Raw genomic sequence first — 56,968 nt, 5'->3', positions numbered from 1 at the left:
ACGGACTTGGATCGCCACGTGAGGCAAAGCACGCCACCTTCCGGTATCTCGTATTACGAGATCTAGTTTCGTATTACGCACAATGTAACGTGCGTCACGTTGCGCCGCAAGGGCGTTCGGCAATCAGGAGGCGCGTCTCGAATGGCAGAGGACGACGGGGGGGCTCCGTGGCCGGTCGGCGGGGTCGCGTATCGCAGTCATCGAGAAGGCGGTCAGGGCACTGGACGCGCTGCTGCCTGCCGGTCGAGGGCGGACTCACGCCCACGGAGGTGGCCGAGGCGGTCGGCACCAACCGGAGCACCGCCTTCCGCTGAGCGCGATGAGCGACGCGGAGGTCGACCGGTACCTCACCCACAACACGGACTGGCACACCCTGCAGGGAGACCGGACCGCCGACGACGTTCGCGAGGGGATCGCCCTGATCCGCAGCCGCGGCTGGGCACTCAACCTCGAGGCCATCACCCGAGGCCTCGGCTCCCTGGGGACGGTCGTCCACGACGGCGCCGGCCTCGCCGTCTGCGCCATCTCCGTCGCAGGACTCGAGCATCACTACGCGGAACCGCATCTGCAGACGACCGCGGCCGCAGTCATGGCCGCCGCCGAGGAGATCAGCCGACGGATCGGCTGACGGACAACGGCCGAGGCTGGTCATCCATCGAGCGGCGTGAGGTCCTGCTCGATGCCGGCTGCCGCCTTCTGGAGTGCGGCCACCACGCCGGGCAGGTGGTTCCGGTCGTACCGGACAGACGGCATCGAGAGGGAGACCCCGGCCACGACGCGTTGGCCGGCACCGCGAACGGGCACGCCGACGGCCACGACTCCGCGTTCGGAACGGCCGTTGTTCACCGCGAAGCCGGCCCTGCGGATCCGGGTCAGCTCCGCTCGGAGCCTGCGAAGGTCGGGACGGGCCTCCGGCTCGTAGGCGTAGGTGGCCGCGGCATAAGCCTCCGTCAGCTCGTCGGCACTCAGCTCGGCCAGGAGCAGAAGGCCCGCGGTGGTGCGGTGGGCGGGGAAGACCATCCCCTCGCGGTTGCCCACGCGAAGTGCCTGGCTGCACTCCACCGAGGCGACGAAGCGAGCCGTGGTACCGGCTCGGACGGTCAGGTTGGCCGACTCGCCGATGGCGTCGACCAGGCGCTGGAGATGAGGAAGCGCCGCCGTACGCAGCCGTGAGGTCTCCGAGCCGGAGTGCGCGGCGAGCTGGAGGACCGGTCCCGAGTGGTAGCTGCGGTCTTCGCCCTGGGCGGCGAAGTCACGGTAGACGAGCATCTGCAGCAGACGGTGGGCCGTCGATCGCGCGACGCCCAGGCGCTCGGCGGCGTCGGCGACGGTGAGGGCGCCCTCGAGCTGCAGCATCGACGCGATCCGCAGAGCGTGGTCGACGGAGGCGATCGCGTAGACCGGCGGTGTCTTGAGTGGCTTCTCCATGTCTCTCCGTTCCGCAGAGCAGAATTGCACGTTCTAGAAGCGTGGGCGGGCACACTGTAGCCACATGACTGCGACGCAGAACCGAGCGACTCCCGTCAAGCTGACCGCCGTGGCTGCCCCCGATCAGCCCGAGGTCACCCCTGCGCTGGAGGAGCTCTACCGCGGCTTCGAGCGGGAGCTGCTCGTTCCGCTATGGACCGAGATCGGCGACCTCATGCCCGCCCATCCGCGCAGCCGCGCGGTGCCGCACCTGTGGCGATGGGAGAGCCTGCGCCGGCTGGCAGACCAGGCCGGGCACATCGTCCCGGTCGGGCGCGGCGGAGAGCGCCGCGCGATCGCGCTCGCGAACCCCTCCCTGGGCGGTCGTCCCTTCGCCACCCCGACCCTGTGGGCGGCCATCCAGTACCTCATGCCCGGCGAGGACGCCCCCGAGCACCGCCACACCCAGCACGCCTTCCGCTTCGTCGTCGAAGGCTCGGGCGTATGGACGGTCGTCGGTGGCGACGCGGTCCCGATGAACCGCGGTGACTTCCTGCCCCAGGCCGGCTGGAACTGGCACGCCCACCGCAACGCGACCTCGGAGCCGATGGCCTGGGTCGACGGCCTCGACATCCCGTTCCAGTACGTCACCGAGGCCCAGTTCTTCGAGTTCGGCCGCGACGAGATCGGTGCGGCTGAGCGGATCACACCGGAGCGCTCCCGGTCCGAGCAGCTGTGGGCCCACCCCGGCCTGCGCCCGCTCTCGTCCGGATCGACAGGCGAGCCGGCTCCGGGCAGCCCGCTGCTGGCCTACAAGTGGGCCCACACCAACGCCGCGCTGAACGACCAGCTCCAGCTGGAGAGGACGGGCTTCGGCGGCACAGTCGAACCGGGCCACGCCGCGGTTCGCTACACCAACCCGCACAACGGCGCCGACGTGCTGCCGACGATCCGCGCGGAGTTCCACCGCCTCGCCCGTGGCGCCGAGACCGCGCCGGCGCGGGAGACCGGCTCCTCGGTGTTCCAGGTCTTCGACGGCTCGGGCGTCGTGACTGTCGGCGACCAATCCTGGACGGCCACCCGCGGCGACCTGTTCGTGGTGCCGTCGTGGACGCCGTTCAGCTTCAAGTCCGAGGCCGGCGCGTCCGACTCCGACGAGGGGGCGCTCGACCTGTTCCGCTTCTCCGACGCGCCCGTCTTCGAGGCACTCCGGCTCAACCGCACCCAGAAGCACGCCTGATGCCCAAGCTCGCCACCATCCGCACCGCAGACGGCACCCGCGCTGTCCGCCTCGACGGCGACCGGCACGTCGACCTCGGCTTCTCCGACGTGGGCGCGTTCCTGGCCGCCGGCTCACCCGACGTGCCCAAGGACTCGGCGACCTACGCCGTCGAGGGCGCGGACTTCGCTCCCGTCGTACCCAACCCGAGCAAGGTCGTGTGCGTGGGCTTGAACTACAGGAGCCATATCGAGGAGATGGGCCGCGACCTGCCGGAGCACCCGGTGCTGTTCGCGAAGTTCGCCGACACCCTCGCCGGCGCGAACGACGACGTCGTGAAGCCGGCCGAGACCGACCAGCTCGACTGGGAGTGCGAGCTGACGATCGTCATCGGCCGGACCGTCCGGCGTGCCGACGAGGCCGAGGCGGCCGGCGCGATCGCCGGGTTCACCGCCGCCAACGACTACAGCGTGCGGGACTGGCAGTTCCGCACCCGGGAGTGGCTGCAGGGCAAGGTCTGGGAGGCCACCACTCCTGTCGGCCCGTACGTCGTCACCCCCGAGGAACTGCCCGGCGGCGTACGCCCGTCGCTCGACACCGAGCTCACCGTCAACGGCGTCGTCAAGCAGACCGCGAGCACCTCCGATCTGCTCTTCGACCCGGTGCACCTGGTGCAGTATCTCTCCACCATCACCACCCTTCGCCCCGGCGACCTCATCCTGACCGGCACCAACGGCGGCGTGGGCCACGCCCGAAGTCCGCAAGAGTTCCTGGTCGGCGGTGAGACCGTGCAGATCACCGTCCAGGGCATCGGCACCATCACCAACCACATCGTCAAGCGCTGACGATGACGACATCGACGCGCACGTTCGCCGACGCTCGGCGTTGGATGGCCGTAGGGAGCGAGCTCTTCCTCGACGCGGTCACCGGCCTCGGGGAGAGCGGCTTCGGTGCCGACAGCGGTCTCCCGGGGTGGACCCGCAAGCACCTCGCCGCCCATGTCGCGGGGAACGCCGACGCGTTGGGACATCTCGTGCATTGGGCGGCCACCGGCGTCGAGACGCCGATGTACGCCTCGCCCGAGGAGCGCGCGCACGGCATCGAGAGGGGCGCTACCATGCCGGCTGCGGCACTCGACTCGTGGCTGCATCGCTCCGCCGAGACCCTCGCCGAGGCGATGGACCGTCTCACCCCCGAGCAGTGGCAGCACCCGGTCGTCACCGCCCAGGGGCGGACGGTGCCGGCCACCGAGATTCCTTGGCTGCGAGCGCGCGAGGTGAACGTGCACGCCGTCGATCTGGCCACCGGCATCACCTTCGCCGACCTGTCGAGCGACTTCTGCGAGGCGCTGGTCACCGACATCGTGGCCAAGCGTGGCATGGCGACGTTGCCGCCCGAGGTCGTCGACGCGCCGCTCGCCGAGGTGACGGCCTGGCTGGCCGGCCGGCCGCACTCCCTCAGCGCCGCTCCGATGCTCGGTCCCTGGATCTGACGGGAGAAGGACATGAGCAGCACCCCCGACGTCATCGTCGTCGGCGGCGGCATCGGCGGCCTCTTCGCGGCCTACGCCCTGAGCCGCGAGGGCCTGACGGTGCGCCTGATCGAACGGGCACCGGAGTTCGGCGAGGTCGGTGCCGGTCTCCAGATCGCCCCGAACTGCACCCGCATCCTTCATGAGTACGGCCTGCTCGAGGAGGTCATCGGCCTCGGAGTCGTCCCGGACGACATGATCATGTTCGACGGCCTCGACGGCACCGAGCTGACCCGCCTGGACCTGCGGGACCTGGAGAGGCGCTACGGCTTTCCCTACCTCGTCATCCACCGCTCCGACCTGCACGCCACCTTCCTGCGTGCGTGCCGGCGCGCCGGCGTCGAGCTGGTGAACAACGCGACCGCCACGTCCTACGAGCAAGGCGAGGGCGAGGCCACCGTGATCCTCGAGGACGGCTGCCGGCACACCGCACCGCTGATCATCGCGGCGGAAGGCATCAGCTCCCCCGCCCGCTTCCAGTACGTCGGCGACCACCCGGTCAGCTCCGGGTATGTCGCCTACCGCGGCGCGATCCCGATCGACGATGCCCGCGAGAACAACATCCACGAGAAGGCCGTCGTCGTCCACCTCGGCAACAACTGCCACTTCGTGCAGTACGCCCTGCGCGGCGGCGAGATGTTCAACCAGGTCGCCGTCTTCGAGTCACCCAAGGCGCTGGCCGGCGAGGAGGACTGGGGCACGCCGGACGAGCTCGACGCCGCCTTCGCCGACACCACCGGGGACGTCCAGAACGGCCTGAGGTTCATGTGGCGCGACCGTTGGTGGCGGATGTTCGACCGCGAGTCGATACCGGACTGGATCTTCGGCCGCGTCACCCTTCTCGGCGACGCGGCACACGCCCCTCTGCAGTACATCGCCCAGGGCGCGATCATGGCCATCGAGGATGGCTGGGTGCTCGCCAAACACGCCGCGGCACACCGGCTCGCCGACGGCTCGGTCGACTGGGAGCCGGCGCTCGCGGCGTACAACGCGGTGCGCACCCAGCACACCGCCCGCGTCCTGGCGACCTCGCGGGAGTGGGGCGTCCTGTGGCACCACGTCGGCGTCAAGCGCGAGCAGCGCAACGCGGTCCTCAGAGCCCGCGACACCTACGACTACTCCTTCGTCGACTGGCTCTACGGGCCGACCGCCCTCGCGCCCGAGGAGGAGGCGCCGATGTTCACCCCGATTCCGCTAGCGCCGTCCGACAGCTCGGCGTGACCTTGCGGAACAGTGTGTCGCTCGTTACATTGCCGAAACAACATCTCGTATTACGAACGCATCCTTTCTCGCGCAGTCTCCACCATCGATCAGAACGGATATATGCGATGACCACGAGCTCCACTGCGTTCTCACATACGGTGTCCTCCGAAGGCCCCTCCCGAGGCAGGGTGTTCGCCGGATTCCACAACCTGGGAAGCGTTACGCCGGCCAGCCCGGCCACGCCCCTCGTGGTCGCGATCCACGGCGGCGGCTATCACTCCACCTTCTTCGACCTGCCCGGCTACTCGCTCCTCGAGCGGGCTGCGGCTTCGAACATCCCCTTCATCGCTGTCGACAGGCCGAACTACGGCAACAGTGACCAGCTCGCGGTGGACGGCTCGATCTTCGATGCCAACGCGCAGGCTCTCGATGACCTCATCGGCGAGCTGTGGGCGGCCCACGGCGAAGGAACCGCCGGCGTCTTCCTCATCGGCCACTCCATCGGCGCCGCGCTCTCCCTGCTCATCGCATCCCATGCCCCGACCTGGCCCTTGCTGGGCGTGGCGATGTCGGGCTGCTTGCTTCAGGAGCCGCCTGGGACTGCCGAGCGATGGGCGTCCCTTCCGATGAAGTGGCTTCCCTGCGACGGAGACATGCGCTTCCAGCTCATGTTCGGTCCCGCTGGCAGCTACGGCGACGACATGCCGGCCGCGGAGGCCGCATTCCACGGAGAGACGCCCGTCCTGGTGCAGGAGCTCATCGAGATCTCGGACGGGTGGGAGGAGCGCTTCCGCGCGGCGGCACCGTCGATCACCGTTCCCGTACATGTGCGTCATGCACAGTACGACGCCTTGTGGATCTCCGATGAGGAGCAGGTGCAGCAGTTCGCCGACGCGCTCACGAACGCGCCCCTGGTGGACGCCGCCGTGTGGCCGGGGACCGGCCACGACATCGACTACCACACGAGCGGAGCCGCATTCCAAGCCGAGCAGCTGGCCTTCGCCCTCCGCGCCGCCGGTCTGCCTGATGCACCGCTCAGCCAGGTCGGCGCCGAGCAGGGAGCGCAGGCATGAGCAGCAACCAGGCCACCTTGACCACACCAGCAGCACGGTTCGACCACCACGACACTGCCTTGAGCTCGTCAGAGGTACGGCGTGCGTACACCGACATGCGTGAGACCTGTCCGGTGTTCTTGTCTCCGGATCTTCATCATCCGGCACTCAAGGTGTCCACACTTCGGGGGAACCCCCCAGGTCAACCGCGAAAGCCTGTGTCAGTAAGGTGGCAATGTTGCCAATGAGTGTCAGCTGGCAACAGCCATGCGGGTGATCTATATCGTGATCTTGTCTGCAGAGGCCGCCCGGCGATCAGAGTGATCGATGATGAGCGCTATGACCAGCGCACTGACAGCTGATGGCGAATCGGGACTGACAGTTTCATGGCAATTCGCAGCTGGACAGCGGCCTCGAGTCGGAGGTCTCGTTCAGAGCAAGCCACGTTGGGCGGCCCAGCAGACGGCGGAGATGGGGGCGGGTACGCCGAGGCGTTCGCAGATCGCACGGCTCTTGCGGCGTACCGTGCGTTCGGAGACATCCATCTCGCGCGCCACCGAGTCGATCGGAAGCCCTCGTGCCAGCAGGCTGAGCAGCGTGATGTCCTCCTTGCTCAGTGGCCAGGCTTCGCCGCTCTTGTGCGATGTTGCACGGAGCATCTGTTCCTCCGGGAGGGGTCGGTTCTTCCGCCTCGCTTCACGTACCGGTCCGGACCGCCGCCTCACTCCAGGCCACGCTGTCCCCGCTGGGCTCGTAGCGGCGGACGGGCTGCGTCGCGCGTACCAAGGCTCGCAGGTCCGCCAGCTCGGCGCCGGTGGCGCCGAGGGCGCGGGCCTGGACCAGGACGTTGCCCAGTGCGGTCGCCTCCTGCGGGCCGGCCTCGACGGGAAGCCCGCAGGCGTCCGCGGTGAGCTGGCACAACAGGTCGTTGCGTGCCCCGCCTCCGACGATGTGGATGACGTCGACGTGCCGTCCGGAGAGCCGCTGGGCGTCCTGGACGGCGGCGCGGTGCGCGATCGCGAGACTGTCGAGGATGCACCGCACGGTCTCGGCCGGGCCGTCCGGGGGCCGCTGCCCCAGCCGACGGCAGGCGGCGGCGATCCGCCCGGGCATGTCACCCGGTGGCAGGAACACGGGGTCGTCGGGGTCGATCACCGCCTGGAGCGCCGGTACCCGTGCCGCTTCGCGGAGGAGATCGTCCAGATCGACGTCGAGACCGTCGGCCCGCCACCGGCGCAGGCTCTCCTGAAGCAGCCACAGGCCCATGACGTTACGCAGGTAGCGGATCGTGCCGTCGACACCGGCCTCGTTGGTGAAGTTGGCCCTGCGGCTGTCCTCGGTGAGCACGGGGTGATCGAGCTCGACCCCGGCCAGCGACCAGGTTCCGCACGAGATGTAGGCGAAGTGCCGGCCGCGGGCGGGAACGCCCACCACCGCTGAGGCGGTGTCGTGCGAGCCCACGGCGATCACCGGGACCGGGCCCAGGCCGGTCTCCCCCGCCACTTGCGCCGTCAGCGGGCCGATCACCGCGCCGGGTTCCCGTAAGGGCGCGAACACCTCGGGCCGGATGCCCAATCGGCCGGCCAGGTCGCCCGCCCAGCCCCCGGTACGCACGTCGAGCAGCTGTGTCGTTGACGCGTTCGTCCGCTCGCAGCCGATCTCGCCGGTCAGCCAGTACGCGATCAGGTCCGGGATCAACAGCAGCGTGCGCGCGGCGGCGGACTGCGCGCTGTCGCGGGCCGCTACCAGCTGGAACAACGTGTTGAAGGGCAACAGCTGCAGGCCTGTCACGGCGTACAGGTCGGTGGGCGGCACGTCCCGCAGGACCTTCTCCATGACGCCGTCGGTACGCCCGTCGCGGTAGTGCACCGGATTCCCGAGCAGCCGCCCGTCGGCATCGAGCAGCCCGTAGTCCACCGCCCAGGAGTCGATGCCGATCGAGCCGACGGGTCCCGCCTCGCGCAGGCCGTCCAGGATGCCCCGGTAAAGACCCAGCACGTCCCAGTGCAGTGTGCCGCTCACCCGCACCGGCACATTCGCGAATCGGGCGACCTCGGTCACGTCCAGGATGCCCGGCCCGACCCGAGCCGCCATGACCCGGCCGCTGGACGCGCCGAGGTCGACCGCGGCGACGGTCGCCTCCCGCGTGCTCATCGCAGGAACGCCGCTGCCACGCCGGCGTCCACCGGCACATGCAGCCCCGTCGTGTGCGACAGGTCGGAGCCCGCCAGCACGAAGACCGCCGCGGCGACGTGCTCGGGGAGCACCTCGCGCTTGAGCAGGGTCCGCTGGGCGTAGTACTCGCCGAGCTTCTCCTCGGGGACGCCGTAGACGGCCGCTCGCTGCGCGCCCCAGCCCGCGGCGAAGATGCCCGACCCCCGTACGACACCGTCGGGATTGACGCCGTTGACGCGGATACGATGTTCGCCCAGTTCCGCGGCGAGCAGCCGTACCTGGTGCGCCTGGTCGGCCTTGGCCGCCCCGTAGGCGAGGTTGTTCGGCCCGGCGAAGACGGCGTTCTTGCTGGCGATGTAGATGATGTCGCCGCCCATCCCCTGGTCGATCATGATCCGGGCGGCCTCGCGGGACACCAGGAAGGAGCCGCGGGCCATCACGTCGTGCTGCAGGTCCCAGTCGGCGAGCGAGGTGTCCAGCAGCGGCTTGGACACCGACAGGCCGGCGTTGTTGACCACGAGATCGATTCCGCCGAACGCCAGCGCGGCCGTGCGCAGGGCCGCGCGCACCTGCTCCTCGTCGGTGACGTCGGTGGTGACGGCGACGGCCACGTCTGCGGAGCCGAGCTCCGCGGCGACGCGGGTGGCGGCGGCCTCGTCACGGTCGGCGACCACGACGCAGGCGCCTTCGGCCGCCAGCCGCAGGGCGATGGCCCGCCCGATGCCGGAGCCGCCGCCGGTGACCAGCGCGACGCGGGTGGCCAGTGGTTTCGGCTTGGGCATGCGCGCCAGCTTGGCTTCCTCCAGCGCCCAGTATTCGATACCGAACTTCTCCGACTCGGGGATGGGGGCGTACCGGGACACGGCCTCCGCGCCGCGCATCACGTTGATGGCGTTGACGTAGAACTCGCCGGCCACCCGGGCGGTCTGCTTGTCCCGGCCGAAGCTGAACATGCCGACTCCGGGCACGAGGACGATCGCGGGGTCGGCGCCCCGCATCGGCGGCGAGCTGGGGGTGGCGTGCCGGTGGTAGTAGGCCGCGTACTCCTCGCGGTAGGCCGCGTGCAGTTCCTTCAGCCGGGTCACGGTCTGGTCCAGGTCCGCGGTGGGCGGCAGGTCCAGGACCATGGGGCGGACCTTCGTCCGCAGGAAATGGTCGGGGCAGGAGGTGCCCGACGCCGCCAGGCGTGGGTGTTCCGCGCGGGCCAGGAAGTCCAGCACGACGTCGGCGTCGGTGAAATGCCCGATCTGGGGCCGGTCGGTGGAGGCCAGGCCGCGGAGCACGGGCGCGAGGGCCGCGGCACGACGGCGCCGCTCGTCCGATGGCAGCGGAGTCAGGCCGGGCACGATGGCGCCGAACGGTTCGGGCCGGCCGCGCTCGTCGATGAACGCCTGCGCGGTACGGATGATCTCCAGCGAACGGGCTTCGCACTCCTGGCCGGTGTCCCCCCAGGCGGTGATGCCGTGCCCGCCGAGGATGACGCCGATTGCCCGCGGCTGAGCCCGGCGGACTGCGGCGATGTCCAGGCCCAGCTGGAAACCGGGCCGCCGCCACGGCACCCAGGCGACCCGGTCGCCGAAGCATTCCTTGGTCAGGGCCTCCCCGTCGGCGGCGGTGGCGAGGGCGATGCCGGCGTCCGGATGCAGGTGGTCGACGTGGCCGGCCTCGACCAGGCCGTGCATCGCCGTGTCGATGGAGGGCGCCGCGCCGCCCCGGCCGTACAGGCAGTGGTCGAACAGGGCGACCATCTCGTCCTCGCGGTCGGCGCCGGGGTAGACGCCGGTCAGGGCGCGTATCCGGTCCAGGCGGAGCGTGGCCAGCCCGGCCTCGGTCAGCGTGCCGAGGTCGCCGCCGGAGCCCTTGACCCACAGCAGCGGGATGGCCTCGCCGGTGACCGGGTCGATCGTCTCGCCCTTGGCCGAGGTGTTGCCGCCGGCGTAGTTGGTGTTCCGCGGGTCGGCGCCCAGGCGGCGCGACCGGGCGATCAGATCCTCTACGGCGGACATCAGGCCCCCCATCCCGCGGCCTGGCCCTCGGCCCGCTCCTGGCGTACCCGCTCAAAGTAGCCCGAGCGCCGGTAGGCGGCGATCGGGTCCGGGTCGAGGCCCATGTCCTCGCGCAGCTCGCGAAGCAGCGGCCGTACGTCGGTGTTGTAGGCGTCCATGAGTACGGCGTTGGCGTCCAGCACGTCCCCGTTGTCCTGGGCGGCGCGCAACGCGTCGTGGTCGACCAGGAGCGCCTTGGCGGTGGCCTCCTGAACGTTCATCACCGACCGGATGACCGCGGGGATCTTCGGCTCGATGTTGTGGCACTGGTCGAGCATGAACGCGATCCCGGCCCGGGGGTCCAGCGCGCCGGCCTGGACGATCTCGTGCATGATGCGGAACAGCTGGAAGGGATCGGCCGAGCCGACCATGAGGTCGTCGTCGGCGTAGAAGCGCGAGTTGAAGTCGAACCCGCCCAGCTTCCCCGCCCGCAGCAGTACTGCCACGATGAACTCGATGTTGGTGCCGGGCGCGTGATGGCCGGTGTCGATGACGACCTGGGCGCGCTCGCCCAGCTGAACGCAGTGCAGGTAGGCGGTTCCCCAGTCGGGCACGTCCGTCATGTAGAAGGCGGGCTCGAACAACTTGTACTCCAGCAGCATCCGCTGGTCGCCACCGAGCCGGTCGTAGGCCTCGCCGAGCGCGACGGCGAGCCGGTCCTGCCGGGTCCGCACGTCATCCTGCCCGGGATAGTTCGTACCGTCGGAGAACCACAGTTTGAGATCCCGCGACCCCGTCTGGTCCATGATGTCGACGCATTCCAGCAGGTGGTCGATGGCCTTGCGGCGCACCCCCGGGTCGGGGTTGGTCACGCTGCCCAGCTTGTAGTCGTCGTCTTGGAAGACGTTGGCGTTGATGGTCCCCAGCGCGATCCCCTGGCCGGCGGCGGCCGTCGCCAGGTCGGCGTAGTCGTCCACCTTGTCCCACGGGATGTGCAGCGCCACGGTGGGCGCCACCCCGGTGAATCGGTGCACGGTCGCCGCGTCGGCGATCTTCTCGTACGGGTTGCGGGGAACGCCTTCCTGGGGGAACACCTTGAACCGAGTCCCCGAGTTGCCGTACGCCCAGGACGCGGTCTCCACGCGCTGCCCCCGCAGGGCTTGCTTGATGCGCGACCGGGTCTGCGGGGCGAGCTGATTCATTGTCTGTTCTCCCAGCTGATCATTCAGAGTGAACGCTTGGGCAGGGCGTGCGGCAGTTCCGGCACCGCACGCCCTGCGGCCGCGGGTCAGAAGTTGAGCTCGTCGATGTTGTCGGCGTTGAAGACGAACGGCTCGCCGAGCAGGACGGTGGCGCCTGCGCCGACGGTGAACTCGCCCAACTTGCCGGCGGTGAACTTGTCACCCTCCTTGCCGGTGATCAGGTTCGAGGCGAGGGCGCCACCGGCATAGGCGGCCAGGTAGCCGAGGTCGGCCGGGTTCCACAGGGCGAACGACTTGACGGTGCCGTCCTTGACGTAGGCGCGCATCTGGTTCGGCGTGCCCAGGCCGGTCAGCTGGACCTTGCCCTTGTACTCCGAGCCGGACAGGTAACGGCCGGCCGCCGCGACACCGACCGTGGTGGGCGAGATGATGCCCTTGAGATCGGGGTGCTTGGCCATCAGGCCCTGCGCCTCCTGGAAGGACTTCTGGTCGTCGTCGTCACCGTAGACGGTGTCGACGAGCTTGAGCTTGGCGTACTCCGGCTTGGCCAGCTCGGTCTTCATCATCTCGATCCAGGCGTTCTGGTTGGTCGCGTTGGCGGTCGCCGACAGGATCGCGATCTCGCCGCCGTCCGGGCCGATCGCCTCGGAGATGAGCTTGACCTGGACTTTCGCGATGCCCTCCGAGGTCGCCTGATTGATGAACAGGTCGCGGCAGGACGGATCGGTGTCGCTGTCGAAGGTGACCACCTTGGCGCCCGCCTGGCGTGCTTCGTTGAGCGCCCCGCAGATGGCGTTCTGGTCGTTGGCGGAGACCACGATGACGTCCGTGCCCTGCTGCGAGAGCGTGTTGATGTAGCTGACCTGCGCCGAAGGGCTGGCCTCCGACGGGCCGGTCTCGCTGTAGACGCCCTTGAACTCCTCCACCGCGGCCTTGCCGCCGTTGTCGGAGGTGGTGAAGTAGGGGTTGTTGACCTGCTTGGGCAGGAACGCGACCTTGAGGCCGCTCTTGATGCCGCCGCCGGAGGCGGCGGCGCTGGGGCCGGAACCGGTGCCGGTGCCGGAGGTGTCCTCGGCGCACGCGGCGGTGGTGAAGGCCAGCGCCGCTATGGTCGTCATCGCGAGAAGGCGGACGCGTGCTCTCATTTCTGGGGGGTTCCTTTCATCGATGGCCGCATGAGGCGGCTCAGGTGGAGGCCGAGGGGGTCGGGGTGGCCGGTCGCCGTCGGCGTAGCCGCTCGCGGAGCATGCCGACGACGTTGGGGCCGACCACGGAGGCGATCAGCAGCGAGCCGGTGATGATCGTGAGGGTGTTGGCCGGTACGTAGGCCAGTTGCAGCGCGTTGCGCAGGACGCCGAGCAGGGCCACCGCGGCGATCACCCCCAGCAGTCCGCCCCGGCCGCCGAAGATGGAGACGCCGCCGAGCAGTACGGCCGCCACGACGGCGAGTTCGAGCCCGCTGCCGTTGTCGGCCCGGGCGCTGGCGAACCGCAGCGTCCAGAAGACACCGGCCAGCGCCGACATCGCTCCGGTCGCCGCGAACAGCCAGAACTTGGTACGCACGACGGAGATGCCGGCGAACCGGGCCGCCTCGGCGTTGTTGCCCATCGCGTACAGGCCCCGGCCGATGGGGGTGGCGTGCAGCAGGACCCCGAAGGCGACGGCCAGGACGGCGACGACGAGGATCATCCACGGGATGGTGGTGCCGGGGATCGGGGCGATGGCCGAGTTCGTCCACTCCGCCGGATAGTCGGCCACGGCCCGGTCGCCGAGCACGACGTAGGCGAGGCCGCGGTAGAGCGCGAGGGTGCCGATCGTCACCGCCAGGGACGGCAGGCCGAACCCCGTGACGAACAGGCCGTTGACCGCGCCGAGCACGGCGCCCAGCAACAGGCACAGCGCGATGATGAGCGGCAGCGACGAGACGCCCCACACCCACAGCTGGCCCATGACGGTGCAGGTGAGGCCGAGCACGCTGGCGACCGACAGGTCGATCTCGCCGGTGATGACGACCAGCGTCATGGGCAGCGCGATCAACGCGATCGGGATGGCCTCCAGGGTCACGAACCGCCAGAACCGGGGGCTGGCGACGCCGTCGATGGTGAGCGCGCCGACAACGGCCACGGCCACCACCGCGATCAGCACGATCGCGTCCCACGAGCCGAGTGCGGACCGCACCCGCACGGCAGGCTCAGACATGAGTGTTCCTTCCTCGCAAGCTGCGCCCGAGCCGAGCGGCCAGTGCGCGGTCCAGCCCGATGGCGGCCAGGATCAGTGCCCCGACCGCGGCCCGCTGCCAGAACGGGTTGACGCCCAGCGTCGGCAGTGCGGCGCCGATGGTCGTCAGCAGGACGGCGCCGAGCGCGGCCCCGTAGACCGATCCGCTGCCGCCGAAGATCGCCACGCCGCCGACGACGACCGCGGCGACCACGTTGAGTTCCAGGCCGGTTCCGGCGTTGGCGTCGAGGGTGCCGAAGCGGGCCGCGTACAGGACGCCGGCCAGACCGGCCAGGGCGCCGCTGGCGACGAACGCGGCGAACACTCGCCGCCCCACCGGGATGCCCAGCAGACGGGCCGCGGCGGGATCGGAACCGATCGCGTAGAGTTCGCGGCCACTGCGGTAGGACCGCAGGTAGTAGCCGACGACCAGCAGCACCGCGACGGCGAACAGGGTCAGCACCGGAACGCCCAGCACGGTGGCCGTGCCCATGCCCAGGAACCCGGGTGGCATGTCGGCGGCGTTGATCTGCCGGCTGGTGGCCCACATGTAGTCGACACCGCGGAACACGTACAGCGTGCCGAGGGTCACCACGAGGGCCGGCACGCGGGCGGCGGCGATCAGGCCGCCGTTGATCGCTCCGCAGGCCGCGCCGAGCACCGTTCCGATGAGGATCACCAAGGGGATCGGCAGGCCCGGAGCGGCGACGAAGAGGCTGCCGGTGGCGAAGGCCGACAGGCCGAGGACGGATCCGACCGACAGATCGACATTGCGGGTGATGATCACAATGGCCTGGCCGACGGCCAGGATGGCCAGAATCGTCGAGCCGAGGAGCAGGTCCTTGACGCTCTGGGCGCCGAGAAAGCGGGGGTTGGTGGCGGCCGTGATCCCGATCAGCAGTGCCAGGGCGAGCAGGATGCCCATCTCGCGTACCACGAAGGCGCGCCGCGCGAGGCGGGCCCCACCGCCGACACGGGCGGCGGGCGGTGTCTTGAGCATCGTCATGACCGGCCTCCCTGACCCGTCGCCGCCAACATGACCGATTCCTCGTCGGCGCGGTCTCGGGGGATGTCGGCGGCCAGGCGGCCCTCGTGCATCACCAGGACGCGATCGGCCATGCCGAGCACCTCGGGGAGTTCGCTGGAGACCATCAGCACCGCGACACCGTCGCCGGCCAGCCGGGACAGCAACCGGTGCACCTCTGACTTGGTGCCCACATCGATGCCCCGGGTGGGCTCATCCACGATCAGCACGCGCGGGTGCGTCGCCAGCCACTTGGCGAGCACGACCTTCTGCTGGTTGCCGCCTGACAGCGTGGACACGGCGTCACTCAGCCGGGCCGCCTTGACCTGCAGCCGTTCGGCCCAGGTGCCGGCGGCGCGGCGCTCGGCGCCGCCGAACAACAACCCCATCCGGGTCAGCGCCCACCGCCGCGGCAGGGTCGCATTGCGTTCCACCGACAACTCCATGACCAGCCCTTGCTGCCGGCGGTCCTCCGGCACCAGCGCAAGTCCCGCCTCGATGGCGGCGGCGGTGTCGCCGCGCGGCAGCCGCTTGCCGTCCACGCACACCTGACCGGCGTCGTAGGGGTCCACCCCGAAGATCGCCCGGCTGACCTCGCTGCGGCCGGCGCCGACCAGCCCGGCCAGGGCGACGATCTCGCCGCCGCGCACCGTGAAGCTGACGTCGGCGAAGCTCCCGTGGCGGGTCAGCCCGCGTACTTCAAGCCGGGGCTCGCCCACCGTGGCGGGCTCCTTCGGGAACAGCGAGGTGACCTCCCTGCCGACCATGCGGCGCACCACCTCGTCCACCGAGAGATCCGCGGCCGGGTCGGTGGAGACCCAGCGGCCGTCCCGCATGACGGTGACGCGCTGACAGAGCGCGAAGACCTCATCGAAGCGGTGGGAGATGAACAGCACGGCGGTGCCGGAGTCGCGCAGCGAGCGGGCCACGGTGAACAGCCGCTCGACCTCGACGCCGGACAGGGCGGCGGTCGGCTCGTCCATCACCAGCACCCGGGCGTCGAGCGAGAGCGCCTTGGCGATCTCGACGATCTGCTGGTCGGCGATGGACAGGCCACGGGCCGGCCGGTCCGGATCCAGGGGTACGCCCAGCCGTTCACACAACTCGATCGCGCGTGCGCGCATCTCGGCGGAGGCGATGCGTCGCAGGCTGCGCAGCGGCTGGCGTCCCATGAAGATGTTCTCGGCCACCGACAGATCTGGGAACAGCGTGGGTTCCTGGTAGATGACCGCGATACCGGCGGCCCGGGCATCGGCGGGGTTGCCAAGGGTCACCGGCCGCCCGTCCAGGGTGAGCGTGCCCTGGTCCGGGGCGTGCACTCCCGCAAGGATCTTGACGAGGGTGGACTTACCGGCGCCGTTCTCGCCGACCAGCGCGTGCGCCTCGCCGCTGTACAGTTCCAGGCGCACGTCGCGCAGCGCCGCGACGGCGCCGAAGGACTTGCTTACGCCGCTGAGGGCGAGCAGCGGTGTGGCCACCTGAGCAACCCCATTTCAGACACCTGTCTAATGAAACGTTTCAATGACTCCGTTGTGGCGATAATAGGAGGCGAGTTCGCCATCTTCAACGGTTTCCGCGGAGTTACGGATTCGTTACATTCATTCGGCGATGCGTAGCCGCGCCGTAGGGAGGGTGCATTCGGTTGACACGTTTCAGTCACGCGACGACGACCAGACGCGTCCGAACGGACCGCCGCCTGGCACCATCTCCGGGAGTCACTGAGCCGGCATGACGACGACCACGAGCATCAAGGAGGTCGCCCGGCGCGCGGGCGTCTCACTGGGTACCGTCAGCAACGTCCTCAACCAACCCGAACGGGTGGCCGAGGCCACCCGGAAACGGGTCCTGGACGCGATCGCCGAACTCGGCTACGTGCGCAACGACTCAGCTCGGCAGTTGCGCGCCGGCAGCAGCCGTCAGATCGCCATCGTCGTGCTCGACGTGGCCAACCCCTTCTTCACCGATGTCGTGCGGGGAGCCGAGAGCGCGGCCGAGGAGCACGGGGTCATGGTCGTGGTCTGCAACAGTGGTGAGGACGCCGACCGCGAGCACCGGCACCTGGACCTGCTGGAGGAGCAACGCGTCCGCGGCGTGCTCATCACGCCGGTGGACGACACCCGCAACTCACGCCTGGAGAAGCTGATCGACCGCGGCACACCGGTGGTGCTGGTCGACCGCGGCTCCGGGTGGCACAACCGCTGCTCGGTCGCCGTCAACGACGTGCTCGGCGGCCGCCTGGCCGGCGAGCATCTGCGTGCCCAGGGCCACCGCGAGATCGCTTTCGTGGGCGGGCCCATGACGATCCAGCAGGTCGCCGACCGGCACGAGGGAATCAAGCTGGCCCTCGGCGAGGCGGCCGACCTGGTCGTGGTCAGCACGCCCAACCTCACCGTCGCCTCGGGTCGCCAGGCCGCCGGGCAGATCGCCGGCATGCCCCCCGCCGAGCGGCCGACCGCCGCCTTCTGCGCCAACGATCTGCTCGCCCTGGGCGTGTTACAGGAGATGACCCAGCGCGGCGTGAAGGTGCCGCAGGACTTCGCGATCGTCGGCTACGACGACATCGAGTTCGCCGCGGCGGCGGCCGTGCCGCTGTCCTCGGTACGGCAACCGCGCGAGCAACTCGGCCGTACCGCCACCCAGCTGCTGCTGGAGGAGATCGAGTCCGACGGCGGGCACGAGCACCGGCACGTGGTCTTCCAGCCCGAGCTGGTGGTACGGGCGTCCAGCAGCCGCCCGGCCCGGCGCCGTTCCCGGACCTCCTCGGCCGGGTGAGCGCGGGCCCCGCATCGAGTCACGGCCGGCGATCCGATCGTCGGCCTCTGCCCTGTTCAAACGGAAACGGCCTGGTCGGCTGACCGATATGGCCGATTTCGGTCAATTTCACCGTCGCTGCTTGTGGCCTGGGGCGCACCGCCGTAACTTCTTTGAAACGATTCAAGGAGAAGGCTCCTCATGCGAGAAGGCAGTGTGCCGGGGAAAGATCCGGCCGGTGGGAGACGCCGTCGTCAGCGCCTCGTGAAGAAGTCAGCAGGCCTCTGTTTTCTGCTGGTCAGCCTGTTGATCACCCTTTTGACCCGAGTAGACGCGGCGTCGGCGTCGGTGCCGCCGTGGGATGGGCCGCAGCCTCCCACCGATCTCACGGTGGGGCAGTTACCCTCGCCGCGTGATGTCGCGAACCTGACCGCGCCGCTCCTTGGATGGCAGGTCGGAGCCGCCCGGCAGACCGCCTACCAGGTGCAGGTGGCGGAGAACGCCGACGAATTGGGCGTCGACGACGTCTGGGACTCGGGGAAGGTGGAGTCTTCCGCCAGCGTCAACCTCGCCTACGGCGGGTCGGCCCTGACCGCGGCCGAGAGCTACCTCTGGCGCGTCCGCACGTGGACGGGGAACGCGGTGTCCGACTGGTCGGCGCCCGCACGCTTCGGCACCGCGGCAGGTCAGACCTGGGGTGACTCCAAGCCCATCTGGATCGCCGCGGACCGCACCGACGCCGGGGACTGGACCGACTACAGCCTGGAGGGCAACTTCCGGATCACCGCCCAGAACGCGACGATCGTGCTGCGCGCCCGCGACGCCAGCAACTACCTGATGTGGCAGTTCCGCGGAAACGGCGTCAACACCCTCGCTCCGCACACCCGCGCCGGAAGTACGTTCACCCAGCTCAAGTCCGTTCCCCTGGGTCGCACCCTGGTAACCGGCACCACCTACGCCTTCAAGATCGAGGCGGCCGGGAACATAATCACCACCTACCTCGACGGGGCGCAGGTCGACGTCACCACGGTGTCCTCGACCTACGCCAGCGGCAAGATCGGTTTTCGCACCGGCCTGTCCGAGACCAACAGCTGGGATGATCTCAAGGTCACCTCCTCGACCGGCAAGGTGCTCTACCAGAACTCCTTCAGCCAGCCATCGGCCGGCTTCGCCTGCGGCACTGTCACCGACGGGCGGCTCGCGATCGGCGTCAACCAGAACTGTGTGCTGGACGCCTCCTCCACCGACTGGGCCTTCCTCCGCGGTGAGGTGGACCTTCAGGCGAAGCAGATCGCGTGGGCCACGCTGTACGCCACCGGGTCCTCAACGGCCCCGGCGCGCCAGTTCGTCTACAAGCTGTGGTTGAACGGGTCGTTCGTCGGCCTCGGCCCCACCCAGCCCATCTCCGGTGAGACCCGGTACGACGGGTTCGATGTAACCCGGCTGCTGCGCAGCGGCGAGACCAACGCGCTCGGCGCGATCGCGTACACGACCTCGGACAAGCGGTTCCAGGCCTACCTGGTGGTCGAGTACGCCGACCGCTCGCGCCAGACGTTCGGCACCGGTCCGGGGTGGACGGGCTACAACGGCGCCGGCGTCTACCCGGCGGCCGGGAGCATCGGCACCAGCTTCTACACGGCACCGAAGGAGAACATCCAGTCCGCCGTGTTCCCCACCGGCTTCGACCAGCCCGCGTACGACGACTCCGCGTGGGTTCCGGCCGAGGTGAAAAGCAACTTCGCGGACCTTCAGGCCACGCCGACGGCCAAGGTCAAGCACCAGCTCAAGTACCCCGACGTCGTCGTGGAGAAGACTCCGGGCAACTACTTCATCGACTACGGCCGTACCTGGATCGGAGGTCTGAGCCTGGACCTCGACGGCCAGGCCGGCCGGGTGCTCGACATAAGGTTCGGTGAAGCGCTGTCGGCGCCGCAGACGGTCCGGTACGCGATGAACACCGGCAACAACTACCAGGACAAGTGGACGCTGAGGGCCGGCCCGCAGCACCTGGAGACCTGGGGCATGCGCGTGTTCCGCTACGTCGAGGTGCTCGGCGCGCCAACCGGTCTCACCGCCCGCACCTTCCCGGCACTGGCACAGGTCTACCCCTATGACGCCGACGGCGCCCGGTTCTCCTCCTCCGACAGCGCGCTGAACCAGGTGTGGCAGCTGTCGCGGCACACCGTGGACGCGACCAACCACAATCTCTACGTCGACTCATGGACGCGTGAGCGCGGGGCTTACGAGGCCGACTCGTACCTGCAGATGATGGCGAACTTCTTCGTCTCCAGCGACCCGACGCTGGGCAACTACTCCCTGGACTACCTGCTCACCCGTCGCACCTGGCCGACCGAGTGGCCGATGTACACGATCCTGGCCTTCCACGACAGCTATCTGCAGACCGGAGACGTCGAGGCACTGGTCCGGAACTACGACAGGCTCAAGGCCAAGCTGCCCGGCGGGTGGATCGAGGCCAGTACCGGCCTGATCAGGAAGGACACCCGCTCCGACGGGTGCACCGGTACCGACTGCGACATCGTGGACTGGCCGGCCGGCGAGCGGGACGGTTACGTGTTCCGTCCCTACAACACGGTCATCAACGCGATCGGCCACCAGAGCTACCTGGACATGGCCGACATCGCCCGCGCCGTCGGCAAGGACGCCGACGCCACCGCCTTCACCGCGACGGCGGCTCGCATTCGCGCGGCGGCCGACGACCGCCTGTTCGACCCGGTGAAGGGCGCCTACCGTGACGGCCTGAACAGCGACGGATCCCCCGTCAACCACTACGCCATCCAGGCGGGCGTGTTCGCCACCGCCTTCGGGCTGGCCGACGCCGACCAGGCGGCGCGCACGGCCGACTACATCGAGAGCCGTGGCATGGTCTGCAGCGTCTACTGTGCCGCGTTCCTGATCGAGTCGCTCTACAACGGCGACCGGGCCGATGCCGCGCACGCGCTGCTGACCAGCACCGGGCTGCGCAGCTGGATGAACATGATCAAGCTGGGCGCCGGCGCCACGATGGAGGCCTGGGACCCGAGCCTGAAGAGCAATCTCACCTACTCACACCCGTGGGCGGCATCCCCCGCCTACAACATCCCCCAGGGCATGTTCGGCATCCGTCCCACCACCCCGGGCTACGCGACCTTGGACGTACGTCCGCAGCCGGCGGCCGTCGACTGGGCCGGGGTTCGCCTGCCCACGCTCCGGGGCACCATCGGCGCCGCCCACCACACAACCGGTGACCGCACCGACATCGGGGTGAGCATCCCCGGCAACACCGTCGCCCGCGTCTTCGTACCAGGCGCGAGGGAGAGTGGCGAACCCGTGGTCTACCTCGATGGCATCGCCACCCGGGCGACGTTCGAGCGGGGTTACCTGCGCGTCGACGACGTCCCTGCCGGCTGCCACGTGCTCAGCCTCGAACCCGGCGACGCGCCGGGGCAGGATTCCCGGCTCACCGACGTGTGTCCGGATGGATATGTGGCACCCGACCGGACGGCCCCGATTGTCACGGTCTCGACCGATCCGGCCGTCCCCACCGGAGACAGCGGCTGGTTCACCGGTGCGGTGTCCGTCTCGGCAGCGGCCGTTGACGAGCGCTCTGGCGTGGCGTCGCTCGAATACCGCGTCGCGGACCGTGACTGGACCGCACACACCGAACCGCTGGCCGCGCCCGAAGGCGAGACCACCTACCTTTTCCGAGCACACGACCGCGCGGGCAACATTTCCGGCACCCAGGCCGTCACGGTCAGGCGTGACATCACCCCGCCGGAAATCACCTGGATTGGGGACATAGCCGACGGCTCCGCACACGAGTTCGGGTCCGTTCCCCCAGCCCTTACCTGTACGGCGAGCGATGGCCTGTCCGGTCCGGCCGGCTGCGAGGTCACCGGCTACCGCACCGAGGTCGGCACCCACACGCTCACCGCGACCGCGCACGACGTCGCCGGCAACACCGCGACGCGGGCGCGCACCTACACCGTGCGCAAGGCGACGACAACCGTGGCCGCGACCGCGGCCCCAGTGAACTGGGGCACCGCCGCCACCGTTACGGTCAACGTCACGGCGAGCGCTTCACCGGTGACCGGATCCGTCCAACTGCTCGACGGATCCACCGTGCTCGGCTCGGCCGGGCTGTCCGGCGGCTCCGCGACCTTCACCCTGCCCGTGGGTCTCGCGGCCGGAGACCACACCTTCACGGTGTCGTACACCGGAAGTGGCGACTTCGCACCGGCCCAGGCCACCGTCGTCGTCACGGTGCGGCTGCCGCCGGCCTGGAGCTCGTCCAAGGTCTACAACACCGGCGACAAGGTCGGTTATCAAGGCAAGGTCTACCTGGCTACCTGGTACACCAAGAACCAGGCGCCGGGCGACCCGTACGGGCCGTGGCAGGAGTTGGCCATGACCCTGGACGGCAGGACGGCTTGGACGGCCTCCCGGATATTCAACGCCGGCGACATTGTGATCTACAACGGCAAGACGTTCCGCGCCGGCTGGTACACCCGCAACCAAGCCCCCGGCGACCCTAACGGTCCCTGGAAACTGGTTAGCTGAACAACGCGTTGCCCTGTGTTGCGCTGCGCCATCGCGTACTGGAGCAACTGGGTCGCCACTCAACACAGGGCATCACCGCGTACATCCGAGAAGACGTTGTGACATAGCGCAGACCCTGAACAACCTCCGCGGGCTCCTGCGGCGACGGGCCAGGGCGAACGTTGCCCAGTGGGAGCGTGTGGACAGCGTCCCACTTGATAGGAGTGGTGGATATCGGGCATGTCCCGGATTGGCTTGTGCTTTCCGTAACGTCAACTTCTACAGTCGCCTGTGGCCGGTGAGACCGGCCCGGTGAGGAAGGGTGCGGCCATGGCCTGGTCGATCGCGGACGTGGCCCGGATGTCCGGGGTGACGTCCCGGACGCTGCGGCACTACGACGAGATCGGTCTGCTTGCTCCCGCACACATCGGTAGCAACGGCCACCGCTACTACGAGGAGGACGGGCTACTGCGACTGCAGCAGATCCTGCTCTTGCGGGAACTGGGCCTTGGCCTGCGGGAGATCGCCGCAGTTCTGGAGCGCCAGGTCGACCAGGTGGACACGCTGCGCGAGCACCAGCGCAGGCTTCTGGCCGAGCGGGACCGCCTCGATGTGCTCGCATGCACGGTCGGCCGCACCATCGCCGAACTGGAGGAGAACGAGGAGACACCTGACATGGGGAAGATCAGCAGGCCGGAGAACCTGTTCACTGGCTTCGACACCGCCCGGTACGAGGCGCCCGCCCGCGAGAAATGGCCCACCGAGGCCGAGCAGTCGGCGCAGTTCGCCGCGACGCTCACCGAGGCGGAGGCGGAGCGGCTGCAGCGTGAGGCGACTGCGGCGATGGTCCGCATGGCCGAGTTCATGCGGGCCGCCACGCCGGTGACCGACCCGGAGGTGCAGGCCGAGGTCGACGCCCACTACCAGGGCATCTGCCGGATGTGGACCCCGAACGCGGCCGCGTTCAAGGCCCTGGGGCAGAACTATGTCGACGACGCGCAGTGGCGCGCGGCCTACGAGCACATCGCTGCCGGTCTGGCCGAATACCAGCGGGACGCGATGGCCGCCTCTGCCGACGCCCGGCTGAGTTGACCGGCCACCGGCTGCTGGGGGCTGCAGACCCCGGCAGACCGGCGCCTTCACCCGCGGAAATCCCCTGGCGGTGCCTCCTGCCCTACCGTGCGGCACCGCCCTACACCTGTGGAGTACCCCGCTGTGATACCCGCCCACTGGGCCCGCCACCACCGCCGTGAGGACAACGAACTTCTCGGCTACCTGTGCCCTGTCCAGGACGCCCCCGGCTGGTTCGTCCCGGTTACCCTGTTCGGCCATCCGCTCGGCGGCCCAAGCAAAGAAGAGGACGCCCGTCAGCGCCTGGACCGTGCCGGATTGGACTACCTGGCCCAGAACTGGCTGCTGTCCCTGCCCGGCCACCCGGACCCCATCACTGTCCAAATCGTCGAGGCCACCCCACAGCAACTTCGGGTGAAGAACATCGACTACGGCTACACGGAAGCGGACATTGGCCGCATCTTCGTCCTCGACGTCCCTGTCACCGGGCAACTCCATCCCCGCTGATACAAGCCTGGCGGCGACAGCAGAACCCCCAGGCCGCAGACGGCACGGGCCCGGCTCGGAGGGAGCCAACGATGACCTGCCATAACTCGTCGCTGATCTCCCACGGCTTCGGCCGCGCCATGGTGCTCCTCTCGCCGCTGCTACAGCGAGAGATCAAAGCGATACCCGCTTCCATCTGAGCCAACGCGCCCCGCGAACGCTGCCCTCCGTCCAACAACTGATCGCCGTGTGGGATGGACAGCCGGGCTCGGGCAAGGGCGGAACGGCGGATGTCGTGGCGGAAGCGCAAGAGCGTGGCCTGCCGGTCACCACCATTTGGCCGGAAGACGCAGCCAGGTCCAAGCTTCCGATCATGAAGCGAAAGAGCCTCCGGAATGCCCATCCATCGCGCCGACGTCCATCGGCACATCGCCTTCGGCCACGGAATCCACTTCTGCCTGGGCGCGTCCTTGGGCCGTCTCGAAGCCCGCATCATGTTCGACCGCATCGCCCGCGAGCTTCGCCGGCTGCGGCTCGCCGTGGACCCCGACGAACTGGACGGCTTCCGCCTGCAGTGGGGCACCCCGCCGCTGCGCATACGGTCGCAGTGTCTCCTTCAGGTTCCGTGGCGGTCTGCCTGTGACGCGCGCGACGGTATCGGTCGTGCGGTCCTCGATGCCGCGTGCCAGCAGCTCGTCGATCGAAGCCAGCATGGCCGCAGCGCGGGCGGGCATGTCCTGCGCGAGGATCCGCTCGAGTTCCTGAGCGGTGACCGACTCGTGCCGAACCGGCTGTGCGAGGACCTCGGTGAGTGTTGCCGCGACGTCGGCGTAGCTGAGCGCCTCGGGCCCGGTCAGGATCAGGTCCCCCTGGATGGGCTCGTGCGCGACAAGCGCGTGTGCCGCCACTTCGGCGATGTCATCGACGTCGATGAAGGCGACGCGCCCCTGACCTGTCGCCGTGACAATCTTGCCCATGGTGCGGGCGCTCTCGGCGTGGTGGTGGCCGCTCACGAAGTTCTGCATGAACCATGAAGGCCGGAGCACGACCCACTCGTCGAACATCTGCGGGAGCAGTTTCTGAACCTGTCCCACGGCCGGTCCCCCGGATTGGACGATGGACGCGCCGAGCAGGACCACACGGGAGACCCCCGCCTGCCGCGCTTTGCCGAGGAACGGCGCCATCGCGACCTGCGGGTCCGGGTCCAGCGGAGGAGGAACGAGGTAGACGGCGTCGACGCCGGCCAGCGCGCCGTCGAAGGTCGCCGGGTCGTACCAGTCGAACCGGACTCCATCCGCGGCGTCGGGGTTCGGGTGACGGGAAGCGGCCCGCACCGAGACGCCGCGCTCCAGCAACTTGGTGACGAGCGGACGGCCGGTGTTGCCCGTGCTGCCGGTCACCAGGATCTTCGGGCCGCCGGTCACGCCGACGGCTCCATGTCGAGCACGACCAGGGGGTTCCAGTAGTCGCGGTAGCGGGTGATCAGACCGTCCGCGACGGTCAGTACGACGACGTAGGACTGGGCGTAAGGCGCCCCTGTCGCGGCCACCCGGCCCTCGATCTCCATCTCGATGACGGCCTTGTCCGGGTCGACGGTCTGGTGGACCGTCACCTGCGGTTCCTTCGTCACCTCGATGCTCCCCGGCAGGACGCCGAGGTAGGACGCGACCGCTTCCTTGCCTTCCAGCCGCCGCGGCCGCCCGGCGGGGGCATAGGGGAACTCGAAGACGACGTCCTCGGCGCACAGGTCGACCCACCCGGCGACATCCCCGTTCCGCAGCGACCCGAGCGCCGAACTGAAGATCTCCGCGGGGGTGGTCGGTCGGTCAGCGTTCATGGCAACCCTTCGATAGGATCTGGACCAGCGGTCCACATCACTATACGGACTAACGGTCCGCTTGCTCAAGGGGGGAGATTGTGTCGACTCATCGCACGAGGTCGGACGCGGTGCGCAACCATGCGGCCATCCTGGCCGCGGCGGAACGGCTGTTCGCCGAGACCGACGACGGCCCGGGGGTGTCGACCGAGGACATCGCCGCGGCGGCGGGGGTCGGGAAGGGGACGATCTTCCGTGCCTTCGGAGACCGTGCGGGCCTGCTCCGTGCGGTATACGACGCGCGCGTCGAAACGCTGCGCGCCACCAGCCACGACAGCGGCTCACCCGCGTCGCCCCGCGACCAGGTGCATGCCCTGTTGCAAGGGGTTGTCCAGGCCAAGATCGCCCATCGCCAACTCGTGCTCGCGCTCGAGGACGCGACGGGCCAGCGGAAGGCCGAGACCCTGTTCGAGTCCCCGCCGTACCAGTGGGTCCACGGCACCCTGCAGGAACTCCTCGGCCCGTTGCTGGAAGAGCGCATGCCCCCGGCTTGGGTCGCACACGTGTTGCTGTCGGCACTGCGTGCCGACCTTCTGGAGCATCTCCTGACGAACGACGCGATGACCAAACAGGAGATTCTCGACAGCATTCGCCTGCTCGTCGACCAGATCCTCGGTCCGGCGACCTGAGCCATCCACTACGCCGTCAGAGCCACTCGGGGTCGAGGTCGAGGGTCGTGCGGTCGAACCGGCGCAAGAGGTCGAACTGGTGGTCGGTCCGCGGTAGTTCGTAGTGGAAGAAGTACCGGGCTGCCGCTCTCTTGCCGTCGTAGAAGTCATCGACCTTGTCGGCGGCGACAACAACCTGCTCCAGCCACAGCCACGCGATGACCACGTGACCCATCGCCTCCAGGTACATCGACGAGTTGGCCATCGCGGCCTCGCGATCCCCGGATCGCGAGAGCATCTCCGTCGTCACGACCAGCCGGTCGATTCGACGCTCCAGCAGCTCCGCGAGCGCGGCCGGCTCACCATTCTTCTTCCGCGCGGACAAAGCTGTCTGCCTCATGCTGTCGATCAGCATCCGGAATGCCCCGCCGCCGTTCGCCCGCACTTTTCGGCCAAGCAGGTCGAGTCCCTGGACGCCGTGGGTGCCTTCGTGGATCTGGTTCAGCCGGTTGTCCCGGTAGTGCTGCTCGACGTCGAAATCGCGCGTGTATCCGTACCCTCCGTGAATCTGAATGGCCAGGTCGTTGGCGGCCAGGCACCACTGGGCGGGAAACGACTTCGCGATCGGGGTCAGGACGTCGAGCACCATCCGCGCCCTGTCCCGTTCGGCTTGATCGGGTGCGCTCGCCTGTTCGTCGACAAGTCGCGCGCAGTAGAGGATGAGGGCGAGGGATCCTTCCACGTAGGACTTCTGCGCGAGCAGCATCCGGCGGACGTCCGCGTGCTCGATGATCGGGACCCGTGGTGCGGAAGGATCCTGTTCGCCTGCTCGCCTGCCCTGCAGGCGGGTCTTCGCGTACGCCAGCGACTTGAGGTAGCCGGTGTAGCCGAGCGAAACCGCCCCGGCCCCGACGGCGATACGCGCTTCGTTCATCATGTGGAACATGCAGGCGAGACCGTTGCCCTCGGCACCGACCAGATAACCGATGGCGCCGGCTTCGCCGCGCGGCCGGTGGGCGCCTTCTCCGAATCCCAGCACGGCGTTGGTGGTGCCCCGGTTGCCCATCTTGTGGTTGAGCCCGAGGAGAGCGACGTCGTTGTGTTCTCCGATCGAGCCATCGGCCTCGACCAGGTACTTCGGGACGGTGAACAGTGAGATGCCGTCGATGCCGCTGCCGCCGGTTCGAGCGAGGACGAGATGGACGATGTTCTCGCCGAGTTCGTGGTCGCCCGCGGAGATCCACATCTTGGTGCCACGCAGCCGGTACGTGCCGTCGTTCCTGAGCTCGGCTCGGGTGGTGATGTCGGCAAGTGAGGATCCGGCCTCCGGTTCTGACAGGCACATTGTGCCGAAGAACCGCCCCTCGATCATCGGGCGGGCGTAGCGGTCGACCAGGTCGGCGTCAGCGTGCGCGACCAGCAGGTTCGCCGCGGCCGAGGTGAGGAAGAGGTATCCCGTGGTCGAGGCGTTCGCGGCGGTGAACCACAGGGACGACGCCTGCCGCACGGTGACCGGCAGTTGCATGCCGCCATATGCGTGGTCGAAGCTCGCGGCCTGGAGTCCGGCGGTGAGGTAGGCGTCGATCGCGTCTCGCACCGCTGGGATCAGCTCCACCCGGCCGTCCGCACCGACGACCGGTTCGCGCAGGTCGGCCTCCCGGTTGTGTGGCGCGAACTTCCGTTCCGCGAGTTGTTCGCTGAGGTCGAGCACTGCGGAGAAGGTCTCGGCCGAGTGCTCCTTGAAGCGTGACCTGGTGGTGAGGCGTACGACGTCGAGCCACTCCCGCAGCATGAAGTCGAGGTCACGCCTGGCGAGAAGGTGGGAGTGCCGCCGCGCTGGTGTCGTCGTCACGGACCTGTCTCCCGTCTCAGATCTCGCGCTTGAGGATCTTGCCGGTGCTTGTCGTCGGCAGCGAGTCCCTGAACTCGACGATCCGAGGGTACTTGTAGGCCGCCATCTGGGACTTCGACCACGCGATGAGCTCCTCTTCGGAGGTCTGGTCACCGGGTTTCCTGATCACCACGGCCTTGATCTCCTCCCCGTGGGAGGGATGCGGCACACCGACGACCGCGACCAGGGACACGGCCGGGTGCGTGATCAGCACTTCCTCGATCTCGCGCGGGTACACGTTGAAGCCGCCTCGGATGATCATGTCCTTGGCGCGGTCGACGATGTAGTAGTAACCGTCGCTGTCCTTCCGGCCGAGGTCTCCGGTGCGGAACCAGCCGTGCTTGAGGACCTCCGCGGTCTCGGCCGGCCGCTTGTAGTACCCCTTCATCACGTTGTAGCCGCGGATCGCGATCTCGCCGACGGCCTCGGGGTCTTCGGCGATGTCGGTCCAGTCGGGGTTGACCAGCTTCATCTCGACCCCGGGGATCGGCTTGCCGATCGAACCGATCCGGGGACCGGCGCCCCACGGGGAGAACGCCGCGCCGGGCGAGGTCTCCGACAGTCCGTACCCTTCGATGACGGTTACGCCGAACTTTTCGCGGAAGGCGTGATGGATCTCCCCGGGAAGCGCCGCGCCACCGGAGATCGCGACCCGCAGGCGCCCGGCGATGGCCGCGAGGTCGACAGGGGCTCCGCCGGGGGCATCGAGCTCGGCGAGGAGCGCCCAATACATCGTGGGCACTCCACCGAACACCGTGATCGCCTCCTCGACGAGGAGCCTGAGCACGGCGCGCGGCTCGAACCGCGGCATGAGCACCAGGGTGCCGCCGAAGCCGGCGGCCGCGTTCTGCATGGCGGTCTGGCCGAAAGAGTGGAACAGCGGCAGGACGCACAAGTAGGTGTCGGGGCGGTCGGCATCGGCGTCGTAGAGTTCACGGGCCGCCAGTGCGTTGAGACGTAGGCTGTCGTGCCGGAGCTCGGCTCCCTTTGGCTGGCCGGTGGTGCCCGAGGTGAAGAGGATGACCGCAGACTCGGCGTCGGCCATGTCCGCGGAGTCGAACTTGCGGGGCAGACTCTCCAGGGCCGCGTGGAAGTCATCGCCGGGAACATCCCCGCCGCGGCCGGGGGAAACGCTGAAGTAGTGGCGGCATTCCTCGACCTGCTCGAAGCCGGCGCGCGCCTCCGCGCCCATGGGCATCTGGCCGCCGCTCTCGAAGGCGAAGAACACCTGCACGTCGGCCTCGCGCAGGTGGTAGGCGTACTCGCGGGCCTTGAGGAGGATGTTGAGCGGGACGACGACCGCGCCGGCTTTGAGGATGCCGAAGTAGATCGCGGTGAACTCCGGGATGTTCGGAGCGGTCAGGGCGACCTTGTCGCCGCGCCCGATCCCATGCGCAGTCAGGAGGTTGGCCACTCGGTTCGCCTCCTCGTCGAGCTGCCGGTAGGACCAGCGGCGCGCGCCGGCCACGATGGCGGTGCGGTCCGGGTAGTTCGTCGCAGCCGATTCCAACAGCGTCGCAAGGTTCGTCACAACAGCTTCCGATCAAGAGGATGAATCCAGATACACGCTGCACCGCCCCCCGACCGGGCTCACATGCACACTGCTATCGCAGTGCGCTCCACCTAACCTTAAGCATCATTCACTTAGTGACACAAGAGATTGGATGCAATCTCGCGGTGGCGTGGAATCCGGCCAGCGTGGCACCGCAGCGCACACGGCTGCTGTGATCGATCCGGGCAGGGCCGGCGCGACAGGCTGAAGAGGGGTTCAGGGTGCCTGGGCCGCGTTCTTGTCCACCCAGTGCGCGATGGCCTCATTGGAGTTGCGAATGTGCTCCGACATCAGCCGGCGGGCGAGCTCATGATCCTGCTCCAGGATCGCCTTGGCAATCGCCTCGTGCTCGGCCAGGTTCTTCTTGATCAGTCTGGAGTTGCCGGCGTATGTCGCGAAGGAGATATTGTGCGGGAGCCGCCGCCTGAGCACGCCGATCGTCAGCGTGAGGTGGTGATTGCCCGCGGCTTCGAGTATGACCGAGTGGAACTCGTCGTTGGCGCGCATCCATCGCTCGGTCTGGACGTCCTGTGATTCGTCGAGCGACTCGCGGAACGCGTCCCAGGACTGGGTCATCCGCTTGGTCTGGTCGTCGTTGATGCGATCACATGCCAGCGCGGCGGCGAGCCCCTCCAGCTCGCCTCGCACCTGTCCGATCTCCCTGATGTCATGCCCGGAGAGACCGTTGACCCGGGCTCCCCGGTTGGGCACGATGCTGACGAATCCCTGGTCGGCCAGGATTCGCAGTGCCTCCCGAACGGGGGTGCGGCTGACTCCGAACTCCTCGGCGAGCGCCTCGTGCCGCAGCCAGGCGCCGATCGGAACCTCACCCGAGATCACGCGGCGCTGCAACACGGCGACCAGCTGGTCGCTCAAGGATGCGCCATGGACGGCGAGCTCCTTGTCGAGAACCAGTTCGTCAGCCACCTCAGGCCTTCCTCACACCTGCCACGGCCAGGTCGGCGCGCCCTGTCGTTCCGGTGACGAGTTTACCGCACTTGCATCCAATCCCGGTTCACGTCATCGGCCGACCGCGTATCCTTGGGCGCCGCGCGGGTTGGCCGCGCCGATGATGCGTCTCTCGGCTCGTTCGAGATGCACCGACGAGAGCCGGCCGAGCGCCCAGTTTCCGGCGCGCCGGACGAGGTGTCCCATGGCGTCGAGGTCCGCGAGCACGGCCTGGCCGATGCGGTCCTCGATGACCAGGCCTCCCGGCTCCCAGGTGCGCGGCCAGAAACTGCTCGGGAAGCCCGTGGTGTGGAACATCGGCGCCTCGATCGCCTGCTGGGAGCCGAACCGGCCGACCAGGGTGCGAAGCAGATACACCAGCTGCCACTGGTCCTGTTGATCGCCGCCAGGACTGCCGAGCGCGGTAACCGAGTTGTCGGTCGTCACGATGGTGGGCGTCAGTGTGGTCCTCGGGCGTCGGCCGGGTGCCAGGGCCGACGGGCTCGCCGGGTCCAGATGGGTCATCTGGAGCCGGGTGCCGAGGCAGAACCCCAGCTCGGGCACCGCGGGCGAGGACTGCAACCAGCCGCCGGAGGGTGTCGCCGAGATCGCGTTCCCCCACCTGTCGATGACGTCGATGTGGCAGGTGTCACCTTGGGTCTCGCCGTTGACCCGCACGGTCGGCTCGCCGACCGCCAAGGATGGCGTGCCCGCCGCGAGGTCGGCCGAGGTGCCGGCCGAGGCGGCCACGACCGGGCGATAGGGCCGAGGCAGCCCGGCGAAGGATCCCGGTCGCAGCTCCCAGGAACCGCGCGGCCCGATCAGTTCACGCCGCTGTTTGGCGTAGTCCGCCGATACCAGGATGGCGAGTGCCTCGGGGTCGAGCCCGTCGCCGTAGTAAGCGTCCCGGTCGGCCATCGCCAGCTTCAGCGCCTCGACGACTCGATGGATGCCCGGTGCGGTATCGAGATCGAGTTCGCCGTCTTCGAACCCGTCGAGGATCATGAGAGCTTGCAGCAGCACCGGCCCCTGGGTCCAGGGGCCGGCCTTGTGCACGCGGTGCCCGCGGAACTCGACCGATAGGGCAGGCTCGAAATGTGCGGCGTACGCTGCCATGTCGGCGGCGGTGAGGACGCCGTGGTGGTCCCCGCCGGTGGCATGGCGGTGCGGGAACTCGGCGACGAACCGCTCGATGGCCGCAGCGACGAACCCCTGCCCCCATACCGTCCGGGCCGCGTCGATCCGCGCGCGCCGATCGGGGGCACCCGCGCTCTCGGCCAGCAGCCGGCGAAGCGTGCGCGCGTAGGCGGGGCTGGTGATCAGGTCTCCGGGGGACGGCGCCGCGCCGTCGCGAAGCCAGAGGTGCGCGGATGTGGGCCAGTGCGTCGCGAACAGGTCGCCCACCTGATCGATCACCGCGCACGTGCTCGCCAGGACCGGATGCCCGGCCTCCGCGTAATGGATCGCATAGGACAGAATCTCCTCCAGCTCCCAACTGCCGTGCTCCCGCAGCAACAGCAGCCAGGCGTCCACCGCACCCGGCACCGCGGCGGCGAGAGCTCCCGCACCGGGCACCGACGCCAGCCCTTCGGACCGGAAGCGGGCGATGGACGCGCCGGCCGGAGCCGGTCCTTGCCCGCACAAGACTTCGACGGGTCCGCCGGCGGGTGCGATCAGCGCCACCAGGTCACCGCCCGGCCCGTTGAGGTGGGGCTCGACGACGTGCAGGACGAAAGCGGCGGCCATGGCGGCGTCGAAGGCGTTGCCCCCACGTTCCAGGACGGACTGCGCCACCGACGACGCGATCCAGTGGGTGGAGGCACAGACACCGAACGATCCGGTGATCGCGGGACGCGCCAGGAACGTGGGCGCGCGGAAAGTGACGTTGTCGCTCACGACCGCACCCCATCGGTCGCCGGGGGCAGCTGCCCCGCCCAGGCGGCGAAAAGGAACTCGATCGTGGGCTCGACGATCTCCGGCTCCGCGAACACGGCGGTGGCGTGGTCCTGGCCGGGCACGATGGTGAGCCCGCAGTAGCCGCCGCGCGCTCGGACCGCGTCGCGCAGCTGGATGCTCTGCTCCACTGGGACGGTCCGGTCGGCATCGCCGTGTGCCAGCAGAAAGGCGGGCAGTCGTGCCGCGGTGGCGACGGCGCGCAGCACGGAGCCGTGCTCGATGATGGCGGGCAGGTCGTCGGCGTGGAGGTCGCGACCGTAGATGAGATCGATGCCCGGACCGACCCGGTCCTTCAGCGCCGGGTCTGACTTGGCGAGGGCGACGATGTCGCTCAGGTCGCTGGCCGCGTAATGGAGCACGACGGCATCGAGTTCGGCGCTGTATCCGGCGAGCTCTGGGATCCGGCGCCCGCCGGTGTCGCCCGCGCCGACGGCGGCTCTGCCCATGAGGTAGCCGCCGGCCGAGCTCCCCCATCCCGCGACCCGCTCGGGGTCGAGGCGGAAGGCGCCGGCGTGCGCGCGCACCCATCGGACGGCGGTGACGATGTCTTCGACCGTTTCGGGATAGCGGGCCTCGCCGGCGAGGCGGTATTCGACGGAGACGACGGCAATGCCGCGGCTCGGGAGGCTGCCCCAGGGGCCCATCTCCTTGACGCCGCCGACGAAGGCGCCGCCGTGGGCGTAGACGACGACGGGGAAAGGCCCGTCACCGCCGGCGGGCTGGTGGACGTCGACGCGCAGCGGTCGCCACCCGCTGTGCATGCCGATCGCGACGTTCAGGTAGGAGGTGGCGCCGTCGAGCACCTGGACCGCGACGGGTTCGACCAGCCGCGGATCGACGACGGTGTAGGGGATCACGTCGACCTCGGGGAGTGCGGCGCTGAACTGGATGGGCTTCACGACATCCTTTCTGTGACGGTGGAGAACGCTCTCCGCCGGTCAGGCGTGGGCGGGGATCGACGCGATGAGCGATTGGGTGTACGGGTGCCTCGGGCGGGAAAGGACGTCGCCGGCGAGTCCGTGCTCCACGACCTTGCCGGACTTCATGACGTAGACCCGGTCCGCGATCTGGCGTACGACGGCGAGGTCGTGGGTGATGAACACGAGCGAGATCCCCAGGGTGCGTCGCAGATCGTTGAGGAGGTTGAGCACGTGCGCCTGGACGGACACGTCGAGGGCGGAGACCACCTCGTCGCACAGCAGCACACGTGGGTCGCGGGCGAGCGCCCGAGCGATCGCGACTCGCTGGCGCTCACCTCCGGACAGCTGTTTCGGGCGCAGATTCGCGTATCCGGCGTCGAGGCCGACCATCTGCAGAAGCTCGGCGGCGCGGGCCTTCCGGTCCGGCACATCAGTGAGCCGGAGCGTCTCGGTGATCGTGCCGCCGACGGTGCGCGCGGGGTTCAACGTCGAGGACGGGTCCTGGAAGGCCATCTGCACGGTGGACCGCACGGTCGCCCACCCGTCGCGTCCTACCTTCGAGGAGGTGACGTCGATGCCGCGTACCTCCAGCGATCCCGACGTCACCGGCTCCAGGCCCACCATCATCCGGGCCACGCTCGTCTTCCCCGACCCTGACTCACCGACGATGCCGACGCTCTCGCCGGCGTGGACCTCGAAATCGACCCCGTCGACCGCGAGCTTGTGGCCGTATCGCTTCGTCACTTCGCGCAGGACGATGATCGGTTCGCCGGTAGGCGCCGGCCCCGGCGTGACCTCGGCCAGGTCCCGGGTGTGGGTGAGATCGAGGCTCTCGCCCACGCGAGCGCAGCGGACCTGGTGGCCGGTGCCCAGGTCGGACAGCGTGACCGGATCGCTCGTGCACGCCGAGGTGGCCCATCCGCACCTGGGCGCGAAGCGGCACCCGTGCGGCCGGCCGCCGGGCGCGGGCACCGATCCGGGGATCGGCGGCAACGCCTGAAGCCGGCGGTCCAGCGGCGGGTCGGCGGCGGCCAGCCGGGCGGTGTAGGGGTGTCGCGCAGCGGTGAGTAGCCGGTCCGCCGGCAGTTCCTCGATCACCTGGCCGGCGTACATTACGTACACCCGGCCGCAGACGCCCGCCGCGACTCGCAGGTCGTGGGTGATAAGCAGCAGCGCCATGCGACGCGTCTCGCGTAGCCGGTCGAGCAGGGCGAGGATCTCGCTCTGGGTGGTCTGGTCGAGCGCTGTGGTCGGCTCGTCGGCGATCAGCACCAGCGGTTCCTCGGCGATCGCCGCCGCGATGCCGACGCGTTGCCGCATGCCGCCGGACAGCTCGAACGGGTAAGCGTCGGCGACGGCCGGGTCAGCGATGCCGACCTCGGCGAGACGGCGCACCGCCTCCCGGCGTCGCTCGCGTCGGCCGAGCCTCTTGCCGTCGGGGGTACGGAGGGTCTCGCACACGATGTCGCGGATGCGGTGCAGCGGATTCAAGGTGGTGAACGGGTCCTGCATGACCATCGCGATCCGTGCGCCGCGACGTCCGCGGGGCCGGCGTCCGGCGCTCTCGCCGGCGAACTCGACGGTGCCTTCGCTCTCCAGGCCGTGCGGGAGCAGGTTGAGGATGGCGCGGGCGGTCACGGACTTGCCGCTGCCTGACTCGCCGACCACGGCGACCGCCTCGCCGGGCGCGATGGTCAGGAAGATCTCCTCGGCGATCGGCACCATCCCGTCCGCGCCCGGGCAGCGGACGGTCAGGCCGCTGACGGCGAGGGCGGGAGGCGCCGGCTGAGAGGGAACTGCGTCAGTGCTCATCGGGTCCTTCCGCGGGACTCATAGCGGGAGTAGATCCAGTCGCCGACGACGTTGGCGGAGACCGCGACAAGCACGACCGCGATGGTCGGGCCGATGGTGGCCCAGGCGTTCTGGAACAGGTAAGCCCGGTTCTCCGCGATCATGCGGCCCCAGTCGGAGGCTCCGGGCGGAACTCCCAGGCCGAGGAAGGACAGGGCCGACAGGTCGACGATCCCGTAGGTGAATGTCAGGAAGAAGACGGCCACCAGGAACGCCGCGATAGTGGGGAGAAGGTGGAAGACCATGATCCGAGTGCCGGAGAAGCCCGAGGTGCGGGCGGCCTCGATGTAGGGCAGCCGTGCCCTGACGATCACCGCGGACCGCAGCAGCCGGATGTTGATCGGCAGACCGAAGACCAGCAGGACCGCGAGGGCGATCCACCAGCCGCCGCCGGTGATGCCGACGACCACGATCGCCACCACCATGGGCGGGACCGCGTACAGAACGTCGATGACCCGTCCGGTCAGCGCGTCGACATGACCGCCGAGGTATCCGGCGACCACCGCGACGAGGGTCGCGAGGAGTGTGGTGCCGATTGCCAGGATCAACGGGCCCAGCAGCCCTGTACGCGTACCGGCCACGATCCGGGAGAAGACGTCTCGGCCGAGGTTGTCGGTGCCGAGCCAGTACTGCGAGCCCGGGCTCTGGAACGCGACGGCGCCGTCGATGAGGTCGGGATCGTGCGGCGCGACACCTGGGAAGATCATCAGGACCGCCGCCGCCACCAGGACGCACGAGGCGGCGACCACCAGCAGCGGAGTCTGCCGGCGGCGCGCCCGGAGCGTCCGCCAGGTATGGCGCGACAGTGTGACAGGCCGGTCAGCCACGGCCTCTCCCCCTTCGAACGCGCGGGTCGAGCCCGAAGATGGCGAGGTCGACCGCGAGGTTGATGAGGACGATGGCAGCCGCGAGGGCGAGCGTGACCGCCTGGATCACGGGAACGTCCCGGGCGCCGATGGCCTGGGTGAGGAGGGAGCCGATGCCGTCGAAGGCGAAGACGGACTCGACCACCACCAAGCCGCCGGTGAGCGCGATCAGCAGCCCACCGGCCTGGGTCACAATGGGGACGGCGGCGTTGCGCAGGACGTCGTTGCCCAGGATGCGCCGGGAACTGATGCCCCGGGACCGGGCGAAGGTCACGTGGTCGGAGTCGAGCACGTCCATGACCGCCGACCGCGTGACGCGCGTCGCCGAGGCCAGGAGCACGGTGCCCATCGCCACCGCGGGCAGGACGAGATGGCGGAGGGTGTCGATCCCGCCCTGTCCGCTGCCCACGGTCGGGAGCCAGCCGAGCTTCACACCGAACAGCCAGGTGAGCAGGATCGCGGTGGCGAACATCGGGGTGCTGGCGGCGACCACGACGGTGCTGCTCACCCAGCGGTCGACGGCGCCGCCCCGGCGGGTGGCCGCCAGTAGGCCGAGGGCGATTCCTCCGATCATGGCCAGCCCCCAGGCGCTCAGCAGGAGGGGCAGCGTGACCATGGCGGCCCGCGCCAGGGAGACGGTGACCGGCTCGCGCATGAGGAATGAGGCGCCGAAGTCGAGGGTCGCCAGCGACCGCAGGTAGTGCCCGTACTGCGTCAGCAGGGGGTCGTCGAGGTGATAGGTCTCGCGGATCGCCTGCCGCTGCTCGGCCGACGCGTACGGCCCCGCCAGCGCCTGCTCGGCACCGCCCGGCGCGGCGTAGATCAGCGCGAAGAGCGCGAACGAGACGACCAGGAGAACCGCCGCCCCGCCGAGGAGACGGCCGACGAGGAATCGGAGCGCCGGGCCGGCCGGGTTCGGCCCGGCGCTTCCGCGGGCGGTTCGGCTCACGCCTTTACCAGGGCCTGAGGCCATTGCGTCATCCACCAGAAGGTGTCCAGGGACGTGGTGTCGAGGCCCTCCCGGCCGGCGATGAAGACCTTGGGGAACGCGATCGGCACGTATGGCACGTCGGCCTGCGCGAGCGTGAGAGCCTCGATCAGCTTCGCGCCGCGCCGCGGGTCGTCGACGGCGAGTTTCTGGCTGTCGTCCAGCAGGGCGTCGACCTCGGGGTTGACGTAGTCGGAGATATTGGTCCCGGACCCTCCGGTGGTCACAGCGTTGGCGCCGCTGATGACATACAGCGGCAGATTGGACGCGTCGGGAGCGCTGCCGCTGAACATGTCGATCGAGACTCCTTCGGTCTTGTGACCGAAGTAGACCGCGCTGTAGTACGTCTGGTCATCGACCTCACGCACGGTGAGCTTGATTCCGATTTTGGCGAGGTCCTGAGCGGCCGTCTGGACGATGAGCGCGAGGGTGGGGTCGCTGCCGGTGACCAGTACCTCGGCGGACACCCCGTCAGGGGACGAGGACTGCGCCATCTCGCGTCGCGCGGCGTCGAGGTCGAAGACGATGTCGGCGCCGAGCTTGGTGTAGGCGGCCCGCATCGCCTCCTCGCCGGACAGGCCCGCCATCACCGGTGCGGGGACGATGGTCGGGGCGAGTTCCGCGTTGCCGCCGAGCGCTCCCTGGAGGATCGCCTCGCGGTTGACGGCCAGCTGGAAAGCGCGCCGCAGGCGGATGTCATCCCACGGCTTCGTCTCGACGTTGAGGTTGAACTTGTACACCGACAGATCGGCGCTGTCCGCCATCCGCATGCCGGGCAGACGGCCGATGGAGGCGACCTGCGGCAGGGGGACGCCGAGCATGCCGTCGTACTCGCCGGACTGCAGCGCGTTCATGCGGGCCGCGTCGTCGCCGATCACTCCGAGCTTGAGGGTCTGAACCGCCGGCCCATCCTGTCCCCAGTAACCGGGGTTGGCTTTGAGCGTGACTTCGCGGGTGGGGGTGAAGGTCGCGAACTCATACGGACCGGTGCCCAGGTTGAGCACGTCCTGGGTGCCGACTCCCTTGCCGTTCTTGTCGTAGAACGCCTTCGAGACCATCCCGATCTGGGCGAGGCCCGCGGTGAACTGCGGGGCGGGCGCGCTGAGCGAGACAGTGACCTTGTCGTCCCCGGTGACCTCGACCGACTTCACCTGAGCGAACAGGGCGGCGTTGATCGACTCCGAGTCGGCGCCGGTGTGCAGCCCGATGGAGAACGCGGCGTCTTCGGCGGTGAACGGCGATCCATCCCAGAACTTGATTCCGTCGCGGATCGTGAGGACGTAGGTCGTCGGGTCAGGAGCATCGATGGCCGAGGCCAGCAGGGGCTTGAACCCGCCGTTGTCATATCGGACCAGCGGCTCCAAGGCGATGAGGAGCGAACCGCTCGCGAGGCTGCTCGATTGTCGTGGGTCGAGGACGGGCGGCAGGACCGTCGTGAGCATGTTCACCGATGTCAGGGGCCCGGACGAGGCGCCGGTGCCGCCGCCGGCGCACGCGGTGGTGAGGAGCACCAACGCCGTGATCATCCCGATGCCAACGCGTCCGCGACGGATGCTTCCGTCTCTTGTTCTCATGTTCCCGCCCTGGACGAAGAGTTCGGATGCGAGAGAACATATCTTGCATCCAACTTCTTGTCCGTATATCGGTCATTACATTTCTGTTAAGTGGGTCGACATGGGGACATGCCCGGCAGTGGTGTGTGCTACTGAGACGTGGACGACGCGTGACGTGCGGCGAGCTGGCGCAGTAGTTCGTTTCGCTGCTCCAGCTCCGCCTGGGAGCCGGGCACCATCATCGCGCCGTGCTGGGCGATGCTCGCCTGCGCCTTGTCGACGAGGGGGCGCTGCCGCTCCTCATACCGTTCGTACGCCGCAGGAAGGCTCCCTGGAGTGCGGGCGACCTCGTCGGCCAGATACTCCGCGGCGGTCATGGCGAGGCTGGTGCCCATGCCGGACAGCAATGACGCGCAATGCGCCGCGTCGCCGATCACCGCGACCCGCCCGCGGGCCCACCGCGGCATGCGGATCTGCGCCAGCGAGTCGAAATAGAAGCCTGTGATCCGCTCGTCGGCGAACGCGCTGCGCAGCCGCGGCAGCTCCCAGGCGTCACCGCGCTCAAGGAAGTCGATCACGATACGGCGCTGCCGGTCCAGGTCGCGGTAGTCGTAGTCGATCTCGTCGCTGCGCACCAGAATGTAGGCAAGCGGCCCATCGCCGACGTCACGCACCGCCGCCATGAGGCCCGGGACACTGAACATGGCCTGGTGCCAGGGTTCGTGCTGGCCGAGGTTGGCCAGCGCCACGTAGAAACCCTGGTGCACCAGGAAGTCGGACTCGGCGCCGAACGCCATCCGCCGAGTCGCCGAGTGCAGGCCATCCGCGCCGACGACCAGGTCGAAGGTCTCCTGACGCCGGTCGGTGAACCGCACCTGGACGGCGTCTTTGCCCGCGTCTTCGACAGTGTCTTCGTTGGCCAGCTGTGCGATCGACACGCCGAAGCGGAAGTCGGCCCGCGGTTGCGCGGCCGCGAAGAGCAGGTCGTTGAGCCGGTCACGTGTGATCTCGACGTCATCGGCGGTCTCGTTCGCAAACCAGGTGAGGTCGATGGTCGCGACAGGCAGTCCGTCCGCGTCGAGCACCGTGCCGGGGTCCGCCGGCACGACCCTTTCCCGGCGCGCGGCGTCCAGGATGCCCATCCGGTCGGCGGTGCCCAGGGCCTCACCTCGGATGTCGATCGGCGCGCCGCCGCGCCGGAGCCCGTCGCACATCTCCACTACCGTGACGTCCGCGCCGTGGTGAGAGAACCAGTAGGCGGCCGAGAGGCCGGCCATGCTGGCACCACATACCAGCACCCTCATCGCGCGCACTCCTCACGTGAGCCGACCCGTCGCCCATGGCTTTCCCGGCGATGGCTTTCCGTCCTGGACATGGTCATGCGGCATCCTCTGTCGTCTTGGCGCCGGCACTGACGGTCTCATGCCAGCGGACTGATAGCATCCTATTTCATCAAGATTGGATGTAGCATCTCACAGGTCGAAGGGAGTTCCTGGATGGGTTCCCGTCCCCCGGCGCGCCGGTCCGTCCTCAGGCCGGTCAACGGCCACCGCCTGCACCTGTGGCTGATGATGGCGCTGACCTTCAGCACCGGCATGGTCGACGCGGTCGGCTTCCTCGGGCTGGACCGGGTCTTCACCGGCAACATGACCGGCAACGTCGTGGTCCTCGGCATGGCGGCGGCCGGCGCCGACGACTTCCCCGTGCTCGGCCCCGCGCTGGCTCTGGCCGGGTTCCTGGCAGGCGCGGCATACGGTGGCCGCGTCCTGCGCCCCGCTCCCCCAGGCTGGAGCGGACGCGTCGGCGCCTGCCTCGGCACGGTCGCCGCCATCAGCCTCGTGCTCGGCGTCGTCATCACGGCGGTCGAGATGGCGGCCGGAACGGCGGCCGAGGACGTCCCCGCGCCGCTGGCCGTGGCCACGACCACCCTACTCGGCGCCGTCATGGGCCTCCAGGCCGGCAGCGCACGCCACATCGCCGTCGCCGAGGTGACCACCGTGGTCGTCACCTCCACGCTGACCGCACTCGCGTCGCAATCGCGCATCGCCGGTGGTACCGGAGACCGAAACGGGCGACGCGCTGTGGCCGTGGCCTTACTCCTGGGCGGCGCCGCCGCGGGCGCGGTGCTGCTGCGGATCGGTGTCGGGGCCGGGCTGCTGGTGGCCGGGGCCATCATGGCCGCCGTCACCGCGGTGGGCGTGGCACACGCCCGAGCAGTGGCGTCCGACATGGCGTCCGACATGGCGTCCGACGCTACGTCCGCGAACCCCTCACTCACCGGACCGGCGACATGAGCCTCAGCGCCTTCGACCTGTTCTCGATCGGAGTCGGCCCATCGAGCTCCCATACCACCGGCCCGATGCGCTGCTCCCGGATGTTCGCCGACGAACTGCGCGCGAACCTCATCCTGCCGGACGTGCGATCTCTCCACGTCCGCCTGCTCGGCTCGCTCGGTGCCACCGGATCCGGGCACGGCACCCACGGCGCGGTGCTGGCCGGGCTTGAGGGACACCGCCCCGAGACCGTCGATCCCGCCGTGGTCCTGACGAAGGCGGACGGGACCGGCGGCCTCCTCCTCGGTGGCGAGATCGCCATACCCCCGGATGCGATCACCACCGCGTCCGACCTGCTCAGCCACTGCCGTCAGCGCGGCATCTCGATCAGCGAGGTGATGTGGCGCAACGAGTGTTCCCTGCGGGCGCCCCACGCCGTTCGCCGCGATCTTCTGGCCATCTGGATCGCCATGCTCTTCAAGGAAGGCGCGTCGGTGTCGGGTGCCGAGGTCGGGTGCCAGGGTGAGGTCGGCTCCGCCTGTTCGATGGCGGCGGGCGCCGTGGCCGAGCTCTTCGGTGGCACCCCCGCGCAGGTGGAGAACGCCGCCGAGATCGGCATCGAGCACAACCTCGGCCTGACCTGCGACCCGATAGGGGGGCTGGTGCAGATCCCGTGCATCGAACGTAACGGGGTCGCGGCGGTGAAGGCGGTGACCGCCGCACGCATCGCGTTGCACGGCGACGGGGCCCATCGAGTGTTCCTCGATCACACGATCGCGACCATGCGGCAGACCGGCCTCGACATGCACAGCAAATACAAGGAGACCTCGACCGGAGGCCTCGCGGTGAACGTACCGGACTGCTGACCTGGGCCCGACCGACCTGACTGATCTCTGTTCTACCGGCAAGAGAGGAATCGATGAACACCAACGACGACACGATGCCCACTGATCCCGGCGACGAGCTGGTCTTCGCGAACGATCGCGTGCGCGTGTGGGCGATGAACCTGGGCCCGGGAGAGGCGATCTTCTTTCACTCCCATCAGCACGATCACCTGATCCTGTGGCCGCAGGCCGGCCGGGCGCGCTCACACGACATCGACGAGGAAGACTGGCTGCACGTCCAGGACGCGCAGAAGAACTTCGCCTTCTTCAAGACCGTCGGTCACGGGAACGCGCTCAAGCCGCACCGCCTTCTCAACATCGAGGATCACCCGGTGACCCACTACATCATCGAGCTGATCAGTGAGAAGTCGCCGAGCGACGTCGAGCTGCCGGCGCAGTCGAACGGGCGAGGTGAGATGTCCCGGCCGCACATCGTCCTGGAGCCGAGCGAACAGCTTGACCACCGGCACTGAGCACCCGTCGCGGATCCGATCCAGATCGGTGAAAGCCCCGGGCCAGGCCCGGGGCTTTCGTGTGCGACATTCAGGCCATCTGACATTCAGTCTGGGCGGCTCCGCCGGGTGGTCAGCCCTCGAAGCCGCCGCCGGTGACCAGCAGCTGGCCCGACACGTAGTCGGCCTCGGGATAGGTGAGCATGACCACCGACCCGGCCGCCTCCTCGGGAGTCCCGGGACGGCCCAGCGGGATCGCCGCCTTCATCGCTTCGAGCAGCTGTGGGTTCACGCCGACCTTGATCTCACGGCCCTCGACGTTGATGGTCGAGCCCGCGTCGGCGCTCGCCTCGGTGAGGCGGGTCCTGATGAAGCCGAACGCGACGCAGTTGACGTTGACGTTGTAGCGGCCCCACTCCTTGGCCAGCGACTTGGTCAGGCCGATGATGCCGGCTTTCGCGGAAGAGTAGTTCGCCTGTCCGACGTTGCCGAAGACGCCCGCGACCGAGGAGATGTTGACGACCTTGCGGTGGACGATGCGGCCCTCCGCCTTCTCCCTCTTGGCCGCGGCGCTGATCACCGGCTGCGCCGCGCGCAGGACGTCGAACGGCGCCTTCAGGTGCAGGTCGACGATCGCGTGCCACTGCTCGTCGGTCATCTTCTGGATGACCGAGTCCCAGGTATAGCCGGCGTTGTTGATGATGATGTCGACGCCGCCGAAGCTGTCGACCGCGGTGGACACGAACCGGCCGGCGAACCCGTCAGCGGTCACGCTCCCGGGGACGGCGACGGCCTGGCCGCCGGCCTGCACGATCTCCTGGACGACCTCGTTCGCCGGGTCCTTGTCGAGATCGTTGACGACCACACGAGCCCCTTCGCCGGCGAGCTTGATCGCGATCGCGCGACCGATGCCGCGGCCGGCTCCCGTGACCAGTGCGGACTTGCCTTCGAGCTTTCCCATTTCATTCCTTGCCGTAGAAGTCTTGCCGTAGAAGTAGGGGTGGCCGGACCAGGCCGCCGCGGCCGCGTCAATCGACCGCGACCACGGCTTCCCCGGCGAGGGTGACCGTCCCGTCGGCGAGAGTGACGGTCAGGTCCAGCGTCGCCTGCCGCTCGCCGCCGACGTCCTGGACCTCGCGCACCCGACCGGTGCAGGTGGGCCGGCCGTGCACCGGTGTGATCGCGGCGAATCGCACCTTGTAGGAGCGGATCTTCTCGATGGGGAACGCGTTGGTGAGCAGCCGTGCCAGGTAGGCCATCGAGAGCATGCCGTGGGCGAAGACGTCGTCCAGTCCCGCGGACTTCGCCACGTCGAGGTCGATGTGGATGGGGTGGTGGTCGCCGGAGGCGCCGGCGAAGAGTGCGAGGGTCGTGCGCGAGATCGGCGGTATCACCAGATCCTCGAGCGCGGTTCCGGGCGTAACGACGACCATCAGGCCTTCACTCCCGCGAGTTCGCGCACCACCAGCGTGTTCCGCATGGTGACCACGGTCGTGCCGTGCTGGTTGACGATGGGGACCTCGGTGACCAGGAACTTCAAGGCGCCGCCCTTCTTCTCGAAGACGTCGGCCACCACCGAGGACGAGGTGAGCTCGTCGCCGGCGTACGCCATCTGGTGGTAGGTGAACTCCTGCTCGCCGTGCAGCAGGGCGCGCGGATCAACGCCGATCTCCCTGAGATAGCCCAACGCGTCCGGCATCTCAAGATCGACGCCGAAGTAGAACGTGGGCGGCACGGGAAGGTCGGGATGGCCCTTCTTCCTGGCGGCTTCGACGTCGGTGAACAGCGGGTCGGTCTGGCCGGTGGCCTTGGCGAACAGTCGCAGCCGGCTGCGGGTCACCAGCAGTGTGCCGCCGGGCCGGACTTGGCCGATGAGCGAAGAGTCGAGTGCCATCAGCCGGCGGCCTTCTGGTACATGGTCACCACGCAGGCGCCACCGAGGCCCAGGTTGTGCTGAAGGGCGGCCTGGACGCCGTCGACCTGACGCGCCCCGGCCTCACCCCGCAGCTGCCACACCAACTCGGCGCACTGCGCCAGGCCGGTCGCGCCGAGCGGGTGGCCCTTGGAGATCAGGCCGCCCGACGGGTTGGTGACGACCCGGCCGCCGTAGGTGTTGTCGCCGTCCAGGACGAACTTCTCCGCGGTGCCCTCGGGGGTGAGCCCCAGCGCCTCGTAGGTGAGGAACTCGTTGGTGGTGAAGCAGTCGTGCAACTCGACGACGCGTACGTCCTCGGGGCCGATCCCGCTCTCCTCGTACACGGCCGCGGCGGCCTTGGCCGCCATGTCGTAGCCGATCAGCCGCTTCAGGTCGCCCTCGAACGTGGTGGGCAGGTCGGTCACCAGGGACTGGCCCGCGATGACGACGTCGGAGCGCAGGCCGTGCCTCCTGGCGTACTCGGGGGACACGACGACGGCGGCGGCGGCACCGCAGGTGGGCGGGCAGCACTGGAACCGGGTCAGTGGGCCGTAGATGTGCGGGGAGGCCATGACCTCCTCGAAGCTGAGCGGGGCGCGGAACACGGCGTAGGGGTTGTTCGCCGCGTGCTTGCGCGACTTCACCGTGATGTGCGCGAAGACCGACGGGTCGATGCCGTGGTCGTCCACGTACTGCTGGCCGGCGCCGCCGAAGAACGTCGCCGCGTTCGGGACCGACGTGTCCGGCACCCCGCGCACCTGGTCGCGTACCTGCTCGAAGCTTTCCAGGGGGCTGGGGCGGTCGGTGTACGCCTGCTGGATCGCGCCCGGCGTCATCTGCTCGAAGCCGAGCGCGAGCGCGACATCGACCATGCCGGCGGCGACCGCCTGGCGGGCCATGAAGAGAGCAGACGAGCCGGTGGAGCAGTTGTTGTTGACGTTGACGATCGGGATGCCGGTCTGGCCGAGGTGGTAGAGGGCCTTCTGCCCTGAGGTCGAGTCACCGAAGACGTACCCGACGAAGGCCTGCTGGACGGCGTCGTAGCCGATGCCCGCGTCGGCGAGGGCGCGACGGGCGGCCTCGGCGCCCATCACGTCATAGGGATCACTCTTCCCGGGTTTGGTGAAGGGGATCATCCCCACGCCGGCGACCGCCACGTTGTTCGACACGATGCACTCCTTTGTTGGTTCGGGTTGTTCGGGCTGGCTCGGTCAGTGCCAGGACGCGTGGTCGAGGCGCTGCGGCGGGTACGGCTCGGCGCACGGGGTGCGGGAGAACCGCGGCGCCGGCCGGGGCTGGGGGACGCCGTCGATCTGGGTGAACGTGCCGCGGTCACGCAGATGCCGGTGCTCGAGCGCTTCGGCGTAGGTGAGGACGGGGGTCACGCAGGCGTCGGTACCGGCGAAGATCTCGGCCCACTCCCCCATGGTCTTGGACGCGAACGCCGCCGCGAACGCCGTGCGCAGTTCGTCGGCCCGCGTCTGGTCATGCTGGTCGGGGAGCTCGGCCGGATCGAGTCCAAGCAGCCGCACGGCGAGCGCGAAGAACTGCGGCTCGATGCAGCCCATCGCCATGCTGCGTCCATCGGCGCAGAGGTAGGTGTCGTAGTACGGCCGGGAACCGTCGATGAGGTTCTTGCCGCGTTCGTCGGACCAGGTGCCGGCGCCGCGCATCGACCACATCATGGTGGCGAGCACGCTGGCGCCGTCGCACATCGCGGCGTCCACGACCTGGCCCCGGCCCGACTTCTGCCGCTCGAAGAGCGCCGCCAGTACGCCGGTGATGAGGAACATCGCACCGCCGCCGTAGTCGCCGACCATGTTCAGCGGCGGGACCGGCCGCTCGCCGGGGCGGCCGATGTTCTCCAGGATGCCGGTCATCGAGATGTAGTTGATGTCGTGCCCGGCGGTGGCCGCCAGGGAGCCTTCCTGGCCCCATCCGGTCATCCGCCCGTACACCAGGCGCGGGTTGCGGGCCAGGCACTCCTGCGGTCCGAGGCCTAGGCGCTCGGTGACGCCGGGGCGAAAGCCCTCGACCAGGACATCGGCGTGGTCCACCAGCGCGAGCACCCGCTCGAGGTCTCGAGGGTTCTTGAGGTCGACGGTCATGATTCGCCGGCTGCGGTGGGTGTAGTCGACCGGTCCGTGGGTTTCCTCGGCACGCCCGGTGCGGATGACGTCCGCCCCGAGGTCGGCCAGGATCATGCAGGCGAGCGGGGTGGGACCGATGCCGCCCAGCTCGACGACGCGGAGTCCGGTCAGCGGGCCGTGAGCCATGTCTTGCCTTCTTTCGTCAGAGCGAGCGCGCGACGAGGTCCTTCATGACTTCGTTGGCGCCGCCGTAGATCTTCTGGACCCGGGCGTCCTGGTACATCCGGCCGATCGGGTACTCCCGCATGTAGCCGTAGCCGCCGTACAGCTGCAGGCAGCGGTCGATCGTCTGGACCTGCTGCTCGGTGAGCCACCACTTGGCCATCGCGGCGGTGGTCGCGTCGAGTTCGCCCGCGAGGTGGCGCTCGACGCAGGAGTCGAGGAAGACCCGCGCGATGTGCGCGACGCTGGCGACCTCGGCGAGCTCGAACTTGGTGTTCTGGAAGTCGAACAGCGTCTGTCCGAAGGCGTGGCGCTTCTTGGTGTAGCTGACGGTCTCGCGCAGGGCGTACTCGATGCCGGCGACGGCGATGGTGCCCAGCAGTAGTCGCTCCTGGGCGAGCTGGGTCATCAGCTGGCCGAAGCCCTTCCCTGGGACGCCACCGAGGATGTTCGCCCTGGGAACGCGAAGGCCGTCGAAGAAGAGCTCGGAGGTGTCGGCGCCGTGTTGCCCGACCTTCTCCAGGATCCGGCCGCGTACGAAGCCCTTGGCGTCGCGCGCGTCGACGATCACCAGGGAGATGCCCTTGTGGCCGGCGTCGGGGTCGGTCTTGACGACGGTGAGCACCAGGTCAGCGGTGTGACCATTCGAGATGAAGGTCTTCGCGCCGTCGATGACCAGGTGGTCGCCGTCCTCGACCGCTCTGGTGCGTACGCCCTGGAGGTCGGACCCCGCGCCTGGCTCGGTCATCGCGATCGCGCCGATGACCTCGCCGGAGGCCATCTTCGGCAGCCAGGTCCTGCGCTGCTCCTCCGTGCCGTAAGCCAGGAGGTAGTGGGCGACGATCCCGCTGTGGACCAGGTTGCCCCAGGACGTTTCGCCGACCGCGGCCTGTGCCTCGCAGACGGCGAGGTCGTGCGCGATCGTCCCGCCGCCACCGCCGTACTGCTCGGGAATCGAGCAGCACAGCAGACCCAGCTCCCCGGCCCGTCGCCACACATCCCGATCGACGAAGTGCTGCCGCTCCCACTTCTCCCGGTGCGCGAGCACCTCCGACTCGATGAACTTCCCCGCGACTTCAAGGACCGCTCGGACGGAATCGTCCTTCCACGCGGACACGTAGCCCTGAGTCAATCTGCCCACATCCTGAACGCATATATACTTCACTGAAGCATGAGACATCCAAGAAGCAGCATCAGCTGATGTGATCCGTTCTCAGTCTCGGATGCGATCCTTATTTGAGATTCACTTCTTGTCAAGGAGGCGAGGATGTGGTCACGCAATGGACCAGTGCGGCGGTCGGCTACGCGAGATGCTCGCCGTCAATGCCACCAGTGCCGAACCACTTGGGAAGTTGGCTGAGCAGATCCTGCTGATCGTCACCGACCCACGTGGCCATCCGGCCGTAGCAGCGCCGAGGGTACGTTCATCAGTTCCGACATCAGCCGGCGTACGGACTGAGGGCCGGCTCAGTGGACAGCAGTTCCACCTGCGCGCGGGTGTTGTCCAGCAGGCGGCGGCCACCGGGTGCCGTCCGGTGTGGTAGCTGCCGCCTACCTGATCATTTTGCGTCAACCACCAGCTCGCATATAGTGTGTATATGCACTAATGAATTGCAACACTAGCGAGGGCAAGATGGCGCGAGGGCAGGATCTTGTCGGGCTCACGGTGCTCGGCTTGCTTTCGATTCGAGAGAGCCACCCGTATGAGCTGCAGCAGTTCATCACCAATACCCGGAAGGACTTTCTGACGGGGCTGCCGCGAAGCCTCTATCTCGCTGTCGAGCGGCTGAGCAAGGCGGGCCTGATCGAGGCGTCGGAGACGGTCCGATCAGGCCGTCGACCGGAGCGGACGATCTACCGGATCACCGAGGCAGGCCGCGACGACATGACGACTCGGCTCCGGATGCTGATCGAACAGCCTGATCCGGACCGACGGGCCTTCATGGCGGCGCTGTCCCTGCTGGGATGCCTGCCTATGCCCGTGGCACGCGACGCGCTAGAGATTCGCAGGGCGACCGTCGCCGCCGCCATCGCCTCGTTGACCGCGGTGCTCACCGAGCTTCGGTTGAGAGGCATGCCGGATCTTGTCGTACTCAAGCTCGAACACGAGTGCTCCATCCAGCAGGCCGAGTTGGACTGGGTCACATCCGTCCTCGCCCGCTTCGACAGCGGCACGCTCGACTGGTCCGGCACCGTCCGGGAAGACCTGCTGTCCGACGCACTGAACGACTCACCTACCGGCACGGAGGAATAGCCATGACCACGACTGCGACCGAAGCGATCGGAGCCCTGCTCCAGGAGCTCACCGAGGCATGGAACGACGGCGACGCCGAGCGGTACGCGGCCGCCTTCACCGAGGACGCCGACTACATCACCTTTTTCGGCCTGCGGATGCGCGGCAGGAAGGCGATCGAGGACGGCCACCGGCACCTGTTCCGTCTCCCGATCAAGCTCGATCCGGCCTCAGGTACTGAGGCCGACGTCAAGGTGCTCGGCGACGGCGTCGCGCTGGTGATTTCCGGAGGCACCTCGACGGTGGACGGGGAAGCAGACCCAACCAGGAACTCCGTTATCAGCCTCACCGCGGTTCTGACCGAGGTGGGGTGGCGGTTCGCCTCGTTCCAGAACACACGCGTCAGCGACCCGAAGGCCGCCCGATGAACGAGAAGAAGCCGCGCAAGCTCATGGTCGAGGTCACCGGGGTGATCGACGCACCGGCCGAGAAGACTTGGCCGCTGCTTCGAGACTCCCTCTCGCCAAAGGAGGTGTACGGCATGACGGCCGCCTACCAGGGTGGCTGGTGGTATCGCGGCGAATGGACCGCGGAGCCCGACGGCGAGCGCACTCGGGTGACCCACCGGGTCTATAACGTCGCGCAATGGATGCGCTGGGGCGTGCCGCTGGCCAATCGGTTCTTCATCGGCTTTACCGCCCACACCCGCAACGGGTTCGAAGAGGCGATCACTGAGATCGCCCGCCAGCTCGGCACCACCGCCCGGCTTGCCCCCAGCGGCCCGGCGCCCGGCACGGTCATCCGCTGAACGCAGCGCCTGATATGAATACTCAGCTCCCTCATCTGGACAGGGTTGAGGTCGAGCGGATCGAGAGGCGTGTACTTTGGTGGCAGCTTCCCTAACGACAGGCTGGCTCGTCGCGACACGAGGAGCTGTCAGCGGTGCGCGGTCACGTCGACTGGGTCCTCGAGCAGTACGGCGAGGACGATGCCGGCGAGGTTGTCGTGGAAGGACTCGTAGCGCGACAGGTGCGGTACGCGGTGCAGGTCCGCGATGACGAAGAGGGCGACTTGCACCCTGAGGCGGGCCTCGCGCGCACCCGTACGCGGAGAAGCCTGCTGAAGCAGCGTCACCCACTCCGCCACGTACTCACGCTGCGCCGCCTTCGCCGGCTCGTGTTCACCCGTCGGGTCTTCGATGACCGAAGCCCAGGTGCGGGCCAGCGGGATATAGGAGCCAACCACCTTCCGCAGTGCTTCCAGGGCTGTGCCGGAGAACGCCAGGGCATCGTCGAGGCCGATCCACAGTGCGTGGGTTCCGCGATCCAGAACGGCGCGCAGTACGTCGGCCTTGCTCTCGAAGTACGAGTAGAGGTTGGGGCCTGACACGTCCGCGGCGGCACCGAGCTCCGCCATCGAGGTGTCGTAATACCCGCGTTCACCGAACTGCGCGGCGGCCGCGATCAGGAGGCGCTCGCGCGTCGATGCGGGGACCATGCGGTCCGCCTGCCGACCGGCGAGCACATCCCCCGAGACGAGGTCGACGGTTGCGACGGCCTGCAGTGCGGCGCGGACGACCGGCAGTTTCAGGCTCATCGGCGAGTGGATCGCCTGCCGGCCAACGCATGACATCAGGGACTGGATCGTCCAGGTCAGGAGCTCCTCGTGCACGGCTTCGAGACCGGGCCGCTTCTGGCGAAGGGCCGGCACCAGGGACTGGTTCCACATGCGCATCCGGCGTCGCAGATCGTGACGCCGCTCCTCAGGCAGATAGCGGATCTCATGGGTCCAGAGGTCGGAAAGGTACGGGCGGTCGACAATCTGAGTGATCACGTGCTCGACCATGTCGTCGTAGCTGGTGTACGCCACGGGTTCGTCGAGCCAGGCGAAGTTCTCAGCGATGACCTCCTCCAGCAGGACGGCCTTGTTGCTGAAGTGCCGGTACAGCGCACCCGCCGTGATGCCGACCTGTTGGGCGATCAGCGCCATGGAGACGTTGGGGTAGCCCTTGGCGACGAACAGGTCGCGCGCGGCGAGGAGGATCTGCTCCTTGCGATCGCGCGGGCGCTGGCGAGGACGGGCGTTGAAGGCGGGCGAGGCGGGCACGCGGCAAGCCTAAGGTCTGCGCCCACCGGCGGCTTCGTTGGATGAGTCTGGGCCGCCAGGTGTTTGAACCACCCAGTTGTCCCTTCAAGCGGTGACGAGGTGTTCGGGCCAGTCACGACGGGTGTGAAGGTCCCAGTTGCGCAGGGCGGCCTGCGCGGCGTTCGGGTTCCTGACACTCTGTCGAGGTCAGCGCACGGACCAGCGTGCGCTCTGCGGTACGTCTGCGCAGCTGCGCGTCGTTGCGATCACCGAACCCTTCTTGAACATGGGTGTCCAGCTTACTAATCTGTACAGAGATGTCCAAGTTCGTGGAAGAGCTCGACTCGGTGCCGTCACCCCTCCGCATCGAGCAGCAAGAAGTCGTGCCTCCGCCCGGTGCGCGACCCCGACTGCTGAGGCGGTCAGGCATCCCTACCTTCTTTCATGGGTCGTTCGAACTTCAACCCATTGGCTGAGATGCGGTGACGGCTCGGGAATGAGACTTACTCCGGTAGACATCCACGAACGGAGCACGGAGGCTACCGATGGATGATCGAGATCTGGTGTTGCAAGCGCAACAACCGTTCGACGACGCCGAACTCAGGGACGATCGTCCCGTGTTAGAGGAACTGCTGCACGACGACATCTCCACCCGAGTGTCCCAGACCTGGGTTCGTGAACGTGACAACTGGCTGCTCGCAGGTATCCAGTTCAGCCCGCTCGCCGACGCATGACCATGCAGTCGCAGGTGATCTCGTCGCGCGGCCAAGGGCCGGTGCGGTGGCGGCTGCCTCGTCCCGCGCTCCTCACTCTCATCACGGCACACATCGCGATCAGCGTCGGTTTGCTCGGCGATTCAGCCGGGTTCCTGGCCGTCGCTGTTCGCAGGGCCGTCTCCGATGATCCGGCGTTCCGGCAGGCTGCGCGAGATCTGCTGGCGATGTTCGCGCTCTACTTCGGCATTCCCCTCAGCCTGCTCGCGCTGCTGACAGGCATCGCCCTGGCGCTGTCGACGAAGTGGGGGTTGTTCCGCTATCCCTGGGTGGTGACGAAGCTGGCCCTCATCGTCTCTGTCATCGTTGTCGGTGCGACACTGATCAGGCCCGTCATCCAGCCGGGGAGCGAGCCGAATGACGGTGCTCTCGTCGTGGGCGGAGCCTGGGACGTGCTGGCACTTCTTGCCGCGACGACGCTCACGGTTGTCAAGCCTTGGCGAAGAAGGACCGGAACGCGGTCGTGACGACTGACGTCGATTCAGGCCGGCCGCAGAGGGCCGTCGCGAGGCGAGATCGGCCGGCGTGGATGCCGAGCCCGCGAATGACCGTGCTGGGCCTGCTGCCGGCGAGCTTCGCCTGGGCGATAGTAATCATGGTGTCGTTGACCGAGGCGCCTTCACCATTGCCCGCCGCCGTCTTCGTGCTGGGAATGCTCCCGCTCGGTGGCGCTTTCGTACTGGTGTCGCGGGTGGTTGTCGATCCGGTGCCCTCGCAACGCGCGGGATCGTGGTCGGTCGCCTTGCTCGTCGCCGTGTCGCTGGCCTTGTGGTGGCCGACGTACGCGTGGGCGCGGAGTGGCGAGGAGCCATGGGCGTGGCTGGCCGGGTTCGCGGTCGCCGCGTGCACACTTGTCTCCTGGCCCGCGGGAGTGACCGCGGCGGTCGTGCTCGGTGGTGCCGCGGCCGTTGGCGGCGTGGTCTTCGACAGCCCGGTCACGACCCACCTGCTGACGACGTTCGGGTGCGCCGCGGTCGTGTGGCTGATGTGCCAGGTGCTTGTCTGGTTGCTCCGGCTGGCCTGGGCCGCCCAGGCCGGGCGTGAGGCCGAGGCAGCGCTGGTGATCGCCCAGGAGCGCCTGCGGGTCAGCCGGGAGCTGCACGATGTCCTCGGCCACCGGCTGGGGATCATCGCGCTCAAAGCGGAACTGGCGGCGGACCTCGCTCACCGCGACCCGGAGAGGTCCGCAGTCGAGAGCGAGGCGATTCGCGTACTTGCCACGGAGACGCTTTCTGAGGCCAGGCGGGCAGTGCACGGCGAGACGACCACCGACCTGGCCACGCAACTGGAGGCGGCGAAGCTCGTGCTCGCGTCGGCGGGAATCGTGACCGCGGTCGACGCCGAGGCCGATCTCATCGCGCGCACCCCGGATGCGGTGTCGCGGCTGCTGGGGGTGGTGGTGCGGGAGGCGGTGACAAACATCTTGCGGCACAGCGATGCACGGCAGGTCTCGATCGCGCTGACGGGGCAGGGGACGTCGATCAGATTGATCATTGTGAACGATGGCGTGCGCGACCTCGAGCCGATGCCGCAGTCTGTCTCGGGCGGCACCGGGCTTGCGTCGCTGTCCGCGCGGTGTGGGGCTGCCGGGGCGCGTCTGGTCGCCGGCCGCAATGCCGCGGGCGGGTTCGAGTTGCGCGTGGACGCGCCTGGTGGGGGCGCGACAGGGTGACCGGACCGATCCGCGTGCTGCTCGCCGAGGACGACGAGTTGATCCGCGAGGCGCTGGCAGGGCTCCTGAACCGGGAGCCTGACATCGACGTGATCGCGACCGCCGCGGATGGCAGACAGGCGATCGAGCGAGCGCTGGCGCACCGCCCGGATGTGGCCGTCATCGACCTGGAAATGCCTGCGCTGGACGGGCTCGGCGTGATCGCGGAACTCGCTCGGGCGCTGCCCGACTGCGCTGGTGTCATCCTCACCGGACATGGTCGGCCGTTCGTTCTGCGGCAGGCGCTCGCATCCGGGGCGCGCGGATTTCTGGCCAAGGGCGCGCCGGGTACGGCACTGGCAGACGTCGTCCGGCGGGTGCGGGAGGGGCAGCGGTACGTCGATCCCGTGCTCGCCGCAGACGCGCTGACGGCGCCACCGTCACCACTGACAGCGCGGGAGATCGAGGTCCTGCAGGCCGCGCACGTGGATCGGCCGATCCGCGATATCGCCCGTGCGCTGTTCCTGTCGCAGGGGACGGTGCGCAACCACCTTGCTGCGATCACCCGCAAACTGGGCGCCGATTCGCGAGCCGAGGCCCACCGGATCGCCCGCGAGAACGGCTGGCTCTGACGTCCACGTCACGGCGAACCGGGGAGACATGCACGGCATCTTGATGACAGATCACACGGGTCCGACAAGCGTCTTCCGACCCGAGGATTCTGAGCATGAACCACATCAACGCACTTCAGAATCACGCACACGTCAGCCACAGCGATCGCCGCTCGCGGTACGGATTCGCGGTACATCTGCTCGCTCGGTGGCCTTCTGCCGTCGGACTCCTGGCATTGCTCGCCAATACCGCGGGCGGCCTGGACGCCCATGTGACCGCCATGATCATCATCCTGGCCGCGATGTGCTACGTCGCAGCCGCCGCGCTCGGCTCTCGCCGCAGCGGATGGTGGGTCCTGGCCGGCGTCGTCGTCGCCGTTGTCGTCGCCGCGGTGACCGGGCTGGACTCCACGACGACCTTGCTGGTCCTCGGTGCCGGCTTCGCCGTCTTCGGGTTTCTCCGCGGCCCGGGCGTCGACCGTCGCGAGCTCGCCCTACAGACTCTCGGGTTCGCCGGCTTCAGCGTCATCGCGTTGACCGCGATGATGGTCAACCCTCTGCTCGCGGTCTACCTTGCCGCAGCCGCCTCGCTCGGACACGCGGGATGGGATCTGGCCCACTTCATCCGCAACCGTGCTGTCGGCCGCTCGTTCTCCGAGTTCTGCTTCGTGCTCGACATCGGCCTTGGTGTCGTGCTGCTGCTAACAGCCTGGAATGCGCTGCCCTAGTGACCGACGCCGGCTTCCGTCACGGGGCCGAGAATGAACGGATCCGGCTCGGCGCACTGGTCTCGCCGGCGACGTTCCGCGAGCCGGCCGTACTCCTCGCCGCGATCACCACCCTCACGCTCCTGGCTGCGGCTGATCGGTCCGATGGAGATCGAAGTGGTCGCGCCGATCGTGACCGTCTTCACCGCGATGAGCGATGACAGGGCCGCTGCCGACCCGGCGGTGGCTCGATGAGTCGCTTACGCAGCCGCCCAAGCCCCCGCATGTGGGACTTCGGCGGCGAAGTTGGCGCCCGTACCCCCTTACCCTCCCCGGACGGTCAGCCGACCAGGTCCTCCAGGGCGTTGAGCAGGTGGTCCACGTCTGATCTGTCGTTGTAGTGCACGAGCCCGGCGCGTACGGCGGAGCCGGTGTCGCGGATGCCGAGGGCGCCGGTGAGCTCCCAGGCGTAGCAGTGGCCGTCCCACACGTTGACCTTGCGGGCCGCCAGGTGGTCGGCGACCTGGCGGGGCGTGTGGCCGGTGACGTTGAAGTACGCGGTGGCCGTACGGCGGAGGGGAGAGCCGATCAGGGTGACACCGGGGAGGGAGGACAGGCCCTTGAGCAGGTGGGCGAGTTCGGTTTGTTCGTGGGCTTCGACGGCGGTCATCGAGGTGAGGAGTCGTTCTCGCCGGGAGCCGGTCGCGTCCGGGTCCAGGCCGGCGAGGTGGTCGACCGCGGCGGCCACCCCGGCCAGGTCGGCGAAGGGCAGGGTGCCCGTTTCGAACCGGTCGGGTACCTCGTTCGGGGATGAGGCGAGTTTGTCGGGAGACAGCCGGTCGAGCAGGTCGGGGCGGGAGATGATGGCGCCGATGTGGGGGCCGGACCATTTGTAGGAGCTGGTCGCGTAGAAGTCGGCGCCGAGGGCGGCCATGTCGATGGGCGTGTGCGGGGTCGCGTGCACGCCGTCGATGTAGGTCAGTGCTCCGGCCGCGTGGGCGCGGGCGGTGATGCGGGCGACGTCGGGCATGGTGCCCAGGATGTTGCTGGCGGCGGTGACGGCGACAAGTCTCGTCTGGCCGGTGATGAGTTCGTCGTACTGCTCGGCGGGGAGTTCCCCGGTGGGCACGTCGACGGTCGCCCATCTGATTCTGGCGCCGGCCCGGGTGGCGGCCTGCACCCATGGTCGTACGTTCGCGTCGTGGTCAAGCTGGGACAGCACGATCTCGTCGTCCGGCCCCCAGTCCTTCGCCAGCGCGTACGCGAAACGGTAGGTCAAGGTGGTCATGTTGGGGCCGAACACGACGCCGCCCGCGTCGCCGCCGACGAGATCCGCGACGGCCTGGCGGGCCCGCGAGACGATCTCGTCCGACCGTGCGCTGCCCGGGAAGGCTCCGTGGCCGTTGCCGATGCCCTCGGTGTAGGCGGCGGCGATGGCGTCGATCACCGGCCGGGGCACCTGAGTGCCCGCGGCCGCGTCCAACCAGGCATATCCATCAGAAAGGGCGGGGTAGAGTGCGCGGATTCGCGCGATATCGAGGCTCATGCCTCCTCAGTCTCGTCGGTCGGCGGGCCGATGGTAAGGGGACCCGTAGCGCGAAGTGAAGGTACGCAGGGCGGCGAGCGCCTCCGCGGCGAGAACATCGGGATGCGCGGCGTCGCGCAGGTTGTGGTCGACGCCCTGGAGCACGACGCGGCCGGGACCGGTGGTACGGGCCCGCCGCAGCGCCTCGGTCAACGCGTCGGTGATGGCACAGGGGACCTGCGGGTCACGGGTTCCGCACGTCAGCAGGACCCGGGTGCCGGGGCGCAGCCGGCGGGCGACATCCGGGGGATAGATGGCGTCGTCGCTCTCCAGGAACCGCTGGTTGGGTCCCTGGAACGACTGGAAGAGCTGGACGATGGGGGCGGGCAGGCCGGTGGTGGTGGGCGGGCGGCTCGCGCGCAGGTCGGTGATCGCGCGGTCGATGGCCTGGTCGATGGCGCGTTGCTGCTCGGGGGTGAACTGCCCGGCCTGGGTCGCCAGGGCGACCTGGTCGTGCAGCTGCAGGGCGACCAGGTCCAGCAGGCGGATCGCCTGAGAGTGCGTTCCGCGAGTTGATGCCCCTTTTGTCGGTTGGGTTGGGTTAGGTCGGCTAGTCGGAGACCCGCCGGTCGGGCTATGGGCGCGGCTGGGTGAACAATCCCGGCTCGGTCTCGACGAG

At 68.8% G+C, this 56,968-nt stretch carries 53 protein-coding genes and 1 pseudogene (1 of these 54 cut by a window edge); 22 read left to right on the top strand and 32 right to left on the bottom strand.

Translation table 11 applies throughout. The features are described from left to right. Positions 1 to 18, bottom strand: the start of a protein-coding gene (locus KIP79_RS18905; protein WP_308169783.1) for a tautomerase family protein. Its footprint begins 183 nt before the window's first position; only the first 18 of its 201 coding nucleotides appear in the window; it begins with the start codon at positions 16 to 18; its stop codon lies beyond the left edge, outside the window. Between the two features lie 301 nt (positions 19 to 319). On the opposite strand from KIP79_RS18905, the gene KIP79_RS18900 reads away from it, so the two are divergent. Next, complete coding sequence (locus KIP79_RS18900) at positions 320 to 628, top strand: IclR family transcriptional regulator domain-containing protein (protein ID WP_214106164.1); 309 nt, start codon at positions 320 to 322, stop codon at positions 626 to 628. 20 nt (positions 629 to 648) lie between these two features. Here KIP79_RS18900 and KIP79_RS18895 read toward each other — a convergent pair whose 3' ends face one another. Then, positions 649 to 1,428 carry an IclR family transcriptional regulator gene (locus KIP79_RS18895; RefSeq protein WP_214106163.1) on the bottom strand — a complete coding sequence of 260 codons (780 nt, stop codon included), beginning with the start codon at positions 1,426 to 1,428 and terminating at the stop codon, positions 649 to 651. A 64-nt stretch (positions 1,429 to 1,492) separates the two neighbouring features. On the opposite strand from KIP79_RS18895, the gene KIP79_RS18890 reads away from it, so the two are divergent. The 5 genes from KIP79_RS18890 to KIP79_RS18870 all read left to right on the top strand — a co-directional run bounded on the left by KIP79_RS18890 (position 1,493) and on the right by KIP79_RS18870 (position 6,433). Beyond that, a complete protein-coding gene (locus KIP79_RS18890; RefSeq protein ID WP_214106162.1) occupies positions 1,493 to 2,647 on the top strand; it encodes a cupin domain-containing protein in 1,155 nt (384 codons plus the stop codon). Then, positions 2,647 to 3,471, top strand: a complete 825-nt coding sequence (locus KIP79_RS18885) for a fumarylacetoacetate hydrolase family protein (protein WP_214106161.1) — start codon at positions 2,647 to 2,649, stop codon at positions 3,469 to 3,471. Before KIP79_RS18890 ends, KIP79_RS18885 begins: the two co-directional genes overlap by 1 nt. Before the next feature lie 2 nt (positions 3,472 to 3,473). Then, positions 3,474 to 4,118, top strand: coding sequence for a maleylpyruvate isomerase family mycothiol-dependent enzyme (locus tag KIP79_RS18880; protein WP_214106160.1), 645 nt, complete (start codon positions 3,474 to 3,476; stop codon positions 4,116 to 4,118). A gap of 12 nt (positions 4,119 to 4,130) precedes the next feature. Further along, positions 4,131 to 5,378: an FAD-dependent oxidoreductase gene (locus tag KIP79_RS18875; RefSeq protein ID WP_214106159.1), complete on the top strand. Its 1,248-nt coding sequence runs from the start codon at positions 4,131 to 4,133 to the stop codon at positions 5,376 to 5,378. Positions 5,379 to 5,548: 170 nt separating this feature from the next. Next, positions 5,549 to 6,433, top strand: a complete 885-nt coding sequence (locus KIP79_RS18870) for an alpha/beta hydrolase (protein WP_214106158.1) — start codon at positions 5,549 to 5,551, stop codon at positions 6,431 to 6,433. Between the two features lie 410 nt (positions 6,434 to 6,843). On the opposite strand, the gene KIP79_RS18865 is transcribed toward KIP79_RS18870, so the two are convergent. The 8 genes from KIP79_RS18865 to KIP79_RS18830 form a co-directional block, all read right to left on the bottom strand. Continuing rightward, entirely contained in the window at positions 6,844 to 7,071 is a 228-nt protein-coding gene (locus tag KIP79_RS18865; RefSeq protein WP_214106157.1) for a LuxR C-terminal-related transcriptional regulator, read from the bottom strand. Positions 7,072 to 7,108: 37 nt separating this feature from the next. After that, entirely contained in the window at positions 7,109 to 8,566 is a 1,458-nt protein-coding gene (locus tag KIP79_RS18860; protein WP_214106156.1) for a rhamnulokinase, read from the bottom strand. Then, positions 8,563 to 10,593, bottom strand: a complete 2,031-nt coding sequence (locus KIP79_RS18855) for a bifunctional aldolase/short-chain dehydrogenase (RefSeq protein WP_250213455.1) — start codon at positions 10,591 to 10,593, stop codon at positions 8,563 to 8,565. Before KIP79_RS18855 ends, KIP79_RS18860 begins: the two co-directional genes overlap by 4 nt. Beyond that, a complete protein-coding gene (gene rhaI / locus KIP79_RS18850) occupies positions 10,593 to 11,774 on the bottom strand; it encodes an L-rhamnose isomerase (protein WP_214106154.1) in 1,182 nt (393 codons plus the stop codon). The genes KIP79_RS18855 and rhaI overlap by 1 nt, the downstream gene beginning before the upstream one ends. An 86-nt stretch (positions 11,775 to 11,860) precedes the next feature. Further along, positions 11,861 to 12,892 (bottom strand): rhamnose ABC transporter substrate-binding protein, encoded by a 1,032-nt coding sequence (gene rhaS, locus KIP79_RS18845; protein ID WP_250213454.1) that lies wholly within the window; start codon positions 12,890 to 12,892, stop codon positions 11,861 to 11,863. 67 nt (positions 12,893 to 12,959) lie between these two features. Then, complete coding sequence (locus KIP79_RS18840; protein ID WP_214106152.1) at positions 12,960 to 13,973, bottom strand: ABC transporter permease; 1,014 nt, start codon at positions 13,971 to 13,973, stop codon at positions 12,960 to 12,962. Continuing rightward, positions 13,966 to 14,997: an ABC transporter permease gene (locus KIP79_RS18835; protein ID WP_214106151.1), complete on the bottom strand. Its 1,032-nt coding sequence runs from the start codon at positions 14,995 to 14,997 to the stop codon at positions 13,966 to 13,968. Before KIP79_RS18835 ends, KIP79_RS18840 begins: the two co-directional genes overlap by 8 nt. Further along, positions 14,994 to 16,493 (bottom strand): sugar ABC transporter ATP-binding protein, encoded by a 1,500-nt coding sequence (locus KIP79_RS18830; RefSeq protein ID WP_214106150.1) that lies wholly within the window; start codon positions 16,491 to 16,493, stop codon positions 14,994 to 14,996. The genes KIP79_RS18835 and KIP79_RS18830 overlap by 4 nt, the downstream gene beginning before the upstream one ends. Positions 16,494 to 16,743: 250 nt before the next feature. Here KIP79_RS18830 and KIP79_RS18825 point away from each other — a divergent pair, with 250 nt between their 5' ends. From KIP79_RS18825 to KIP79_RS18810, 4 genes are all read left to right on the top strand, one after another. Continuing rightward, a complete protein-coding gene (locus KIP79_RS18825; protein ID WP_214106149.1) occupies positions 16,744 to 17,787 on the top strand; it encodes a LacI family DNA-binding transcriptional regulator in 1,044 nt (347 codons plus the stop codon). A gap of 369 nt (positions 17,788 to 18,156) precedes the next feature. Next, complete coding sequence (locus tag KIP79_RS18820; protein WP_214106148.1) at positions 18,157 to 22,323, top strand: family 78 glycoside hydrolase catalytic domain; 4,167 nt, start codon at positions 18,157 to 18,159, stop codon at positions 22,321 to 22,323. A 309-nt stretch (positions 22,324 to 22,632) separates the two neighbouring features. Beyond that, entirely contained in the window at positions 22,633 to 23,394 is a 762-nt protein-coding gene (locus KIP79_RS18815) for a MerR family transcriptional regulator (protein WP_214106147.1), read from the top strand. 108 nt (positions 23,395 to 23,502) lie between these two features. Further along, the gene (locus KIP79_RS18810) at positions 23,503 to 23,880 is read left to right on the top strand and encodes a hypothetical protein (RefSeq protein WP_308169782.1); all 378 of its coding nucleotides are present in this window, start codon (positions 23,503 to 23,505) and stop codon (positions 23,878 to 23,880) included. Between the two features lie 1,064 nt (positions 23,881 to 24,944). On the opposite strand, the pseudogene KIP79_RS49500 reads toward KIP79_RS18810, so the two are convergent. Both KIP79_RS49500 and KIP79_RS18800 read right to left on the bottom strand, forming a co-directional pair. Then, positions 24,945 to 25,259: pseudogene (locus KIP79_RS49500) on the bottom strand (SDR family oxidoreductase); the annotation flags it as partial. Between the two features lie 20 nt (positions 25,260 to 25,279). After that, on the bottom strand, positions 25,280 to 25,696 hold the full coding sequence (locus KIP79_RS18800) for a nuclear transport factor 2 family protein (protein ID WP_214106146.1): 417 nt from the start codon (positions 25,694 to 25,696) through the stop codon (positions 25,280 to 25,282). 110 nt (positions 25,697 to 25,806) lie between these two features. Here KIP79_RS18800 and KIP79_RS18795 point away from each other — a divergent pair, with 110 nt between their 5' ends. After that, entirely contained in the window at positions 25,807 to 26,364 is a 558-nt protein-coding gene (locus KIP79_RS18795) for a TetR/AcrR family transcriptional regulator (protein WP_214106145.1), read from the top strand. 16 nt (positions 26,365 to 26,380) lie between these two features. Here KIP79_RS18795 and KIP79_RS18790 read toward each other — a convergent pair whose 3' ends face one another. From KIP79_RS18790 to KIP79_RS18745, 10 genes are all read right to left on the bottom strand, one after another. Then, positions 26,381 to 28,135, bottom strand: a complete 1,755-nt coding sequence (locus tag KIP79_RS18790; RefSeq protein WP_214106272.1) for an acyl-CoA dehydrogenase family protein — start codon at positions 28,133 to 28,135, stop codon at positions 26,381 to 26,383. 76 nt (positions 28,136 to 28,211) lie between these two features. Next, positions 28,212 to 29,765, bottom strand: coding sequence for a long-chain-fatty-acid--CoA ligase (locus KIP79_RS18785; protein WP_214106144.1), 1,554 nt, complete (start codon positions 29,763 to 29,765; stop codon positions 28,212 to 28,214). Between the two features lie 237 nt (positions 29,766 to 30,002). Beyond that, positions 30,003 to 30,713, bottom strand: coding sequence for a GntR family transcriptional regulator (locus tag KIP79_RS18780; protein WP_214106143.1), 711 nt, complete (start codon positions 30,711 to 30,713; stop codon positions 30,003 to 30,005). Positions 30,714 to 30,806: 93 nt separating this feature from the next. Continuing rightward, on the bottom strand, positions 30,807 to 32,630 hold the full coding sequence (locus KIP79_RS18775; protein WP_308169780.1) for a gamma-glutamyltransferase family protein: 1,824 nt from the start codon (positions 32,628 to 32,630) through the stop codon (positions 30,807 to 30,809). Next, positions 32,627 to 33,589 (bottom strand): alpha/beta hydrolase, encoded by a 963-nt coding sequence (locus tag KIP79_RS18770; protein ID WP_214106142.1) that lies wholly within the window; start codon positions 33,587 to 33,589, stop codon positions 32,627 to 32,629. Before KIP79_RS18770 ends, KIP79_RS18775 begins: the two co-directional genes overlap by 4 nt. 39 nt (positions 33,590 to 33,628) lie before the next feature. Next, complete coding sequence (locus KIP79_RS18765) at positions 33,629 to 35,422, bottom strand: ABC transporter ATP-binding protein (protein WP_250213453.1); 1,794 nt, start codon at positions 35,420 to 35,422, stop codon at positions 33,629 to 33,631. Beyond that, entirely contained in the window at positions 35,419 to 36,288 is an 870-nt protein-coding gene (locus tag KIP79_RS18760) for an ABC transporter permease (protein ID WP_214106141.1), read from the bottom strand. The genes KIP79_RS18765 and KIP79_RS18760 overlap by 4 nt, the downstream gene beginning before the upstream one ends. Beyond that, on the bottom strand, positions 36,281 to 37,276 hold the full coding sequence (locus KIP79_RS18755) for an ABC transporter permease (protein WP_214106140.1): 996 nt from the start codon (positions 37,274 to 37,276) through the stop codon (positions 36,281 to 36,283). The genes KIP79_RS18760 and KIP79_RS18755 overlap by 8 nt, the downstream gene beginning before the upstream one ends. Then, complete coding sequence (locus tag KIP79_RS18750; RefSeq protein ID WP_214106139.1) at positions 37,273 to 38,841, bottom strand: ABC transporter substrate-binding protein; 1,569 nt, start codon at positions 38,839 to 38,841, stop codon at positions 37,273 to 37,275. The genes KIP79_RS18755 and KIP79_RS18750 overlap by 4 nt, the downstream gene beginning before the upstream one ends. 176 nt (positions 38,842 to 39,017) lie before the next feature. Beyond that, positions 39,018 to 40,172, bottom strand: coding sequence for an FAD-dependent monooxygenase (locus KIP79_RS18745; protein ID WP_214106138.1), 1,155 nt, complete (start codon positions 40,170 to 40,172; stop codon positions 39,018 to 39,020). A 192-nt stretch (positions 40,173 to 40,364) separates the two neighbouring features. Here KIP79_RS18745 and KIP79_RS18740 point away from each other — a divergent pair, with 192 nt between their 5' ends. From KIP79_RS18740 to KIP79_RS18730, 3 genes are read left to right on the top strand one after another with little or no spacing between them, the layout of a single operon-like run. After that, a complete protein-coding gene (locus KIP79_RS18740) occupies positions 40,365 to 41,162 on the top strand; it encodes a DUF1275 family protein (RefSeq protein WP_214106137.1) in 798 nt (265 codons plus the stop codon). Continuing rightward, positions 41,159 to 42,007: an L-serine ammonia-lyase, iron-sulfur-dependent, subunit alpha gene (locus KIP79_RS47080; RefSeq protein ID WP_214106136.1), complete on the top strand. Its 849-nt coding sequence runs from the start codon at positions 41,159 to 41,161 to the stop codon at positions 42,005 to 42,007. The genes KIP79_RS18740 and KIP79_RS47080 overlap by 4 nt, the downstream gene beginning before the upstream one ends. Positions 42,008 to 42,060: 53 nt before the next feature. Next, positions 42,061 to 42,498, top strand: a complete 438-nt coding sequence (locus tag KIP79_RS18730) for a hypothetical protein (RefSeq protein ID WP_214106135.1) — start codon at positions 42,061 to 42,063, stop codon at positions 42,496 to 42,498. Between the two features lie 112 nt (positions 42,499 to 42,610). On the opposite strand, the gene KIP79_RS18725 is transcribed toward KIP79_RS18730, so the two are convergent. From KIP79_RS18725 to KIP79_RS18700, 6 genes are all read right to left on the bottom strand, one after another. After that, a complete protein-coding gene (locus KIP79_RS18725; RefSeq protein WP_214106134.1) occupies positions 42,611 to 43,438 on the bottom strand; it encodes an SDR family NAD(P)-dependent oxidoreductase in 828 nt (275 codons plus the stop codon). Positions 43,439 to 43,505: 67 nt separating this feature from the next. Then, positions 43,506 to 43,910: a MaoC/PaaZ C-terminal domain-containing protein gene (locus tag KIP79_RS18720; protein ID WP_214106133.1), complete on the bottom strand. Its 405-nt coding sequence runs from the start codon at positions 43,908 to 43,910 to the stop codon at positions 43,506 to 43,508. Continuing rightward, on the bottom strand, positions 43,910 to 44,371 hold the full coding sequence (locus KIP79_RS18715) for a MaoC family dehydratase N-terminal domain-containing protein (RefSeq protein ID WP_214106132.1): 462 nt from the start codon (positions 44,369 to 44,371) through the stop codon (positions 43,910 to 43,912). Before KIP79_RS18715 ends, KIP79_RS18720 begins: the two co-directional genes overlap by 1 nt. Further along, positions 44,371 to 45,561: a lipid-transfer protein gene (locus tag KIP79_RS18710; RefSeq protein ID WP_214106131.1), complete on the bottom strand. Its 1,191-nt coding sequence runs from the start codon at positions 45,559 to 45,561 to the stop codon at positions 44,371 to 44,373. Before KIP79_RS18710 ends, KIP79_RS18715 begins: the two co-directional genes overlap by 1 nt. A 42-nt stretch (positions 45,562 to 45,603) precedes the next feature. Then, positions 45,604 to 46,668: a CaiB/BaiF CoA transferase family protein gene (locus KIP79_RS18705; protein WP_214106130.1), complete on the bottom strand. Its 1,065-nt coding sequence runs from the start codon at positions 46,666 to 46,668 to the stop codon at positions 45,604 to 45,606. 16 nt (positions 46,669 to 46,684) lie between these two features. Then, positions 46,685 to 47,836 carry an acyl-CoA dehydrogenase family protein gene (locus KIP79_RS18700; RefSeq protein WP_250213468.1) on the bottom strand — a complete coding sequence of 384 codons (1,152 nt, stop codon included), beginning with the start codon at positions 47,834 to 47,836 and terminating at the stop codon, positions 46,685 to 46,687. Positions 47,837 to 48,337: 501 nt separating this feature from the next. Here KIP79_RS18700 and KIP79_RS18695 point away from each other — a divergent pair. From KIP79_RS18695 to KIP79_RS18685, 3 genes are read left to right on the top strand one after another with little or no spacing between them, the layout of a single operon-like run. Beyond that, positions 48,338 to 48,958 (top strand): PadR family transcriptional regulator, encoded by a 621-nt coding sequence (locus KIP79_RS18695; protein ID WP_214106128.1) that lies wholly within the window; start codon positions 48,338 to 48,340, stop codon positions 48,956 to 48,958. 2 nt (positions 48,959 to 48,960) lie between these two features. Beyond that, entirely contained in the window at positions 48,961 to 49,365 is a 405-nt protein-coding gene (locus KIP79_RS18690) for an SgcJ/EcaC family oxidoreductase (protein ID WP_214106127.1), read from the top strand. Further along, a complete protein-coding gene (locus KIP79_RS18685; RefSeq protein ID WP_214106126.1) occupies positions 49,362 to 49,745 on the top strand; it encodes a hypothetical protein in 384 nt (127 codons plus the stop codon). Before KIP79_RS18690 ends, KIP79_RS18685 begins: the two co-directional genes overlap by 4 nt. A gap of 128 nt (positions 49,746 to 49,873) precedes the next feature. Here the strand turns inward: KIP79_RS18685 and KIP79_RS49495 are convergent, their stop codons facing one another. Next, a complete protein-coding gene (locus KIP79_RS49495) occupies positions 49,874 to 51,043 on the bottom strand; it encodes a TetR/AcrR family transcriptional regulator (protein WP_214106125.1) in 1,170 nt (389 codons plus the stop codon). Between the two features lie 524 nt (positions 51,044 to 51,567). Here KIP79_RS49495 and KIP79_RS18675 point away from each other — a divergent pair. From KIP79_RS18675 to KIP79_RS18655, 5 genes are all read left to right on the top strand, one after another. Beyond that, the gene (locus KIP79_RS18675) at positions 51,568 to 51,756 is read left to right on the top strand and encodes a hypothetical protein (RefSeq protein ID WP_214106124.1); all 189 of its coding nucleotides are present in this window, start codon (positions 51,568 to 51,570) and stop codon (positions 51,754 to 51,756) included. After that, complete coding sequence (locus KIP79_RS18670; RefSeq protein ID WP_214106123.1) at positions 51,753 to 52,262, top strand: DUF2269 family protein; 510 nt, start codon at positions 51,753 to 51,755, stop codon at positions 52,260 to 52,262. The genes KIP79_RS18675 and KIP79_RS18670 overlap by 4 nt, the downstream gene beginning before the upstream one ends. Before the next feature lie 77 nt (positions 52,263 to 52,339). Further along, a complete protein-coding gene (locus KIP79_RS18665; RefSeq protein WP_214106122.1) occupies positions 52,340 to 53,467 on the top strand; it encodes a sensor histidine kinase in 1,128 nt (375 codons plus the stop codon). After that, a complete protein-coding gene (locus KIP79_RS18660) occupies positions 53,464 to 54,078 on the top strand; it encodes a response regulator (protein ID WP_308169779.1) in 615 nt (204 codons plus the stop codon). The genes KIP79_RS18665 and KIP79_RS18660 overlap by 4 nt, the downstream gene beginning before the upstream one ends. A gap of 95 nt (positions 54,079 to 54,173) precedes the next feature. Beyond that, complete coding sequence (locus KIP79_RS18655) at positions 54,174 to 54,785, top strand: hypothetical protein (RefSeq protein WP_214106121.1); 612 nt, start codon at positions 54,174 to 54,176, stop codon at positions 54,783 to 54,785. On the opposite strand, the gene KIP79_RS18650 is transcribed toward KIP79_RS18655, so the two are convergent. The 3 genes from KIP79_RS18650 to KIP79_RS18640 form a co-directional block, all read right to left on the bottom strand. After that, positions 54,782 to 54,970: a hypothetical protein gene (locus KIP79_RS18650; RefSeq protein WP_214106120.1), complete on the bottom strand. Its 189-nt coding sequence runs from the start codon at positions 54,968 to 54,970 to the stop codon at positions 54,782 to 54,784. The genes KIP79_RS18655 and KIP79_RS18650 overlap by 4 nt on opposite strands. A gap of 134 nt (positions 54,971 to 55,104) precedes the next feature. Next, complete coding sequence (locus KIP79_RS18645; protein ID WP_214106119.1) at positions 55,105 to 56,310, bottom strand: cysteine desulfurase-like protein; 1,206 nt, start codon at positions 56,308 to 56,310, stop codon at positions 55,105 to 55,107. A gap of 6 nt (positions 56,311 to 56,316) precedes the next feature. Beyond that, on the bottom strand, positions 56,317 to 56,968 hold a 652-nt coding region (locus KIP79_RS18640), incomplete at its 5' end, for a hypothetical protein (RefSeq protein WP_372453609.1).

This window comes from Acrocarpospora catenulata, assembly GCF_018476525.1.
GTDB lineage: Bacteria > Actinomycetota > Actinomycetes > Streptosporangiales > Streptosporangiaceae > Acrocarpospora > Acrocarpospora catenulata.
Note: the sequence above shows the minus strand (reverse complement) of the source record. Positions and strands in the feature narration are given on the sequence as shown.

What these genes read in the sequence shown, in the direction of transcription:
- KIP79_RS18730 (WP_214106135.1), top strand. Translation starts at nt 42,061, where the DNA reads ATGAACACCAACGACGACACGATGCCCACTGATCCCGGCGACGAGCTG.
- KIP79_RS18895 (WP_214106163.1), bottom strand. Translation starts at nt 1,428, where the DNA reads ATGGAGAAGCCACTCAAGACACCGCCGGTCTACGCGATCGCCTCCGTC.
- KIP79_RS18875 (WP_214106159.1), top strand. Translation starts at nt 4,131, where the DNA reads ATGAGCAGCACCCCCGACGTCATCGTCGTCGGCGGCGGCATCGGCGGC.
- KIP79_RS18890 (WP_214106162.1), top strand. Translation starts at nt 1,493, where the DNA reads ATGACTGCGACGCAGAACCGAGCGACTCCCGTCAAGCTGACCGCCGTG.
- KIP79_RS18790 (WP_214106272.1), bottom strand. Translation starts at nt 28,135, where the DNA reads ATGCTGCGGGAGTGGCTCGACGTCGTACGCCTCACCACCAGGTCACGC.
- KIP79_RS18750 (WP_214106139.1), bottom strand. Translation starts at nt 38,841, where the DNA reads ATGATCACGGCGTTGGTGCTCCTCACCACCGCGTGCGCCGGCGGCGGC.
- KIP79_RS18685 (WP_214106126.1), top strand. Translation starts at nt 49,362, where the DNA reads ATGAACGAGAAGAAGCCGCGCAAGCTCATGGTCGAGGTCACCGGGGTG.
- KIP79_RS18715 (WP_214106132.1), bottom strand. Translation starts at nt 44,371, where the DNA reads ATGGCACTCGACTCTTCGCTCATCGGCCAAGTCCGGCCCGGCGGCACA.
- KIP79_RS18860 (WP_214106156.1), bottom strand. Translation starts at nt 8,566, where the DNA reads ATGAGCACGCGGGAGGCGACCGTCGCCGCGGTCGACCTCGGCGCGTCC.
- KIP79_RS18800 (WP_214106146.1), bottom strand. Translation starts at nt 25,696, where the DNA reads ATGAACGCTGACCGACCGACCACCCCCGCGGAGATCTTCAGTTCGGCG.
- KIP79_RS18675 (WP_214106124.1), top strand. Translation starts at nt 51,568, where the DNA reads ATGGATGATCGAGATCTGGTGTTGCAAGCGCAACAACCGTTCGACGAC.
- KIP79_RS18720 (WP_214106133.1), bottom strand. Translation starts at nt 43,910, where the DNA reads ATGGTCGTCGTTACGCCCGGAACCGCGCTCGAGGATCTGGTGATACCG.
- KIP79_RS18725 (WP_214106134.1), bottom strand. Translation starts at nt 43,438, where the DNA reads ATGGGAAAGCTCGAAGGCAAGTCCGCACTGGTCACGGGAGCCGGCCGC.
- rhaI (WP_214106154.1), bottom strand. Translation starts at nt 11,774, where the DNA reads ATGAATCAGCTCGCCCCGCAGACCCGGTCGCGCATCAAGCAAGCCCTG.
- KIP79_RS18690 (WP_214106127.1), top strand. Translation starts at nt 48,961, where the DNA reads ATGACCACGACTGCGACCGAAGCGATCGGAGCCCTGCTCCAGGAGCTC.
- KIP79_RS18670 (WP_214106123.1), top strand. Translation starts at nt 51,753, where the DNA reads ATGACCATGCAGTCGCAGGTGATCTCGTCGCGCGGCCAAGGGCCGGTG.
- KIP79_RS18835 (WP_214106151.1), bottom strand. Translation starts at nt 14,997, where the DNA reads ATGACGATGCTCAAGACACCGCCCGCCGCCCGTGTCGGCGGTGGGGCC.
- KIP79_RS18900 (WP_214106164.1), top strand. Translation starts at nt 320, where the DNA reads ATGAGCGACGCGGAGGTCGACCGGTACCTCACCCACAACACGGACTGG.
- KIP79_RS47080 (WP_214106136.1), top strand. Translation starts at nt 41,159, where the DNA reads ATGAGCCTCAGCGCCTTCGACCTGTTCTCGATCGGAGTCGGCCCATCG.
- KIP79_RS18665 (WP_214106122.1), top strand. Translation starts at nt 52,340, where the DNA reads ATGACCGTGCTGGGCCTGCTGCCGGCGAGCTTCGCCTGGGCGATAGTA.
- rhaS (WP_250213454.1), bottom strand. Translation starts at nt 12,892, where the DNA reads ATGACGACCATAGCGGCGCTGGCCTTCACCACCGCCGCGTGCGCCGAG.
- KIP79_RS18740 (WP_214106137.1), top strand. Translation starts at nt 40,365, where the DNA reads ATGGGTTCCCGTCCCCCGGCGCGCCGGTCCGTCCTCAGGCCGGTCAAC.
- KIP79_RS18840 (WP_214106152.1), bottom strand. Translation starts at nt 13,973, where the DNA reads ATGTCTGAGCCTGCCGTGCGGGTGCGGTCCGCACTCGGCTCGTGGGAC.
- KIP79_RS18745 (WP_214106138.1), bottom strand. Translation starts at nt 40,172, where the DNA reads ATGAGGGTGCTGGTATGTGGTGCCAGCATGGCCGGCCTCTCGGCCGCC.
- KIP79_RS18825 (WP_214106149.1), top strand. Translation starts at nt 16,744, where the DNA reads ATGACGACGACCACGAGCATCAAGGAGGTCGCCCGGCGCGCGGGCGTC.
- KIP79_RS18695 (WP_214106128.1), top strand. Translation starts at nt 48,338, where the DNA reads ATGGCGCGAGGGCAGGATCTTGTCGGGCTCACGGTGCTCGGCTTGCTT.
- KIP79_RS18645 (WP_214106119.1), bottom strand. Translation starts at nt 56,310, where the DNA reads ATGAGCCTCGATATCGCGCGAATCCGCGCACTCTACCCCGCCCTTTCT.
- KIP79_RS18655 (WP_214106121.1), top strand. Translation starts at nt 54,174, where the DNA reads ATGAACCACATCAACGCACTTCAGAATCACGCACACGTCAGCCACAGC.
- KIP79_RS18855 (WP_250213455.1), bottom strand. Translation starts at nt 10,593, where the DNA reads ATGTCCGCCGTAGAGGATCTGATCGCCCGGTCGCGCCGCCTGGGCGCC.
- KIP79_RS18705 (WP_214106130.1), bottom strand. Translation starts at nt 46,668, where the DNA reads ATGGCTCACGGCCCGCTGACCGGACTCCGCGTCGTCGAGCTGGGCGGC.
- KIP79_RS18885 (WP_214106161.1), top strand. Translation starts at nt 2,647, where the DNA reads ATGCCCAAGCTCGCCACCATCCGCACCGCAGACGGCACCCGCGCTGTC.
- KIP79_RS18880 (WP_214106160.1), top strand. Translation starts at nt 3,474, where the DNA reads ATGACGACATCGACGCGCACGTTCGCCGACGCTCGGCGTTGGATGGCC.
- KIP79_RS18815 (WP_214106147.1), top strand. Translation starts at nt 22,633, where the DNA reads ATGGCCTGGTCGATCGCGGACGTGGCCCGGATGTCCGGGGTGACGTCC.
- KIP79_RS18865 (WP_214106157.1), bottom strand. Translation starts at nt 7,071, where the DNA reads ATGCTCCGTGCAACATCGCACAAGAGCGGCGAAGCCTGGCCACTGAGC.
- KIP79_RS18765 (WP_250213453.1), bottom strand. Translation starts at nt 35,422, where the DNA reads ATGAGCACTGACGCAGTTCCCTCTCAGCCGGCGCCTCCCGCCCTCGCC.